The following is a 57,671-nucleotide window of genomic DNA, read 5'->3' as shown; positions in this document are numbered from 1 at the left end:
GCTGATGTCTATATTTTTGATGAGCCAACTAAAGGTGTAGACGTTGGCGCAAAAAAGGATATTTTTAACCTAATTGCTGAGCTTGCAAGTCGTGGAAAGGCGATTATTTATGCATCATCTGAAGCTTCTGAGATCATGGGAATTACGAATCGGGTTTATGTTCTTTATGATGGAAAGTCAGTGAAGGAACTAGAAACAAACTCAACAAATGAAGAAGAACTATTATTCTATTCAACAGGGGGTAGGTAAGATGGAGACAAACATAACAGCTAAGAAACAGACCCCGGTAAAAACGTCATTTGATCTTTTCCAGTTTTTTTATAAATATGGAACGATTATTACGATCATTGCACTCATTATCATATTTTCATTGGCCAATCCAGCCTTTATCCAGGGAAATAATATTGTAAATATACTGCGTTCCATTTCAATTGTAACCATCATTGCAATCGGAATTACAATCAGTTTAACGGTTGATGGCTTCGATCTTTCCGTTGGATCGGTGGCCTCCTTATCAAATGCAATCGTTATTTCCATGTTTGTCTGGTTTTCACAAAATACCTTTGTAGCCATTATCTCGGCAATTGCTGCTTCATTAATTGTAGGGATATTGAATTCCATTATGATTGTAAAAATGCGGATTCCTGATATGTTAATGACGCTTGCAACCATGTTCATTATTCAAGGAACGGCATTGACCTATACAAAGGGAGCGACTGTTTCACAAAACATGGTGTTGCCTGATGGAACCATGGCAGAAGGTCTGATTAGTCCGTTTTTTTCGAAAATCGGCCAGGTACCGTGGATTATTTTGATCATGGTCGTTGTCGTTGTAGTGGTTCATATCTTTTTAACGTACACGAAACACGGAAGATACATGTATGTGATCGGGGGAAATAAAGAAGCAGCAAGACTATCAGGAATACCGGTAAATAAATACAAAGTGGCAGCCTACCTGCTATCGGCGCTTTTTGCCGCGATTGGAGGAATTGTCTTAGCTTCACGGGTTATGACATCTGAAATCAACTCAGGTGCCCCTTACTTAATGGATTCTGTAGCAGCTGCTTTTATCGGTTTTTCCGTTTTAGGTGCCGGTAAGCCAAATGCATTTGGAACCTTCGTAGGTGCTGTGTTGATCGGGATTTTAGCAAACGGCCTTGTGATGATGTCTGTCCCTTACTACGCAATGGACATCGTAAAGGGAACGGTCTTAGCATTTGCATTGGCAATCACATATTATAAACAAAAATAATAGTTAAAGAGGCCTATTCAATGTGAATGGGCCTATTTTTATTTTTAAAATGAAAAATCATGGTTTCATATGTCTAGAATTGCATTAATTTACATCTATTAACCCCAATATTGCTGATAATGGTGACCGTATAGTGGCTGTGGATATTGCCGGATATATCGGGATTGTTCATGAAGTTGATTTAGAGGTTGATAATGGCTATGATTCGTTGATCTATTACAATCCTTGTATGGACCTATATATGTGGATGGTTTAACTGCTGAAATGGCTTGTTTCCACTGATTTTCGTCAACACAATAGGTATGCGACATGATTTTTGCAGGGGTAAATTTCAAAATATCAGAACCTAAAATAACTTCTGGAGTCGGTGCATTAAAAATAGCCAAAAGATGAGTATTATCGACTAATGCTATTTCATAATGCCACCATCCCTGTGGAACATTTGCGACTTGTCCAGGTGTAATGGTGTAATTCAGTATTTGTTTTGTAAAAGGATTTAGAATTGATACAGTAGCAGAACCAGAAATACAGTATACCAGTTCAGCTGCATTTTGGTGATAGTGCGGTTCTACAACATTATTCGTACTGAGGAAAATATCTAAGAGAGATACATTTTCAAGTGTATTCAACTGTTTTATACCTAATATATTAATATAGTTTTTATTATCTTTAATGAACAAGGGACTTTTATTGATATCAAAAGTAAACTGAGTTGTTGGTGATGTATAATCCATATATGAAACCATAAATCTTTTTCACCTCTGTTATTTAAACATAGACTTCTAGGCATGTTATGCAAGAGTAGTTTGTTAGGTGTACACTTTTGTAGGGTAAATTCAAAATGTAAAATCATAAATAAAAAATTTTCCTTCTAACTAGTAAAAAAATTTACTTGTTAGGGTGGAGGTTGAATCGTATAATATGGGTATGGATAATTGGAGGTAATTGACAATGGCAACAATTAAAGATATTGCAGAACAGGCGGGTTTTTCGATTTCAACTGTTTCCCGTGTGTTGAATAATGATGAGAGCCTTTCTGTACCAGATGAAACACGTGAGAAAATATATGACGTAGCTGAGAAGCTTAATTATAGAAGAAAAACGGTTCGGCAGTTAGTAAATAATATCGCCTTTTTGTATTGGCTGACAGATCAAGAAGAGCTTGAAGATGTTTACTTTAAAACGATGAGGCTTGAAATAGAAAAGTGGGCAAAAAAGTTTAATGTGGAGCTTACCACGTACAAAATCGCAGATGGAATAGCCAAAATCCCTGATACGATCAAGGGTTTTATAGCAGTGGGTTCTTTTACAGAGAAAGAATTAAATCGTCTCAAAAGCATTACGCCAAATGGTGTTTTCATTGATACGACACCAGATGCTGTTCACTATGATTCCGTTAGACCTGACCTTTCTGAAATGACAAAAAGAGCAGTGGATTTCTTTATTGACAAGGGGCATATTAGGATCGGCTTCATCGGAGGAACGTATCATAATCCTAATACAGGGCTTGAAGAAATGGATATTCGAGAAAGAACATTTCGTGCCTATATGGATGAGAAGGGTCATTTGAATGATCGTTATGTATTCTGCCGGAGAGGCTTTTCCGTGGATAACGGGTATAACCTTATGAAGAATGCCATTGATACATTGGGAGATGAATTACCTACTGCTTTTTACATAGCGGCAGATCCGATCGCGGTTGGTTGTTTACAGGCTTTAAATGAGTATGGAATTGCCATACCAGGACGAGTCAATCTCATTAGCATAAATAATATTAGTATTGCAAAGTATGTTTCTCCACCTCTTACGACTTTTCATATTGACTTAATGGAGTTATGTAAAAATGCCGTACAGTTATTGCTTGAAAGAGTGGTAGAAAAGCGCAAAATTGTTAAAACACTATACCTTGGTTCTGAATTAGTGATTAGAAAAAGCACGGAATAAGAATGGATTATTAGTAAAATATGAATATTTTTTCTAGTAAAAGCGCTTCTGTTAATAACACAGAAACGCTTTTTTAATAAAGGACAAAATACACAATTATTGAAACGCCCCATATGCTATTGAAAAATGTTCATATGGAGTGAAAGATACATGGAAAATCACCGTGTCGTGTATGAGTTATTTCCAGCTTCGATTAGAACCATAGAGGGGATCCAATGGGGATATATCAATAATATAGGGCAATTTGTTGTCCCTCCTCAATATGAGGAAGTAAATGAATTCCAACCGAACGGGCTGGCAATCGTATGGCTAAACGGTCGTGCAGGTATAATCGACCAAAAGGGCAAGTTTGTCGTTCGTCCCATTTATCATTCCATTTATCCCTTTTCTGAAGGTCGTGCATTTGTATTTGAGGATGAAAAAGGCTATAGCGTAATTAATGAGAAAGGAGAAATTCTAAATGACAAGCCCTATCCGTTTTCGTATATTGGTGATTTTCAGGAACAACGAGCTGTTATTCAGGAATTTGTAAATAGAACGGAATTTCTTTATGGCTATCTAGATTCTAGTGGGAACATAATCATTCCTCCTCAATATACCTACGCACATGATTATCATGACGGTAAAGCAGTAGTTGGAATGAAAGACGGTACATCTGCAATTATTGGGCTGGAAGGTGAGATACTTACTACCTATCCTTATGAACAAATGGGTCCGTTAAGTGAGGGCTTGATTTCCTTTAGGAAAAAAGCTCAAGACAAAGCTGGGTATATAAATGAAGCACGGAAGGTCGTCATCCCTCCTCGCTTTTCGTATGCTGGTCCCTTTGAAAATGGCAGAGCCATTGTTAATGTCTCAGAGGATTATAAAAATCAATATGGACTTATTGATAAAACAGGAGCTTATATTATTGAACCCAAATACCATGATATTCAACTACTAGGGGGAGAGCGGGCTTCTGTAGCTAAAGCGATTGACCCGGAGTATCCTCATGCGGGCACGATTTTCGCACTTGTGGATACGACTACGGGTTTATTTTTAACGGATTTTAGTTATGACAGTATGAATGAATATGAAGGAAAATATAGCAGCGTTACAAAAGGGATAGCCTCATATTTTATCAATTTAAACGGCAGACGAGCTTGGAATCTACCTGTAATTCATGGAGTAGGAATACTTAGTTTGAAAGACCATTTGATTCAAGCCTTTGTCGATGAACGATATTCATATTTTAATCAATATGGGCATCTCATTTGGGCACAAAACTCCATTCTTCCCTTAAATGGCTCCCTTTTTATTCATGAAGGAAAGTATAGACCGACTAAAGATTTTCTAGTCTATTATCCACAAATGGTTGGAATGACGGATAAAGAAGCCCAGTCCAAAGTTAACCAAGTGTTAAGAGAAACATCAAGAGTGAAGAAATTACCTGAAAACGAGCCGTTATACTATAGTTATTCTGGCGATTTTATTGTCCAATTTTTCAAGAAACATTTACTCGTTTTGGAATTGACAGGATATGAGTATCCCTTTGGTGCAGCCCATGGTATGCCATCAAAAAAAAATATTCCCATTGATCTAAATATGGGCCGTATCTATGGATTAAAGGATTTATTTAAGCCTGACAGTAATTATGTATACGTACTGAGTGAGATCATAAGAAAGCAAATCCAGCAACAAGAGGATTCCTATATTAACGAAGAAGATTATAAAGGTATAGTAGAAAACCAGCCTTTTTATATTACACAAGAGGCGCTGGTCATCTATTTTCAACCCTATGAAATCGCAGCCTATGCTCTAGGATTCCCAGAGTTTAAAATCTATTATCAAGACATAATGAGTGTAATTAATGAGACAGGAGCCTTTTGGCGCTCTTTTCAATGATGGAAAAAAAGGGCTTGTGTGTACCTGTGTACACGAAGCCCATGATTAATAAGATTTTTCTCTCGTTTTATCTAAATAATATGCAGTGATCCAAGAGGTAATCGGTATAATTAAGGCTACTCCTATTCCTGCACAAAGGATGTTGATCATTTCAGAACTGAATATTTTTGAATTGACAATGTCTCCTAGTGAGTAAGATAGGTCTTTAAACCAAATTAGCATGGCCAAGTATCCGCCAAAGAAGGCGAAAAATAATGTGTTTGTATTGGTTCCGAGTATATCTCTACCAATGCTGATTCCAAATGAGAATAAATCCTTCCTACTCACCTGCTGATTATGATTGTAGAGCTCACGCATAGGAGAAGCAATGGAAATGGCCACATCGATAATGGCTCCTATCGTACTCATAATGATCATGGCCGCCCCAATCTTTACAAAGTCGACTCCTAAATACAAAGAGAACATGCTAAGTTCTTCTGTTTCTTCTTCTCCAAATCCTTGAATCATTGATTTTTCAGTAACAATCACAATGAAAAATAGCAAAATAGCCAAGGTGATAATGGTAGAAACAAAAGCAGTGATGGTTTTATTATTTACATCATTGATAAAAAAGAGATTAATACAACTAATGATTGTACAGGCAATTAAGGTAAGAATAATTGGGTTTGCACTTGGATCAGTCATGATAAGGATGGTCAAAAGAAGGACAGCAAAGTTTAAAAATAAAGCAATAAAAGACTTTGCTCCTTTTTTTCCTCCTATGACTACCATTAGAATAAATAAAATCGCTGCTAGACAGAATAAAGCATTCATGATTTTGCCCTCTTTCGGTTTACAAAAAAGATAGAAATATATAGACCGATCGGAATCGTTAATACAATTCCAATCCCACCAGCAAGGGCCCTAGCTAATTCTAGGGAAAGATTCATGGAAAGGGTGTATCCTAGTGGAGAACCATTTTTCATATACAAAATGAGCATCGGGATAGATCCACTTATATACGCGAAGAACAATATATTGGTCATCGTTCCCATCACATCTTTTCCGATTTCCATTCCAGAAGCTTTAAGCGCTTTTATTGATATATGGTTGTTTTTTTCGTACAACCCAAAGATAGAAGAAGACATAGTAATGGCTACATCCATTACAGCACCTAGAGATCCAACTAATATTCCCGCCATAAATACCGTTTGAGGAGGACGAGTTAAAAACTGCATTTCTTCGTAACGAAGGCCTTCTTCAGAAGTTAGCCACAGGACTAGATAAGCTATGAATAGAGAAACAAAGGTTGTTACAAGGGTGGCTATGACTGCTGCATAGGTTTTTTCATTAAAACCATTAACGAGTAATAAAGAGATGGCAGTAAATAAAATCGCACTGATACAGCAAGCGACTAACAAGCTGATGACTGATGTTTTAACATACAGATCTAAGGCATATGAGAGAATAATGGCATTGACTGCTAAGCTGATAATTGAAAACAACCCTTGCTTTTTTCCAACCATAAGCAAAGTAAAGATAAAAATCCATGCTACGATCAGCACGTATTTATCGCGTTTTACATTTTTTATGCTTCCCGTTAATACTCCATCTTCATTGGTATTCGTATCGATCCAAACAAACAGTTCATTTCCAACCTGATATTCTTGGTCATAGGCTCCTGAAGTGGAATATTGGTTGGTTAAATGGATCAGCTCTCCCTTTTTCTTTCCATTTTTTAATTCGGCTACCACTTGTTGTGTAAAGAGTTGATCTTCATTATTATGTATGTCCGTTACTTTGGTGGTATCTCCTAGTTTGGTCTCGATGACCTTCGCTATCGGGCGTTCATAGAATGAGTAATTGTTATTCACAAAAATAACGGAAGATACAAAACAAAGAGCTAGTATTAGGTACAACACTTTCTGTTTGTTAGTCCATTTTTTTAACTGGTTAAGTATAAGATTCAAGAATAAACCTCCATCTATCGGAATGGACTCAGTGTAAAACAATGGGATAAAAATAACAAGATATTAAGAGAACCGTCAAGTGAGCCTCTCTATAGGCTTTGGTTGTAAAAACATGACAACCTGATAAAATAGAACAATAATCTACATGGAAAGTTGGAGAGTTAATGACAAATCGTAGTGTGATTTTTTTTGATATCGACGGAACCTTACTTACCCATAATAAAGAGTTACCTTCCTCAACAAAAGAAGCGATTTTCACATTAAAAGAGCTGGGTCATGAGGTAGCGATTGCTACAGGAAGAGCTCCTTTTATGTTTGAAGATTTGAGACAAGAGTTGGATATCCATACATACGTAAGCTATAACGGTCAGTATGTTGTATTAAATGGAAACGTCTTACATACGAATCCTTTACATATTGAGTCGCTCGAAAAATTAACCGCTGCTGCTCTTGAGAATGATCATCCCGTTGTGTTTATGGACCATGAAGATATGAGAGCCAATGTACCAGAGCATGACTATATTAAACAGAGCATCGATACGTTAAAAATCGACCGTTTCCCTACGCATGATCCTCACTATTACAAAGGTCGTGACTTGTATCAAACCCTACTTTTCTGTACCGAAGGGGAGGAAAAGCAATACGCAGAGCAATATGATGCGTTTGATTTTGTCCGGTGGCATCCTGTTTCCTTAGACATCGTGCCAAAGGGTGGATCAAAAGCAAGGGGGATCCAAAAAATCGTAGATGCGCTCGGATTTCCAGCTGAAAGTCAATATGCTTTTGGTGATGGACTTAATGATTTGGAAATGCTCTCCACAGTGAAAAACAGTGTAGCTATGGGGAATGGAGAGGAACAAGTAAAAGAAGTGGCTAGGTTCGTTACCAAGTCAGTTGAAGAAGATGGTATCCTCCACGGACTTAAAATGGTGGGTCTATTATAGAAGTAGAAGGGATGGGATCTGTGTAGATTCTATCTCTTTTTTTTATAAATTTCATACTTATATCACAATTGAACGGTAAACTTAGTCACGGTATTAAATATGACATTGTTCAAAAAGGAGATCTATAAGTGGAAACGGTTATCAACACTACAACTAAATCAGATGCACAACAAAAATCATCTCTATATCGAGCTGTGTGGAGATGGCATTTTTATGCTGGAATTATTGTTGCGCCTTTTTTAATCATCCTTGCCGTTACGGGTTCTATCTATTTATTTAAGCCACAGATCGAACAGGTGATATATCAAGATTTATTCGAGGTTACGCCACAGGGTGAAAAAATTCCGGCATCGCAACAAATAGAAGAAGTAAAGAGGCTATATCCTGACGCAGTGATATCTAAATATCGGCCGGGAGAAAATGCTACACGTTCGAGCGAGGTAGGTCTCACAGTAAATGATCAATCATTAACCGTCTTTGTTGATCCGTATACGGGAAAATCCACAGGTGAATTAAATAGTGAGGATCGCATCATGGATAAAATAGAGGAATTTCACGGCGAATTAATGATGGGAACCATTGGAGATAGAATAGTAGAATTAGCTGCATGCTGGACCATCGTATTGATGGTTACAGGCCTTTATTTATGGCTTCCTAGGAAGAAGCTGAATATGTCAGGTGTCCTTTATATGAGATGGAATAAAGGAAGAAGTACTTTAGCTAGAGACCTACATGTTGTTCCTGCTTTTTGGATAACCGCAGGGATGCTATTTCTGGTTATGACGGGGCTCCCTTGGTCCGGTTTTTGGGGAACTCAGTTTCAAACGATTGCTACCAACTCTGGGGCAGGATATCCACCTTCCGTTTGGATAGGAAATGCACCTGTCTCAACCGTTACGAAAGATATTGCAGAGGTTCCTTGGGCAGCGGAGACATTAGATGTACCGGTTTCAGAAGTACAAGGTTTCATCCCCGTATCGATCGATGAAGTGGTTCAGATTGCAAACCGTGAAGGGGTACACCCTAGTTATACGGTCTTTCTTCCAAAAGAACCAACGGGAGTGTACACTTTATCCGCTTTTCCGCCAAGAGCTGAAGACGAGATCACGATGCATATTGATCAATATACGGGTGCTGTGTTAACAGACTATCGATTTGATCATTATGGTTTAATTGGACAAGTTGTTGCACTAGGGATTACCTTGCATAAAGGAACGCAATTTGGGTTAATCAATCAGTTGGCAAGTCTTCTTATTTGCTTAGGAATCATCCTTGTTGCTGTTAGTGGATTTTATTTATGGTTGAAGCGGAAGCCGAAAAAAAGTATGGGCGCACCAAAATCGACTAGCATCAAAAATATGAAGTTATTTTTAGTTGTTTTAATAGGTTTGGGTATTCTGTTTCCTTTGGTTGGATTGTCCCTCATCGTCATTTTTCTGATGGATGTGCTATTGATTAAAAGAATCCCATTCTTGAAGAGGTTTTTGCATGCGTAACAAGGGAGATATAGCTATGAAAAAAGTGTTATTGATTGTAATCATCGGTCTGTTCCTTGGAGGATGTTCTCTTAAAGAGGAGGCGGCTGAATTATACTTGCAAGAACAACCCCTTTACGCAGAAGTTATTCTACCTGAAATGATAACAAGTGGGGAGCAAGTGCCAATCAAGGTCATTCTTACTCAAGATGGGAAAAAAATAGAAGAGGTAGATTCTGTGGAATTTGAAATGTGGAAACACGATGACACCATCCATGCTACGGTTGAACAACCGGGTAAACTAGAAGATGGAATATATGGAATCAACAAAACATTTGAGAGTGACGGGCTTTATTATATAAAAATTCATGCAAGTAAGGGTGAGGCAATCATCATGCCACAGGTTCAAGTGGTTGTTGGCGAACTTTCTAAGAGTGAGTTAGAATTCTTACAAAAAGGTCTTCCAGAAAAAGAGGAAGTCCATGAGCACCATCATTAATATAAGATTCCCGCATCTAGGATGACAAGGGGAGATCTTATCTGTTGGGGAATCAAGTTACGCAACCGAGCGGTTAAATAGACGGAAAAATTCCGCTTAATTAGCAAATACGACGAAAAATGGCATAAATAGACGGAGGAATTCCGCCTATTGACTCAAAAAACGTAAAAAAGGGGAGATTTTCTTTGCATAAGCGGAAAATCTCCCCTTATTTTACCCCTAAACGAGCTCCGTTCTGCACCTAGCCGGAAAACCTCCGCTTATTGGTTACTCGATTAAGGACAAGACATCCTATTTAACTCAAAAATCCAAGAAAACCGCATTGGATGCATGACGGTAATTTTATATAAATTACGTTTTTATATTTTCTGTTCCTATGTTCCAAAATACGACGATATGCTAAATTGGGTATAAGAAGTTTCTGTAAGGGTTTTCTTGCATGAGGAGGTGGGAAATGTTTTTTTCATTACGTAATCGATTATTTTTGGTTTTTACTTGTTTGTTGACCATTCCATTTGTCGTCTTCTCCTTCTTGGTTCCAAGTTGGTTTTCTTCTGTGATTGAAGAACAGACCCAGGATTTAACTGTGGAGATGATGGATCAATATTCGTTGTATATTCAATCGATTACCACGCAGGCAGAGGATTTAGGAAAACAAATACTTGTTAATCCAACGACATTGCAGTGGATGAAGACAGATAATGTATCATCAGATGTGACAAAAAATCAAAGATTATTAATCAGGAATCAAATGAAGAGTCTTCTAGCTTCTATGACGGTTAATAACTCAAATGGAATGTCTATCGGGGTCATGCTCAATGATGGTACAGGAGCATGGGGAAACAATCCCCTTTTAAAGCAGGAAACCTGGTATAAGGAGTATATAAGGGATGGGAACTCATTTGTCGCGTCCCATAGGGATCCCTATCAACCTACTCCAGGGAATATTAATAGTTATATATCTCCATTGATAGATATGAATACGCTCGCGTCCTATGGCATCATAAAGGTGAATTTTCCAACTGACTTGCTTGAGACGGCTTTAAATAAAAATAAGATCGGACAAAAGGGACATGCCTATTTGTTAAACAAACGAGGTGAGAATGTTTTAACAGGGGAGATTTCTACACCGAAACAGGTACTTTCGACTAGCCTATCAAAAATCAATAAAAGTAAAGAGAATAATGGATTGATAGAAGTAAAGGCGAACAATGAAACGTACTTCGTGTTTTATCAGAAATTATCAGTTGGTGGTTGGATTTTACTTAGCGAAGTAACGGAGTCTGACTTATTTTCAAAGGCAAATGATTTGCGCCATCGCATGCTTACGATCTCTGGAGTCGTATTCTTACTTACAATATTGGCCTCGTACATGCTTTCCTCCAATATTGTCAGTCCATTAGGAAAGTTGGCAAAAGCAATGGGTTTTATCGAAAGAGGAGATTTTGCCGGTGCTAAGCGGTTTATGCCAACGATTAAATCTCAAAATAATGAAGTTGGTTACCTAGTAAATGTATTCGGACATACAGTCGATCAACTAAAAACTAGAATTGAGACCGAATATGAGGCAAATATTCGGAGGAAGGATGCAGAATACAAAGCCTTGTTGCTACAGATTAATCCTCATTTTATGAATAATACACTAGAAATTATTGGTGGATTGGCAGCTCAAGGGAAAAATAGAGAAGTGATGAATGTTAGCGTTTATTTAGGACGAATGATGAGGTACTCTTTGAACACTCAAAATGATGTGGTCACTTTAGGGGAAGAAATGAGCTATATTCGCAGTTATACCAATATATTAAAGATGAGATATATGGACACCATTTCAATTACGATTGAAGAAGATAGCCTTGCCAAGCACCTACCAATCATTAAATTTATTCTCCAACCACTAGTAGAAAATGCCGTGAAATATAGCTTTAGTGAGAAAAGTTATGCGGATATCTTCATCCAAACAAAAATGCTTGATGACCAATTATTATTAATGGTTGAAGATAAAGGTGTGGGGATGACGGATGAAATGTTAGTCGATCTACTTCATCAGGAAGGTGCACTGGAATCAACAGATGTCCTACAAAGTAAAGGAACAAGCATTGGTCTTAGAAATGTACTCGGGCGTTTAAAGCTTTATTACGGGGAGGACTTTTCTTACCATATTGATTCTACCAAAGGGGAAGGGACAAAAATCCAGCTGTGTATTAAGTATAGTGGAGGTGACCCGAGATGTTGAAGGTACTCATCACGGATGACGAAAAGCAAGTGCGTATGGGGCTTCGGATGAAGATTGATTGGGAAGAAGAAGGCTTTGAAATCATTGGAGAGGCATCTAATGGAAAAGAAGCATTAGAATGGTTACGAACGATGAAGACAGACCTTGTCATCACTGATATGAGAATGCCTATTATGGATGGTCTTGAATTTGCTCAACGCTGCTTTGAAGAATTTCCACAGGTGAAAGTGATCGTACTGTCTGGCTACTCTGATTTTGAATATGTCAGAGGTTCCATGCAGAAGGGAGTAAAAGATTATTTATTAAAACCTGTTGCTCCAGATGAACTAGAAGAAACATTACGGAAAATTCGTAAAGAAACGGAAGAAGAGAAGAAAAAGCAGGCGGAAGCAGCCCAATTGAGACACCTCGCCATGACCCGACTCCAAGAAGTACAAGAACAATATTTGCTTTATTTAGTAAAGGAAGAGTGGACGGAGTCATCTATGGTAAAAGAAAGACTTCGACAACTCCATTTGGAAGACATGGCAAGTGAAAGCAGAGAGTTTCGTTTTATAACAGTCGAAATCAGGGATAAAAACGAGCAAGCGCATCGTTTAAAAGAACTATGGCTCCCGTTTCAAATGATGTGTAAAGAAATCGCTCATGGTGAAAAGGGATTGTATACGTTTTATGATCCTAGTTATGCAAATATGATTCATTTTATACAGGTGGTAGACAAAGAACATGATACGTTAACTAATCTGGTCAAAGATATTCAGAAGAATGTACAAAATCTCCTTCATTTAGAGACAGTGATTGGCTTGGGCAGTGTGGTAGGGGGAGTAGCTAACCTGAAGAATGGCTATATTTCTAGTTTATTAGCTTGGAGCAAGAGCCAATTAGGTTCTCATTCTCAAATTTGTGATGCGTCCCATTTGCAAGAAGACGATTTTGAATTTTCAACAGATATGGAAAGGAAATTGATCAATGCGGTCGAAACGGCCAATGTCGGATTGTTTAAGGCAAATGTAGAGACTCTTTTAGGAAGAAACGAAGCTCAGTCGATTATGGCCTTTTCCTTCCTCTCGAACCGAGTACTATTTTTATTAGGATCAGCTGCTCGTAAATATGATATGGAAACAAGGGACGTTCAGAACATGATGTGGAGTTGCCAGCAATGTATTTGGGAATTGAATTCTTTCCCTAAAGTGATTGAACAGCTGACAGAGTTAGGCCAACTGATTATTGAAAAAGTAAGAACGGCTCGATTTTCTAATGGGAAATTGATTATTGAGGGTGTCCGTCAGTACTTGGATCAGCATTATGCCAATGAAATCTCTCTTACCTTTCTATCAGAAATGTTTCATATTAATAGCGCCCATTTGTCAGAAACCTTTAAACATCAAGTGGGACAAAACTTCAGCGATTATCTTCTGAATGTAAGAATGGAAAAAGCAAAGGAATTCTTGAAGGACAAGCAGCTTAAGATCATTGATGTTGCTAATTTGGTTGGTTATTCGAACTCTGGATATTTTAGTACAGTTTTTAAAAAGCATTTTCAGCAAACACCTGTGGATTTTCGTCAGTCATACGAAGAAAAACTAGGAAGGATATGAACAGATGAAAAAACGGATGGCTTTCATTCTATCTTTCGTAATAATTCTTTGTCTGTTGTTAGTTGGTCTTTCCCTTTTTCAACCAGATAGTAAAGAAGAGGCAGAGACACAACCAAAGGCTGTACAAAAAAACGTGCTTACGTTTTGGAGAAACAGAGGAAATGATGCAGAAAATAAAGCTTATGAAGAGTTAGTTTCTTCATTTGAAAAGGCAAATCCGAATATCAAAATTCAGATGAAAACCATTCCTTACAGCGATTATGAAGTGAGACTTCGGACAGAAATTGCAACGGGCACACCTCCGGATATAATGGCTATTGATAGTCCGACGCTTGCTCTTTATGCCAATGCAGGATCACTCTTATCCATTGATAGCTACATGAAGAGTGAGGGAAGTATTGACGATTTCCCAACGTCTACATTAAGAGGGTTAAGCTATAATGACCAAATCTATTTAGCACCTATTGCAGAATCGAGCATTGCTCTCTTTTATAATAAGCATGTTCTGAAAGAGGCTGGGATTCCTTTCCCATCATCTAATCCAAATGAACCATTAACTTGGGACGAAGTGATTGAGATTGCCAAAAAGGTAACTAATCCGGAAAAAGGGATCATGGGTATTGATCCTGGCCAAGGATTTGGAGAAGGAGAGGCACCAGCTTACTTTAAAATGCCTTTCTTGTGGCAGTTTGGAGCCGATGTATTGAGTCCTGATGCAACAACAGCAAGTGGATATTTGGATTCAGAGAAGGCAATAGAGGCTCTACAATTATTCCAGGATTTCTATCACAAGCAAGGGGTTGCTTCAGTAGAAATGGGAACAGATGACTTTATTAAAGGAAAGCTCGCGATGACCGTATTAGGATCGTGGACACTTAAGGACTTTGAAAGAAATGCAGATTTTACTCTTGGGGAGGATTTTGGAGTAGCTCCTTTACCGAAGGGGGTGTACCAGGTGTCTCCTAATGGAGGGTGGGCATTAGGAATCTCATCTCAGTCCAAATATCCGAACGAAGCATGGAAATTTATTAAGTACGTAACTGGATATGAGGGAATGAAGAAATATGTCACGATTACAAGCGATCTGCCGGCCAGGTACTCCGTAGTAAAAGATATTCCGGAACTGAATCAGTATCCATTAAATATTTTTATCGAGCAAACGCTTAGGCACTCGCAAAACCGTCCAGTCACTCCAGCCTATCCTGTCGTAAGCAATGCCATTCGAGTTTTATTTGAAGACATCGGTATCGGAGGGAAGGATGTTCATATCTCGGCCAAAGAGGCTGTCGACAAGATTAATGCCGGAATACAGGAAATTCAGAAACCATAAAGGATGAATCCTCTAGCTAATAGGCTAGGGGATTTTTAATTTTGAAAACGATTCCAAATACCGAAAATTTTAAACATACAATTCCGAAGAACTCAAAATATCGTCTTTCCTCCTCCTGTTATAGTTAAAACAAGAAAGACAGCTAGTAGAAAACTAGATTGGAGGTTACGAAAATGCAGGAATTAATAAAGGCTGAAGCAGGCAAAGATGCTGCGATCCCGAATCAGGCGAAAAAAAGGGTGACGAACCTAAGCAAAAAATTACGTTATATCCGAGAAAACTATTTTCTCTATTTGTTAATTGCGCCCGCTATTATTCTCACTATCGTTTTTAAATATATTCCTATGTACGGTGCAATTATTGCCTTTAAGGATTTTAGTACGATCAAAGGAATACTTGGGAGCGAATGGGTAGGATTGGAAAACTTTACAAAGTTTTTGTCTTCACCAAACTTCGGAACGATTTTTATGAGCACACTGAAACTCAGCTTTTACGGGCTAATCCTTGGGTTCCCAATACCCATCATTCTTGCACTTATGTTGAATCAAGTACGACGGGCAGCTATTAAAAAGAATGTTCAGCTAGTCCTGTACGCACCAAACTTTATCTCTGTCGTTGTTATCGTAGGGATGCTTTTTATCTTTTTATCACCAACGGGTCCTATCAATCAGGTGGTCACGATGCTGACAGGTGAGCCGATTGGGTTCTTATCTGACCCCGATTATTTTAGAAGTATCTATATCCTATCTGGAATCTGGCAAGCAGCCGGCTGGTCATCCATTATTTATGTAGCGGCTTTAGCGAATGTGGATCCTGAATTGCATAATGCCGCTACTTTGGATGGAGCCAATATTATACAAAGAATGATTCATATCGATTTGCCAACCTTAAAACCATTGATGGCTGTAACGTTCATCTTAGGTGCAGGGGGAATCATGGCGATTGGATTTGAAAAAGCGTATTTGATGCAAACATCGATGAACCTACCAACTTCTGAAATTCTTCCAACCTATGTTTACAAAGTGGGTTTACAAGCAGGCGATTATGCTTACTCAGCAGCAGTTGGGCTATTTAACTCAGTTATTAACGTGATCCTTCTAGTCGTCGTGAACTATATCGTGAAGAAGTTGAACGAAGGAGAAGGACTATATTGATCAGAAAGGAGTTTGACCAATGAATATCAAGTATACGCGGATGGACCGGATGATATTATCTTTAAACAATATCTTTCTCTTTCTAGCAGTGTTAGTCGTATTGGTTCCTTTAGTGTATGTGGTACTAGCCTCATTTATGGATCCAACCGTTCTATTAAATAAAGGAATTTCTTTTAATCTCTCGGATTGGAGTTTGAAAGGTTATAAGCTTATTCTTGGAAATGATGCCATGCTAAAAGGCTTTATCAATTCAGTTCTGTATTCGGTTGGCTTTGCGGTTGTTACCGTTGTGGTGTCACTGTTTGCAGCCTATCCACTTTCCGTTAACGGATTTGTCGGAAAAAACTTCTTTATGACGATGTTTATCATCACGATGTTTTTTAGCGGTGGATTGATACCAACCTACCTGCTTGTAAAAGACTTAGGGATGTTAAATACGATTTGGGCGATCATTCTTCCAGGTGCCATCAATGTGTGGAATATCATTCTTGCAAGAACGTATTTCAAAGCTATTCCATACGAGCTGCATGAAGCAGCGAAGGTAGATGGGGCTTCTGATTTACTTATCTTCTTTAAAATTGTATTGCCACTATCCAAACCGATTATTTTCGTTTTAGCCATGTATGCATTCGTCGGACAGTGGAATTCGTACTTTGATGCAATGATTTATCTGGATGATCCAAACCTTCATCCATTACAGCTTGTGTTACGTTCGATTCTGATTCAAAACTCAACAGATCCTGGTATGATAAGTGATCAGTTGGCGATGGCTGAGCTGAAAAAACTGTCAGAAATGATTAAATACTCATCGATTGTCATTTCGAGTCTACCTCTTATCGTGATGTATCCATTCTTCCAAAAGTACTTTGAAAAAGGTGTTATGGTCGGTTCATTAAAATAATGAGCCACTAACTATAAAGAATAATGAAAATGCTTACAAATATTTTTAGGAGGTCAATTTTATGAAAAAAGGAAAAAAGATTGCTGCTGCTACCTTAGCTACCTTATTACTAGCTTCTGGCTGTAGCAATAAAGGCAGTGAAACCGCATCAAAAGAGTATAACTTAGAGGATGTAAGCTTCCCACTTGAAGAAAAGGTCACACTAAGCTTTATGACGCAAAGCTCACCACTTGCTCCAAAGGATCCGAATGAGAAATTAATTTATCAACGTCTTGAAGAAGAAACAGGTGTCAATATCAAGTGGAAAAACTACACGTCCGATGTGTTTGTCGAAAAAAGAAATCTTGCGATGGCGAGTGGAGATTTACCAGATGCTATCATTGACGCAGGATATGGAGACTATGATCTTTTAAAACTAGCAAAAGACGGTGCCATTGTACCGGTTGAAGACTTAATTGAGAAGTATATGCCAAATTTGCAAAAGGTACTTGAGGCTGCACCTGAGTACAAATCAATGATGACAGCTCCCGATGGTCATATTTATTCTTTTCCTTGGATTGAAGAGCTTGGTTCTGGAAAAGAAAGCATTCACTCTGTAGATGACCTCCCATGGATTAACGTGGAATGGCTAAACAAATTAGGGCTAGAAATGCCAACCACAACAGAAGAGTTAAAAGAAGTATTAATTGCTTTTAAAACACAGGACCCGAATGGAAATGGAAAAGCAGATGAAATTCCGATGTCATTTATTAATAAGCCAGGTGGGGAAGACTTAGCTTTCTTGTTTGGATCTTTCGGCCTTGGTGAGAACTGGGATCACACGGTTGTAACAAACGATGGAGAAGTGACCTTCACTGCTTCCGATGAGGGATATAAGGAAGGAATCAAATTCCTAAATGAATTATACGCAGAAGGGTTAATTGATATTGAAGCATTTGAACAAGATTGGAATACGTACATCGCCAAAGGAAAAGACAATCGCTACGGTCTTTACTTTACATGGGATAAGGCAAATATCACAGGTATGAACGATAAATACGATGTGATGAAACCACTTGCTGGTCCAGATGGGAATGTGAACGTGGCAAGAACAAATGGTATGGGCTTTGACCGCGGAAGAATGGTGATTACGAGTGCCAATAAAAATCTTGAATTAACAGCCAAGTGGATTGATGAGCTTTATGATCCGATTCAGTCTGTACAAAATAACTGGGGAACATACGGAGATGATAAGCAACAGAACATCTTTGAGTACGACGAAGCAGCGAATATGCTGAAGCATTTACCTTTAGAAGGTACGGCACCAGTAGAGTTAAGACAAAAGACAAATATCGGAGGACCGTTAGCGATCCTTGATGAGTACTACGGTACGGTAACAACAAAGCCAGATGATGCTGCATGGAGATTAGGTTTGTTGAAGGACGTGATGGTTCCGCATATGCAAGCAGAAAATATTTATCCAAGAGTGTTCTTCTCAATTGAAGACCTGGATCGTCTAACGGCAATTGAAACGGACCTGTTCGCTTTCGTCATGAGAAAACGGGCAGAGTGGATTCAAAACGGAAAAGTGGAAAAAGAATGGGATAGCTACTTAAAAGAGCTTGACCGACTAGGCTTACAAGATTGGCTAGAAATTAAGCAAGCAGGTTATGACAGAAATCAGTAATGTGCTGAGTATAGGAGCGAGGCTGTAACCTTTTACAGCCTTCTTCTACTTATATTTATAAAAAAGGAGCGGAAAAAGCATGATTAAAACACGATATAAAGAAAAACATCGACCTCAATATCATTATTCCCCTGAAGAAAAGTGGATGAATGACCCAAATGGAATGGTGTTCTTTGAAGGAGAATACCATTTGTTCTATCAACATCATCCATTTGGCACTACTTGGGGACCGATGCACTGGGGGCATGCAGTGAGTAAAAATTTGGTTCATTGGGAGCAGCTTCCCATTGCGTTGCATCCGGATGAGCATGGCACGATTTTTTCTGGAAGTGCAGTGGTCGATTGGAATGATACAACGGGCTTTTTTAATGGAAAAGCAGGATTAGTAGCTATATATACTAGCCATGGTATATATCCGGATTCTGAGAGACCAAGACAACGCCAAAGCCTGGCATACAGCAAAGATAACGGACGAACATGGATAAAATATGAAGGAAATCCTGTACTTTCAGACGAGGAGATTACTGATTACCGAGATCCAAAGGTATTTTGGCATCCGGAGTCCAACAAATGGGTGATGATTTTAGCAACTGGTCAAACAGTCACCCTTTATACTTCTTGTAATTTAATAGAGTGGGAGTTTGCTAGTGAGTTTGGCCATCAAGCAGGGTCCCATGATGGAGTGTGGGAATGCCCGGATTTATTTGAACTGCCTGTAGATGGTGACGAAAGCAATAAGCGATGGGTCATGCTTGTTAGCATCGGCGATAATCCAGCATTTCCAGAAGGATCTCGAACACAATATTTCATTGGGCAATTTGATGGAAGGACATTCGTGAATGAACATAGTGATGATACGACACTTTGGCTAGATTTTGGCAGAGATAACTATGCTGGGGTGAGCTGGTCGGATGTACCTGAGGATGATGGTAGAAGAATTTATATCGGCTGGATGAGCAATTGGCGGTATGCAAACTTACTCCCAACCGAGGGGTGGCGTAGTGCGATGACATTGCCTAGAGAACTTTTCCTCACTACTACTGAGGAGGGAGTTCGGGTGGTGCAGAAGGTTGTATCAGAAATTCACACATTACGAAATGAGAGTGAAGTCATTCAAGAAGTTTCCCTTGAACCCAAAAGTCCCTTTCATTGTGATCTGCTTAGTAGCTTAATGGAAGTAAATATTTCCTTTGAAAAAAGTGATTCTACTTCTTTTGGAGTGATCTTTGAAAATTCGATTCAGGAAAAAGTCATCATTCAGTATGATACGGTAGTCGAAAAGCTGACGGTTGACCGGGTGAATGCAGGAATCAATCATTTCTCTGACTCCTTTGCTGCGATACAGGAGGCAATCGTAAAAACAGAGAACAACCAACTACACTTACAAATTTGGCTAGACACATCTTCCGTAGAGGTATTTGCCAATGATGGAAAGGCTGTTTGCACAAGCCTGATCTATCCGAACCAACCATATAACAAGATGGTCATCTTTTCAAAGGATGGAATCACCAATATCTCTTCTGTAGAACTTACTGAGCTTTCCTCTATTTGGGAGAAATGATCGAAATCGAAACTTAGAGAATGTTGAAAAGGTAGGTTGATGATGAATGACAACCAATTCATCGGTGTTTTGTATCGGGGAATTATTGATTGATTTTTTCTGTACAGATGTGGGTGTGAACTTAATTGATGGAAAACATTTCGAAAAACAGGCTGGTGGTGCACCGGCTAATGTTTGTGCAGCGATCGTGAAGTTAGGGGGGAAAGCGCAGTTTTCTGGCAAAGTTGGAAATGATCCGTTTGGATATTTTTTAAAGCAAACATTAGAGAATTGCCATGTAGATACCTCCTTACTATTATTCGATCAAGCTCATCCTACGACACAGGCGTTTGTCTCCTTGAAGGTTGATGGGGAAAGAGATTTTATTTTCAACCGAGGAGCAGATGCGTTTGTAACAGAGGACGAATTGGATAAAGAGAGAATCATGAAAAGTCAAATTCTTCACTTCGGTTCGGCAACTGCCCTGTTAACTGAACCATTTCGATCTACGTATATAGGTCTGATGAGGGACGCAAAGGAAAGAGGAAAGTTTCTATCGTTTGATCCAAACTATAGGTCCTCTTTATGGAGAGGTAGAGTGGATGATTTTAAGGAGTGGTCAAAGTTAGGAATGTCTATCGCTGACTTTGTAAAAGTGAGTGAGGAAGAATTAAGAATTCTCTCAGGGCTGGACGATGTAAAGGAAGGAATTACGGCTTTGCATCAAATGGGAGCGAGAGTTTTGGCAGTCACCTTAGGGGCAAAGGGAACCCTGATCTCCAATGGGCAAAAGTGTGAGTTGGTTCCTAGCATAAAAGTCACTTCCATTGATTCAACAGGAGCGGGAGATGCTTTTGTGGGAGCCACTCTCTGTCAGTTGTCTAGTATAGAGAATCCTAAACAGGTTTTAGAAGACTTTGAACAATTTAAACATGTGATTTCTTTTAGCAATATTGTTGGTGCATTGGTTTGTACCAAGGTCGGAGCGATATCAGCCTTGCCGGCCGAGGACGAAGTGAAGGGTCTGATGGGTGAGAACCGGAAAAAATTCATTTATTTGTAAGAGAGGGGAAAGGATGAAACCAACTTTCATAAAAAAGGCTTCTGTATTTTTTGTAGCTGTACTACTTGCTTCCTTAGTAGGAACTTTTACTATTCACCCTACGGCAGGATGGGCAACCGAATCGAAGGAGGGTGCAACCATTTTAGAAAGTGGATTACAAGCAAATACGAATCTAACAGGCTGGCAAGTGAAAGGGAAAGGGTCATTAGAAGACACACAGCAGGGATTATTGCTGACCTCAGAACCCAATGAGAATGTAATGGCCATCTCAAGTGTTACTTCTCAAGATTTTATTTATGAAGCAGATATAAAAGTTATTGATATGAACGCAGATGCGACGTTAGTGTTTCGTTCCAATGAAGATGGTTGGGACTCCTATATGCTCCAAATTGTGCCGAATGCAGGAATGATTCGACTCCGGGATGCACGTGACGAAACGAGATTAAAAGAAGAATATCCAGTCACGCTTCAAGAGGGGGGAATCTATCATCTGAAGGTGAAGGTGGTAGAAGACAATATCAAGGTCTATTGGGGTAATAAATATGAGCCCGTTATTGATGTAAACAATATCACCTATGAGAAGGGTTTACTTGGACTGAACGTCTGGGATGGTTCTGCATTGTTTCAAAATGTAAAGATTAGTGAGCTTTCTACTAATCTAGGTTCGCCTCTAGTTAAGGAAGGAACTTGGGAACCTTCCATTCAAGGGTTAAAAGGAAGTGCTGTTGATGGTATAAAAGCCAAAACTATTTTTCATACGAGTGAAAGTGACTTTGCTCTTGAAGGAAATATTTCTTTTGATGAGCAACAATCAGAAGCAGCACTCGCCTTTCGAACAAATGAACAAGGAACAGAGGGATATGAGGCTGTACTAATTAAGGCAGGAAACATGGTTAAAGCACAAATGAAGAAGATCGATGGTACAATTCTGAAAACCTCTGAAATGGCGTATCCTTCCCAAGAAGGTAGCAAACATCATCTAGAGGTTATTGCAAACGGCGATCAAATCGAGCTGTATGTGGATGGTTATTCAGAAGCAGCTGTAACGATTTCAGATAAAAACTATTCAACTGGATTGCTAGGATTCACGGTAACCTCTGGATCTGCTGCCTTCCAGGATGTGTATATGGTTCCAACCACAAGCTATTATAAAGAAAAATATCGTCCTGATTATCATTATACTCCAGCTCGTGGCTCTGTTAGTGACCCGAACGGGCTTGTTTATTACGAAGGTGAATATCATTTATTCCACCAAGATGGAGGGACCTGGGCTCATGCTGTAAGTACGGATTTGGTAAATTGGAAACGACTTCCTATTGCGCTACCGTGGAATGATCACGGTCATGTTTGGTCAGGTTCAGCTATTGCGGATATGAATAATGCTTCTGGTCTTTTTACTCATACGGGTGGAAAAGGGCTAATTGCTTATTACACTTCGTTTAATCCGGATGGATGGAATGGCAACCAACGAATTGGTCTAGCATATAGCACGGATCAGGGACGAACTTGGAAATATTCAACGGAACACCCGATTGTGATTGAAAATCCAGGTAAGAATGGGGACGACCCGGGTGGCTGGGACTTCCGTGATCCGAAGGTGGTACGGGATGAGGCCAATAATCGGTGGGTGATGGTTGTATCAGGAGGAGATCATATTCGTTTCTTTACGTCCACCAATTTAATAGATTGGACACTTACGGATAATTTCGGATATGGAGATTACGTTCGTGGGGGCGTGTGGGAATGCCCTGATCTGTTTGAGCTTCAGGTAGACGGGACAGGAGAGAAAAAGTGGGTTCTCATGATTAGCACGGGAGCAAATCCAAAGACGCAAGGCTCTGATGCAGAGTATTTTATCGGGCATTTAACGGCTGATGGGAAATTCGTCAATGACAATGCGACAGGAAAAGTGCTAAAAACAGATTACGGGAAAGAGTTTTACGCATCCATGTCCTTTGCCAATATGCCAGATAACCGTCGTGTGATGATGGCATGGATGACAAACTGGGATTATCCATTTGCTTTTCCAACGACCAATTGGAAGGGTGAGTTGTCGATTCCGAGGGAAGTCAGACTGGTGAAAACGGAGGAAGGAATCAGACTCGCACAAGCTCCGATTAAGGAACTGCAGTCCATTCGAAACACTATCTTTGAATCGCAGAACAAAGTTATCCATCCAACCAATGCTTCGAACCTGCTAAAAGGACTTTCTTCGGGAGCATTTGAGATTGAAGCGGAAATTGAAATACCATCTAATAGCCCTACAACCGAATTTGGTTTTCAAGTTCGCGAAGGTGCGGAGGAAAAAACAGCTGTAGGATACAAAACAGCGAAAAATCAAATATTTGTTAATCGTGCAGAATCAGGAGAGACGGATTTCTCTAGCTCTTTTTCTACTTTACATGAAGCACCATTAAAGCCAGAAAATGAGCGCATCAAACTGAATATTTTTGTAGATGATTCATCCATTGAAGTATTTGCAAATGATGGAAAAGTTGTTTTTTCTGATGTTATTTTTCCCGATCCATCCAGTCGTAGCATGAGCTTTTACACGAAGGGTGGAGAAGTGAATATACGCTCCTTAAAAGTCCATTCTCTTGCTAACGCTTGGACGGAAGGCAATACCGAGACTACAAAAATTGTCATGGATACGAAACAAAGAGAGATGAGCAAGGGTGATGAACTTACTTTATTCGCATCCATGGATAATGGAAAAGGAAAAGGTGTGCATCCAATTAAATGGAAATCTAGCAACCCGAATATAGTAAAGATTGCCTCCTCAACTAACTCGAAGGCAGTACTTAAAGCTGGTGGGAAAGGAGAAGCGGTTATTACCGCCTTTACCCCAAATGGAAAAACTTCTGAAAGTGTTGTCGTGAAGGTATTTGAAGGGGAGTTTTATACGAATCTTTCAGGATGGAAGTCAGATATCTCTGCTGCCAAATGGACCGTCACAGAAAACGGTATTCGTGGGACATATACAAGTGATGCCAATTATGTCGCTAGTGAATCGGCTGGAGACTTTACGTATGAAGCTGATATGATGCTGGGTGAATCAGGTGGAGCGGGGTCCATTTTGTTCAGGGCTAGTGAAGACGGAAGAAGCGGATACTACTTCAATCTAGATCCGAATATGAAAGCTTTTCGTCTGTTTTACAAAATAGATGGTCGCTTTGAAGATCGGATGGTTATAGGGAAAGTACCTGCTTTTATACAACCTGGAAAAACGTATAAGGTAAAAATTGAAGCAAAAGGCCCTCATATTGTGATCACAGTAGATGGACAAAAAATCATAGATATAATGGATGGCACCTTTGCAGAAGGACATTTTGGGGTCAATGTATTCGGAGGTCAAGCCTCTTATCAGAATGTGAAAGTTAGCCAAATGACAGAGGCAAACTTAATGAAAACAAGCTTTACAAATCAAGCAACAGGTCAAGCAATTTATACGGCAACGTCAATAAATGGAGAGCCAGTGACTGTATCCGACTCAGATAATGCAACCAATTGGACGTTGGTTCCGACTGGTGATGAGTATGGTTCGTATTCGATCCGAACCGAGGGTGGCAAAGCACTTGATTATGATACAGGCCAAAATAAAATACAGCTATACGATTATCTTGGCTATCATAATCAACGTTGGATTCTTTCAAACAATGATAACGGAACATGGAGAATTACTTCTGTTCATAACGGAAAGGCAATTGAAATATCAAAAGACGGACGTTTGACCCTCAATGATTGGAACCCTGTAGAAGAGGGGCAGCAGTGGATCAGTTCTACTGGGATAAAGTAATAAAATAAGTTGTATATGAAAACCGACCTCTTTTCGTAAAAAAGGTCGGTTTTTGTTGGTTCATATTTGTTTAGTTTTGATGTCTAAAAGAATTTATAAAAAAACATTGAAAACGGTTGCGTAATTTAGTATTCTACATGTACAGATATTTCCGAAACGTTTTGGGGGATTATATGGCTACAACAATTAAAGATATAGCAAAAGCAGCTGGAGTATCTGTGACTACAGTTTCCAGAGCATTAAATGGTTATTCAGATGTTAGTGAGAAAACAAGGAAAAAGATTATGACTCTTGCAAAGGAGCTAAATTACAGTCCTAATACTCTCGCAAGAGGACTTGTAATGAATGTCTCTAAAACAATTGGTTTATTAGTATCCGGTTTGAACCGGGAAAGTGAAAAGGACCAAATTATTTTTTCTATCCTATCAGGAATCAACTCGTCTGCGTCAGAGAGTGACTATGATTTAGTGGTCTTTAACACGAATTCTTCCAAGCAACGTGAAAAGACGTACACTCAACTTTGCAGAGAACGAAGGGTAGATGGAGTCATCATTCAAGGAATTAAAACAGATGATCCGTATCTGTTAGAAGTTGTTGAAAGTGATATTCCCTGTGTGTTGATTGATATTCCTGTTCACTCCGATAATGTTGGTTACGTCACAACTGATAATGTGGCAGGAGCTAAAAAAGCAGTTGAGCATCTGATCGAGCTTGGACATCGAAATATTGCTATGATTAATGGGCACAGTAAAGCTTTTGTTAGCAAAAAACGCTTAGAAGGCTATAAAACGGCATTAGAGGAGTCCAATATACCAGTGAAGCAAGAGTGGATTTATGATGGTAAATTTGAAGAATATTCAGCTTCAGTCGTAGCGAAGGAACTTCTAATAAAACATCCAGATATTAGTGCTATTTTTTGTGCAAGTGATTTAATGGCATTAGGTGTTATTACATCTGCGAAAGAATTGGGATTGCGAGTACCAGAAGATGTTTCAATTGTAGGATACGATGATATCTTACTTGCTTCCTATGCGACACCACCTTTAACGACGATTTCACAAAATTTTTATCAGTTAGGTTTCCAAGCAGGTCAGCTATTAACTAATATGCTTGATGGGAAAACGGAACCACAGGTCATAACGCTAGGAACGAAATTAGTTGTAAGAGGGTCAACCACAACAAAAAGCTTCTAGGGGATGGAGTTTTTTGTTCCCTATTTCCCGAAACGTTTAAGTAACTTTTTTAGTTTTTTCCCGAAACGTTTCGGAAAAAATATTTCTATACAAAATCCGAAACGTTTTGGATAAATGATGAACATCATAAGGAGGTCAACATGGATTACCGAGTGATAAAAGAGGACGATTTATTTTTACTAACAGATGAAAAAGGTGATATTCCAGTCGATCACATGTATGGATTAGGACTGTATACGAAGGACACTCGTTTTCTTAGTAAGCTAAAGTTATTTATCAATGGAGAAGAGCCCATCCTTCTAGCATCAGAGGCAGCGGAAAATTATTTAGCCAAAATCATGTTAACCAACCCACATATAGAAAAAGACGGGGAACTCATCCTGTGGAGAGAATCTGTAGAAATTGAAAGAACTCGCTTCATTTCTAATGGTAGTCTTTATGAAACGATTCGTCTGAAAAATTATTTTCCTAAATCCATAGATTTCGATTTATCAGTCGAACTGGATGTTGATTTCAAAGATATGTTTATTGTGAGAGGTTTTCAATCAGGTAAGGTGGGAAAACGGATTGGCCAGAAAGTGGAAGATCATTCAATGACTTTTTCTTATATTGGAGCAGATGACGTTGAACGCCACACAAAGGTTACCTGGGACAAAACAGCAAAGGAAATTGATCAAGCTGGGCGTGTAACCTTCCACTTTAACCTAGAGCATGAACAAGAAGAAACAATACAATTAATTATTCGTCCAGAAGTGGGATCACCGTCTAATGAACAACTTCTTACAAAGGAAGAGGCATTGCGAAAGTTAAAAGATTCCTATCATAAGTGGGAAGAGGCTACGACTAAAGTAGAGACAGATTATGTACCCCTTCAAAAGTTAATTGATCGTGGCATCGGGGACCTTCGGGTTTTACTTACAGACTTAGGATATGGCTTATTTCCAGTAGCAGGCCTTCCTTGGTTCGGTGTTCCGTTTGGGCGTGATAGTTTAATTGCTGCCCTACAAATGCTCTCTTTTAACCCCGAGATAGCGAAAGGAACACTTCGGACCCTAGCAGACTATCAAGGTACAAAAGTAGATCCTTGGAGAGATGAGCAGCCAGGAAAAATCATGCATGAAATCCGCTTCGGGGAATTAGCGAACACCAACCAAATTCCATTTACTCCTTATTACGGGACCATTGATGCGACACCATTATTCCTCATTTTATTAACGGAATATGTGAACTGGACAGGAGATTTTGAGTTTGTAGAGGAAATGCAGGAAGTAATTGAAAACGCTTTAACTTGGATTGATGAGTATGGAGACAGAGATGGAGATCTATTCGTGGAATATCATCAAGAATCAAGTAAGGGGATTGCGAATCAAGGTTGGAAGGATTCTGGGGACTCCATCGTCCACCGGGACGGAGAGTATGCAAAAACACCCATTGCTCTTGCTGAAGTACAGGGCTATGTTTTCCAAGCAAAGATGGGAATAGCTAATCTTTATGAATCTACCGGTAAAGTCGATATTGCTGCCACTCTTCGGGAACAGGCGCAACAGCTAAAAATAAAGTTTGATCAAGAGTTTTGGATGGATGATGTAGGTTTCTACGCTATTGCTCTAGATGAGAATAAAAAGCAGGTTGGTACGATTACTTCCAACCCAGGACATGTGTTACAAACGGGAATGCTTAATGAAGAAAGAACAAAAGCAGTCGTAAATACACTCGTTTCCGCGAAATTGTTTTCAGGATATGGAATCCGTACAATGGGTGAGGGAGAAGCGGGTTATAACCCAATTAGCTATCATGATGGAAGTGTGTGGCCACATGATAACAGCATGATTCTCCTTGGTATGAGTAAAGCAGGTTATCAAGAACAAGCCAATAAGGTGATTGATGGGTTAATTTCAGCATCCATCTTCTTTGAATATGAGCGCTTGCCAGAGCTTTTCTGCGGGTACTCTGATTCAATTGGTAAACCAGTGAAATACCCAGTAGCTTGCTCTCCACAAGCATGGGCAGCAGGTACACCACTAGTATTTATACAAACGCTATTAGGTCTGTTTCCTGATGGCATTAATAAGGAGATTACTATTTCTCCTAAACTATTAAGCGGGATGAATATGCTAACGGCGAAGAACATTCGTGTAGGTGGAGGAACTCTATCTCTACAGGTTATGAGAAAACAGGATGAAGAATACGAGATTACTATATTGGAAAATTCATCAGGGTATCTAGCTGTCTGTAAATAGAAATGAATATTTACTTTTTGTCCCTTCAAGGGATCCCTTTTTATTAATAAAACCTAGATTGAAAGGAGATTTTAAAATGAAATCAAAAAAATGGCTTTCAGCACTTGGTGTTACTTCTTTATTATTGGCAGGAGTTTTATCTGGATGTAGTAGCGATGATGCTTCTAGTAAGGAAGGAAATGGATCTACAGAGGATGGAAAAAAAATAGAGGTCAGCCTTGCTGGTTGGGGTGGAAATCCAACGGAGGAAAAACTATTAAAGCAGACTCTTGATGATTTTGAAAAGAAACACCCAGATATTGATGTGAAGTACGAAGTGATTTCAGAGCAGTACATGGATGTGATGAAAACACGTTTAGTGGGTGGAGAGGCAGCAGATGTGTTCTATTTAGATGCCTTTGAAGCACCTGCCCTTATTGAAACAGGTGTCATTCAACCACTTGATGAGTTTATCACAGAAGATTTTGATGTCGAAGATTTTGAGAAACCATTAGCTGAAGCATTCGTTGTTGACGGGAAGACGTATGGTTTCCCAAAAGATTACTCTACTCTCGCCTTATTTTATAACAAAAAGATGCTCGCAGATGCAGGTGTGGAAGTTCCCAAAACGATGGAAGAATTCCGTGAAGCTGCTAAGAAGTTAACTAAAGACGGTGTATATGGATTCGGCGTTGCACCTGAATTAGCTCGTATGTATTGGTTAGCAGAGTCCCAAGGGGGAGAAGTGGTAAAGGATAACAAAGCGAACTTTGCTTCCTCTGATGTTGTTGAAGCCCTTCAGCCAATTATTGAAATGCATAACGTGGATAAAACAGCTGTGGAGCCAAAAGAAGTGGGAGTAAACTGGGGAGGAGAAATCTTCGGACAAGAAAAAGCAGCTATGGTTATTGAAGGGAACTGGGCCATTCCATTCCTTGCAGATACTTTCCCCGATGTAGAGTATGGAACAGCTGAGCTTCCAGCGGTGGATGGTGAGAAATCGACTATGGCATACTCAGTTGCTTACGTTATGAATGCTCAATCTGAGAAAAAAGAGGCTGCATGGAAGCTTATTTCTTACCTTACTGGTAAGGAAGGGATGAAGACTTGGACGAGTAAAGGATATGCTCTTCCAACACGTAAGTCTGTGGCTGCTGAGCTAGGCTATGATAAGGATGAACTTCGTACGGCTCTAGTTGCTGGTGCTTCTTATGCTACGGTTTGGTCAAAAGGTACCAATCTGCCAATTATTATGAACAACTTCAATAATCAATTCTTAAGTGCGTTCTTAGGTCAGGCTGATCTTGCTGATGCATTGAAAGAAGCAGAAAAACAAGCAAATAGTGAAATTGATGCTAAGTAAGTAAACCAGATTTCATAGAGGAAGGAGAGTCTTCCTTCCTCTACATTTAAAAGTCTGTAGAATTCGTTCTGTTTATGTGCACAAACATAGGTGGAACGAGTTCTGACAGCCAGAACATTCATTTTAAGAAGAAGAAAAGGAGTGGAGTGGGAATGACCAAGAAGTTTTCCAGAAAAGCTCTCCGCGAAATAGGACAGGGTTATACCTTTATGTTTCCTGCTTTAATTGTATTAGGACTTTTTATCATCGGGCCAATCTTTTATACTATTTTTCTATCATTTCATAAGGTTCAATTATTAGGAAATGCCACGTTTGATTTTGTTGCATTTGAAAATTTCACGAGAATCCTGGAGGATACTAGGGCAAAAATTGCACTTTGGAACACTTTTAAGTACGTTGTCATTGTTGTTCCATGCCAGACAATATTAGCGCTAGTATTAGCAGCAACATTAAACGCAGGATTAAAAGGTCAAACTTTCTTTCGAATTGTCTACTTTTTACCTACCCTTACATCATCTGCTGTACTTACTTTAATCTTTATGTGGATGTATAACAAAGATGGTTTAATCAATAATATCTTGGATTTCGTTGGTCTTCCTACCTATAATTTTTTAGGAGATCCTTCTATTGCGTTGAATGCAATTATGTTCATGAATATATGGTCTACTGCTCCATTTTTTATGGTGATATACTTAGCAGCCCTTCAGGATATTCCTGAATCGTTATATGAAGCAGCCAAACTAGATGGAGCCAATGTGTTCCAAAGGTTTTGGAACATTACCGTTCCAAATTTGAGACCTGTAACTTCCTTTGTAGTCATTATGGGTATCATCGGAACGTTTCAATTATTCGATCAATCGTATATCTTCTCCGCCGGCTCTGGTGGGCCAGACAATTCAACTTTAACCGTGGTACTTCTTGTGTACCAATATGCCTTTAAGACGCTGGGAACGATGGGATATGCAGCAGCACTAGCGTTCCTGTTGGCATTTGTTATTTTAGTAGCCACTTTGCTACAACGTAAATTTTCAAAAGAGGAATCACTATACTAAGAAAGGGAGGCAGGGGTATGAAGAAAAATAAGGTTGGAAAGACCATTTTATATATTATTTTAGGCCTTTATGCAATAACAACTCTAGTCCCGTTTTTGTGGGCACTATCTTCATCCTTTAAAACGCTACAAGAGATCGTTTCTGGATCGATGTCATTTATCCCGAAAAATTTTACTCTTGAAAATTATAAACAAATTTTTATTGAACAAGAGCATTTTCCAAGATGGATGTTTAATAGCTTGTTTATTGCTGGAGTGGGGACTTTCTTAAATTTAATTTTCAACTCAATGGCTGGATATGCACTTGCTCGTCTAACATTTCCAGGTAAAAAAGCATTGTTCATCATTATTTTAGGGGTACTTATGATTCCTGCACAAGTAACGATGATTCCAAACTATTTAATTTTAAAAGAATTAGGGTGGTTAAATTCTTACCAAGGAATGATTGTACCAGGCATGATTAATGCAACTTATATTTTTATGATGAGACAGTTCTTTATAAACTTTCCGAAAGAGCTGGAGGAAGCGGCTGAGATAGATGGCTTAGGTAAGTTCGGAACATTTTTTAGAGTGGTGTTGCCACTGGCAAAGCCAGCACTAGCTGCACAATCGATCTTTATTTTTATGGGGTTTTGGAACGATTTTATGAGACCTCTGATCGTGATAACTGATATTGAAATGTTTACCCTACCACTAGGCTTGAATACCTTTAAAGGACAATTCGTTAGCTATTGGAACTATATCATGGCTGCATCTATGGTATTTACCCTACCTGTATTATTGTTATATACTTTCTTTAACCGTTACTTTATTAAAGGCATTTCATTTACAGGTGGAAAATAACAATGAGGACGTTGATCCAGAGGGGTTAACGTCCGTTTTATTGAAAGGAAAAACCCAGTATAAACTGAACTGGGCAATTGCTTTTATGGCTTTAATATTACTTTGATACAATCTTCTGTTTTTGTATCAAAAACTTCATACCCATGCTTTGCTTGGTCTAGTGGAATCACATGGGTAACAATATCGCTCGGGTCAACCGTTCCTTTTGAAAAAAGGTCGTATAAGAATGGCATATATGGAATAACAGGAGCCTGGCCAGTTTTGATATCAATATTTCGGTTCATGATATCTCCAAGTGGGAATCCATTATAACGACCGCCATATACACCTGTTATTTGAATCGTTCCGGCTTTCCGGACTGCTTGAGTGGCCATTACAAGTGCGCCCATCGCTCCTCCCTGAAGTTTAAGACCGCTTGCAAGAAACTCCATTGGTGTCCACTTTCCATCCATCCCTACAGCATCGATGACCACATCGGCTCCACCTTTTGTTATTTCTTTTAAGTATTCACCCGTGTTTTCATGCTGTTCAAAATTGACGATTTCAACTTTGTTAGTACGTTTGGCATGCTGTAGACGGTAATCTATATAATCAACAGCAATGACTCTTTTAGCCCCTTTATACCATGCGAATTTCTGAGCTAATAAACCAACAGGTCCACAGCCAAGAATAATGACGGTGTCACCTTCTTTTACACCAGCGCGATCAACAGACCAATAGGCAGTGGAAGCTGCATCAGCTAATAGAACAAGTTTTTCATCTTCAACTTCACAATCCTCTGGAATTTTAAAAGGTGTAAAATTTCCATAAGGGACCCTCATATATTCAGCTTGTCCACCTGCGTAGCCACCTGTGTTTTCGGAGTACCCAAAAAATCCACCCATATCTCCGTGTGGATTGGAATTATCGCATTGACTTGTAAGATCATGATTGCAATACCAACAAGTACCACAGCTCACATTAAAAGGAATGATCACCCGGTCCCCTTTTTTTAAGTTTCTTACACCTGGTCCAGTCTCCTCTACGACGCCCATCGGTTCATGACCAATGACAAAATCGGTAGGTGTGTTAGGAATCATTCCATGAATTAGATGAAGATCTGAACCACAAATAGCAGAGGAGGTAACTTTTACAATGATATCGTCCGAATTTTTAATAGTGGGATCTTTTACTTCTCTAACTTCCACATTTTTTATTCCTTGATAAGTAACGGCCTTCATTTTAAAAAAATCCCTCCTTCTATTGGTTAGGTGTAGCAAACATGCCGCCTCTGTCTGTATCTAATGGGAAAAGCTCCATTTGTCCAATTTGAACAGCAGTTTCGGCGCCTTTCATATCGACCTTGTATTGCTCGTTAAAGTCATGAGGATGTAGCCACTTATTTTTGATCATCAATTCAGAAATTTCTCCATGTAAGTCAATGGCTGCCTCGAGTTGTTTTGTTAATACCCTTCTTAGTTCAGGACTTGCGGTTTCTGTAATTGCAAATCCATAATTTCGGATTCCATTTTTAACCGATAATAAAAAATCCATGGCGAAGGTTGAGTCAGCTAAATTCGGCATACCCTCAGCATTTCTTGGATCTAAATAATCTTGCATCTTTTCACCTCCAGTTTAATGAAGTACGTCACTTTGTTTATAGAAAGGAATTAATTCATTGATATCTTGAATGGACTGCTCCACATTCTTGGCCATTAATTGCTTTAGCTCATTATTAAAACAAATACCCATCATTAATTTTGATCTTAATAAGCTAACCGTTTTAAAGTTAATAATTTCGTGAGTTTCTAATGTTTCATGAATGGCTAATCTTTCGTTGTTCATACAAACACCTCCATTACGAATCAACCTTATTTTCTCCATACTACTTTTCCTTTTATGCTCCTTCTGATAAAAATTACGAATGAATAGTATGAATCTGTTTGAAAATATAAAGGTGCAAATATGAATGTAATGGAGTGAAAAGAATGGTTAAATACTTAGGGTTACATGAGACGATGGATGTTCATGAGCTTCTTACTTTTAAAAGCATCAGCTTAACGAAGTCAACGACCATGAGTGCGTTAGCACAAGATGAGGATTTAAAAGCAATTCTGACAAATGATATGATAGCAGGTCAGCAACAGGTTAAAGAGTTACAGCAATTTTTGACCAATAGGGAGGAACAGCAATGAACCATTTGATTCAAAATATGATGGGCATGGGTGGATTAACGGATCAGGTGATAGCGACAGATTTCTTGATTTCTGCCAAATCGGGGGTAAGGAATTATACGGTGGCTATTACCGAAGCGGCTACTCCTGAATTACGGTCTGTTTTAAGAGAACATTTGCGGGCTGCAATCCAAACGCACGAAAATATAACAAACTATATGGTTTCAAGAGGGTTTTATCATCCTCATAACTTGAGCGAACAATTAACGGTTGATTTTACCGCATCAGACACAGCCCTTCAATTAGCAAAGCGGAAAAGTGATTAAACTAGTATAAAAGAAAGCCTAATTTTTATGCATTATAGGGGTTCATTTTCGGGTGCTTTCTAATTAGCATCCGCCTTTTCTTTATTTGATTCTACTATTAACGTTGACATAGCAAACCCGAGTTGATAAATAGAAGGAGAAATTCCGCTTAATAAGAAATTATTGTTGAAAAAGGGTTAAATAAACGGAGAGATTCCGACTAGTGGCTCGAAAACTTCGAAAATGGGAGAGTTTGCTTTGAATAAGCGGAAAAACTCCCCTTATTTTACCCCAGAACGAGCTCCATTCTGAATCTAACCGGAAAAGCTCCGCTTATTTCTTTTGTTAGTTACTCAATTAAGACATCTTATTTATCTTATTTTCTTCATAAGAAATCCAGTCGCTAAAGCTACCTAGATACAGTTTCACATGTTCAAAGCCTGCTTCTTTTAAAGCTAGGAAATTGGGAACAGCCGTTACTCCTGAGCCACAATAAACGATCAATTCCTTTTCAGATTCTATATCTGAAAACCTCTCTTTTTGATCTTCAATAGTATGGTAGTACCCATCATGAAGTCCTTCCATCCATGGTTTATTAATAGCGCCTGGAATATGGCCTTTCTTCTTATCAATGGGCTCTTCTATTCCTAAGTATCTTTTGTTCTCACGAGAGTCAATCAATACGATGTTTGGTTGCTTTCCAGATACGACTTCTTGCACCTCTATTACGTCAGCCAATAAATTAGGCTGTAGGTCAACAAAGAAAGTCGATTTTTCAAAATCAGGTACATCAGCACTAGTTGGGTAATTGGCTTTTGTCCAATTTTTATATCCTCCATCAAGTACATATACTTTTTTATGTCCTAGATATGACAGCATCCACCATAACCTTGCAGCATAGGCTCCTTCACCATTATCATAAGCGACAATGGTTGTTTCTTGATCAATGCCTGCAGTTTCAAGTTTCTCTTTTAGTTCGTTTATGTCAGGCATAGGGTGTCTACCACCATGAATACCCACTTGTCCTGAAAGATCCTTTTCTAAATCAAAATAAACTGCTCCTGGAATATGACTGTGATCGTATTCTTGCTTTCCTAATTCAGGATTAGCAAGTGCAAAGCGGCAATCGATGATTCTTACATCTTCTTGATTCAGATTCTTAAGAAGCCATTCGTGGTCTACTCTAAATTTCATATTCAATCCTCCCAATATACAGTTTCTCTAGAAAAACTCATATATTGAATATACCATAAAGTGTTTTGGTTCAATGTTTTAGTAATTGTGTCAACTATTTTAATTATGTAAATCAAAGTACATTTTTCCCCCAGAGGCATATGATGGTTTAAAAAATTTTGGAGGTAATGACCAACATGTATTATGTTTCCAATCCGTATTCATATCCTTACTGGGTAAATCCTTCAACTTATTCGTCCAATTATATGAATAGGAATCATGAGGAGAATATTCAACCAGTAATTGATGTCCTACTTAGTGGAATAAAAAGAGAAGCAGAAGCCATGGAGCTATATAGACAGTTAGTTCATATAGCTCCAAATGAAATGCATCAGAATGATATTTTGTATGCATTAGAAAGGAAAAAGGCTCAGCTTACACAGTTAAACAATCTCTATATTCAACTTACTGGTACTGTACCTGTATACCAACCCGAACAAATCGCTATTGATAGCTACAGAGATGGGTTGGAAAAGGCGTATGATGCTGAGGTAGAGGGATATGAAGAATATCAGAAAGGTTTTTCGCTTAATCAATATCCAATGATACAGAATGTATTTTTATGGGCATTAACGGGAGAACAAGAAAATGCTTCATGTGTTAGATTTTTAAGCGAAGAACTCTCCCCGCGAGTAACGGATTATGGAGGAAAGCCTTTTGTTGTGGATATTAATAAGGCCACCAAGCAAAACGATACCTTTCGAACAGCCATATGGACTGGAACGCATTTACAGGTAACCTTAATGAGCATTAATGTGGGAGAGGACATTGGCTTAGAAATACACCAAAACCTTGATCAGTTCCTAAGGGTTGAAGAAGGTAAAGGGATGGTTCGAATGGGAGCACAGAAGGATCAGTTAGACTTTGAGAGAAAAGTGGCTGATGATTTTGCTTTTGTGATCCCAGCGGGTACATGGCATAATGTTATCAATAAGGGAAATACACCACTTAAACTTTACTCGATATATGCTCCGCCACAGCATCCATTTGGCACTATTCATAAAACGAAGGCTGATGCAATGGCAGCTGAAGAAGATCATTAAAAATCACTTAAATAAAGTCGGTAAAAAGGCATGACTAGTCTTGGTCATGCCTTTCTCTATGAAATAAAGAATCTGTTCTTATAGAAAATATTCAACCAACGCCCAACTCATAATGAATAGGAAGCCAATGGAAGCAGAAGAGTAAGTAATTAGATTTCTAAAATCCTTTTTCCCTCGCCTTACATACTCTTGATAGGTGATCTCTCCCTTAGCAAACCTTAACCCATTTTCGCTCGGTTCCACCTCATAAACATGTCCTTCGTTGTCCTGCAAAATAATTTTTGTAATGAGCTCTATCGCATTAATTTGGTGTACCCCTGCCTCTTTCTCCCCAAAATAAACGACTTTCACAGGTTGATAAATCGTATGCTTTATTATTTGTTCACTCAGCTTATATGCCTGAAATTCAAATGCATGATTCGAAACACACATAGTAAACACCTCATTATTATTATATGGTTATTCCCTATTGAGGTGAAGAGTCCAAAACTGAAATTTAACCATTATAATTTGAAGAATTCTTTAAAATCTCCATACTTTCTCCATGATTCTTTTCTATAGTAAGGGTGTAGTGATAGTAAAACATGAGGAAATATTAATAAGAATAAAATTTAATAAAGGAGAAGGTGCATGATGAAAAAAACTCTAGTCGCCATTACGTTAGGAGCTGGATTAATCATTGGAGGAGGTACAGGGATTTATTACGTTTCAGCCCAAGAAAGTGAAGAGATTATAAACGAAAACATGATGATGGATAGGATGGTAAACTCTGATTCCCAAATGGAAGATATGATGCATACAGACATGGAATCAATGATGAACGTTAAAAACATGAATTTCGGTCAGATGAAAGAACATATGAAGAACATGCATCCAGATTTATCTATTCAGCAATTAGAGGAACACTATAAGAATATGCACGGAACTGGGGGATCGGAAAATAGCAAGAACTTTCAATAAGAAGAAGGGTTGTCGGATGTTTCATTTCCGACAACCCTTTTCTTTTAGTCTCCTCAGCGTTCTTCAGAAGGTTCCTCATCTGGATCGGGTTCTTCTTCATCCATGTTAATTGGAGTGTCCATTTCTCCAGGTTGTTTAACAGCTCTTATGAAATTATTCATGTGTGGTATATTTTGGATTTTTTTGTGTATGGGAGTTTTATAAGCTAGAAATCCTAAACCAAATTTTTATCAGGATGGGTACGTTTAAAAAGAGAACTCTATTAATGAAAAATGAAGCTTATATATCAGAAGAAGGTGGGGGTAAAATGAATAAGTGGATCACAGCATTTTTTCAACTAAGAAGAAATCCTTTAATGGCATTTTTCGGGAAGAAAAGAAATAGTAAAGGTTGGATATGGGGATCGTTAATAAGTTTAGGAGTTAGCGCAGCTGCCATACGGTTGAGAAGAAATAGAATGACACAATCTCCAGTTAATAACATAATGAATAATATTGATTTAGGTAAAATGAATAAAATGGGAAATTTGGCCGGGTTAGCCGAAATTGCAGAAGAATTAATCCCTAATAAAGGCCCTGAAAAAACTAATTAAAAAACATTACTTAAAGAATAGCCTTCCTTGTGATGGGTATTCTTTAAGTATTTTTCAGAGCTTCTATTTAACGAGCAAAATTCCCCCTTGTGGTCTTATCTATAACCATACTTGTTATGGTTGCGATAGTGGCACTACCTAAAATATCATATGGATAATGGTGTCCTACCCAAATACGGGAGAGTCCTGTTAAAAAAGCTATAACCCACAACACGGAACCTATTACACGGTTATAAAGATAAATAGAAGTAGAGATAGCAAAAACAAGTAAGGTATGTTTACTTGGAAAGGTTGAGTCTCTTTTTGAAGGAATAAGAATTCCAACTCGGCGTTTCACAAATGGTCTTGGTTTGAAATAAAACAGCTTAATCAAAGTATGGATAAGGAACGTAGTCCCAACAGAAATGCCCGCTTTATAACTGGCCTTTCTGTAAGATCCATTTTTAAACCACATAAAAATTAACACAAAGACAAAGATATAACGAGTTTTATTCGATACAAATATCATAAAAAAATCCAAGAGAGAAAAACGACCTGAGTATTGATTAATTAACTTGAATAATTTTTCGTTCACTTTAAGTTCTCCTTACACAATTAATAGGTAATAAAATGCCCCTACTATGTAAGAAATATGTGGAAACAGCTTTTTCTATAAAAAAATACAAGGACTAGAGACGCAAGTCCTTGTAAAGATATACTATAGCAATCCTCTATGATAATGATTCATTTCCGCAAGCTCTGAAATATACTGGTAGTTGTCAATCATATTTTGAATCATTTCCGATTCGGAAGGTGTTAAATCCGGGTCATCTAATCTTCTTTGTAACCCCTCAATTTTCAAAGTGATGTCGTGTTTGATTTCATCATAATTCATTACAAACACCCTTTCTTTCTGCTCCAAGATTATCCTTACATCTCTATATTACAAGAGATAAATGAAAAATCGGTGCAGATTTCATTTCAAATAAGTGAACATTTAGGATAATACTCGGCTAATTGTTGCTTTGCATTTCTATATTTCCATTGCTTGAATAGACTCAGCGACCTTAACCATCATCGAGCATTCGACTCTTTTCCGAAAAATATCGCAGCTGAATTCAAACGTTCCGTTAATGGAACCTGTTGCATGTAGTGAGTTAGCCGGGCAACCACCGCTACAATAAAGTTTAGCCCAGCAGTTCTGGCATTCTAGCTTTGAGTAGCAGTTGCTACCTTTAAATTGAGCTTGAATTTCTGGTTTTGAAATTCCATCCCAGATGTTTCCCATGCTAAATTCTTCATCACCAACGAATTGGTGACAAGGGAAGAGTTCTCCCCATGGTGTAACGGCTAAGTATTCCGTTCCAGAGCCACAACCTGAAATTCTTTTTTGAATGCAAGGGCCTTCGGATAAATCCAGCATGTAATGGTAGAAGGTGAATTTTTTTCCCTTTTCGTTTCTAGCGATCATTTCCTTCGCAAGAATTTCGTATTGGTTATAGATTTCGGGAAGATCTTCTTCGGTGAGGGCATAAGGCTCCTTTGGGTCGCAAATAACGGGTTCCATGGACAGTTTATCAAAGCCAAGGTCCGTGATATGAAAAATGTCATTGGTAAAGTCAACATTGTCATGTGTGTAGGTTCCCCGAACATAATATTCTTTTTCTCCGCGATTTTTAATGAACTGCTGAAATTTAGGAACGATATGGTCATAGCTGCCTTTTCCATTAACGGTTCTACGAAGTCGATCGTGTACCTCTTTTCTGCCATCTAGGCTTAGAACAACATTATCCATTTCTTCGTTTAAAAATTCAGTTACTTCCTCGTTTAAAAGCATTCCGTTCGTTGTAAAAGTAAAACGAAATTTCTTATGGTATTCCTTCTCTTTGCTGCGTGCATAGGAAACGATTTGTTTGACCACGTTCCATGCCATAAGTGGTTCTCCGCCAAAAAAGTCAATATCGAGGTTGTGATGGTGCCCGGAGTTTTCTAATAAGAAGTCAATGGCTCCTTTTCCAACATCAAAGCTCATTATAGCTCGGTCACCGTTATATTTCCCTTGGCTAGCAAAGCAGTAATCACAGGAAAGATTACAAGTATGTGCAACATTGAAACAAAGCGCCTTAACATAGGTTTTGCGATTTCTCAAGTCAATGGAAAGGTCTTTATACTCATCTTCCGTAAATAGCTGTCCATGTTGGATAAGCTCCTGAATATCTGTAAGAGTTTCCCGTATTTCTACCTCTGTAATCTCTGGATTCGTACGGTATTTTTCGAGCATCATTGTCACGATTTTCTCCGAAGAAGCATGTTCATAAAGACCGATGATATCGTAGGCAAGTTCATCGACCACATGGACAGAGCCGCTGTACGTATCAAGGACAATGTTGTACCCGTTTAACTTATATTGATGGATCATATGAATGGTTAATCTCCTTAAAAAAATGGCCGCCCCATTTTATGTAGTGGGCGGTAAATGTATTTCTATCTATTCAAGATGTTCTCACATTTTTGGTTGGCCACTCCACAAGAAGTTTTACAGGCTGACTGACAAGATGTTTGACATGCACCACAACCACCGTGCTTTACTGTATCTACTAGTTTGCGAGTGCTAAGCGTGATAATCCGCTTCATATTAAAATCCCTCCTTTTATGCACCGATAGCATATCATTTTCATATGGAATGACCCTATGCTTTATGTCACAGCAGATATAAAAAAAAAGGTACCGCATCATAAAAAACGCGGTACCTTGTAAGAAGATTATATAGAAGGAGATACTCCATCACTTTGCGAATAGAACTGCTTCATCCAAGAAATCAATTCTTCCTGTTTCATGGGTTTGGCAAAATAGAACCCCTGAATGGTTGGACTTTTGGGCATAGAGGTTAAGTAGTTAAATTGTTTTACATTCTCTACTCCTTCAACTACGGTTTCAATGTCCAACGAATGACAGAGAGAGACAATGGCGGTAATAATCGCAGATTCTTTCTTAGACTCTGGTACACCGTCTACAAAGGATTTATCAATTTTTAATGTAGAAATGGGCAATCTTTTTAAATACGACAATGATGAAACGCCTGTACCAAAGTCATCGAGAGCTACAGAAAATCCTTGTTTTCGTATGTCTCCTACTGATCGTATCGCGTTCTCAATATCACTTACTACGCTAGTTTCTGTGATTTCAAGTTCGAGATTTTTTGCCAATATATCATACTTTTCCACACAATGATTAAGAGTTTTTAACAGTCGTGCAGATGTAATATAGGTGCCAGGAATATTAACAGCTACATGTAATACGGGATGACCATCTTTATTCCATTGTTCAAGCTGCTGACATACTTTATCAATGACCCAATCAGTCACATCGAACATTTTTCCGCTTTTCTCTAATGCCGGAATAAACAGACCAGGTGATAGAAAGCCATGAACAGGGTGATTCCAACGGATGAGTGCTTCGACACCTGAGATTTCCTGTGAAGTAGCATTAATTTTTGGTTGATAAACAATATATAAATGATCTTTCTCCATGGCCATATCAATATCGGACAAGAGACGTTGTTCAAAATTATACGTATGAATCTTTGGATCATACTCTACGATTTGATTAGTATATTCAATTGATGGGTGATGCAGGACTGCAACAGCATTAGCATAAAGTTGGCTCGCAGTTTCATTGTGTTCTTTAACAGCTATGGCACTGACGGTATTAACAAGAACAGCATGGTCATCTAATTGTAAGGGAACTTTTAAGATAGAGGAAACTCTCTCTAATGTTATTTTTAGTTTTTCATTTGACTCTTCCTTACAAATGAAAGCAAAGCGGTTGCCTTCTACTCTATAAACCTCTATAGAAGATGAATTTAATTGCAATAGTAACTGACTTACTTCGGTAAGAATTCTATCTCCAAACTTGTATCCATATCCAATATTCCATTTTTCAAGATCATGAATATGAAAAACAGCTACTGTATTCGCGTGTAATAGTTGGTGAATGGTTCTTTCAAACTGACGACGGTTAGGAAGTTTCGTTAATGGATCAAAAAAGTTCATTCGGTAATCAACGTATCGATCCAATGCTCCCGATAAACTAGAAAGAATAAGCAAAACGACAGTTCCGATGGCAACCGCAAGCAAAAGAACCCATGTATGACTTTCATGAGAGTGGTTTGTAGGAATCCCCGTGTCAGCATCTACATAAAAAACAACAGAAGCCATCCCGGTATAGTGCATACTAGAAATCGCTAAGCCCATGATCAGACTTGTCACGATTTTGATCACTCTAAGGTTCATCAAATGTTGTAATGAAGAGAAAATATAAAGCGCAACGAAGGAAACGGTCATCGCTATTACAATGGAGGCAGTAAATATTCCAGGCTTATAGGCATGATGAACCTCCATTTTCATTGCGGCCATGCCCATATAATGCATGGTTGATATGCCCAATCCCATAATGACTCCAGAAATAATAAATGCAAAGATACTCTTTTTCTGGCGATTAGCTATATAAAAGGCTAAAAGCGATGCAATTAAGGCGGGACAGATAGAAAGGATCGTTACAAAAGGGTCGTACTGCATATCAAAAGGAAGATTTATTGCACCCATCCCAATAAAATGCATGGACCAAATGCCAAAGCCCATGGCTACGGAAGCTAAGCCAATCCAAATAAAACGATGAAAGAAGCTATTTTGTTGGATTCTTTCATTCAAAGAAAGTGCGGTATAAGAGGCACCACAGGCGATTAATATAGATAAAATGACAAGTGAAAGGTTATACTCACTATCAAGAATAAAAGCGGAGTTTGGTACAGTAAACATGGGGTTCTCCTTTGTTGTGAAGTTCTATCTCTGTTACAAAGAGACATGGTGTATCCTTTATATCGGTAATTTATAATTATTATAAAGTGGTGGGAAAAATTTCTTTTTTATGCAGAAATGCATAAACCAATGTATGTTAATAAAGCTTTGCCATTGCATCCTCTTAAAGAGGATTTTTTTTGTTGATAGAAATTATGCAGAATCGAATAATCTATGCAGTTCAGTTGGAAAGTATCCATCAGTTAAAAGGAAATGGACTTCTACTCGCCACTTCTTGACTTGGCACGACTCTTGCATCTCTCAAAAGTAAATCCTAAAAATGAGGTGTTATGATGGCTGACTCAATCGTGGAGTCGAAAAATCAAATGGTTGATAGAAAAGAAAGAATTCAAGACAATCCCTTGATGGAATTTCACACGATCTTAAAAGAGGCGATGGATATTTTAAACTATCCTGATGAAGTGTTTGAACTTTTGAAGGAGCCATTGCGTTTTCTCGAGGTGAAAATCCCTGTACGCATGGATGATCAAACAACCAAGATTTTTCGAGGATTTCGTGCTCAGCATAATGATGCGACAGGTCCAACAAAAGGTGGCATTCGATTCCATACAGATGTTACACCAGAAGAGGTGAAAGCCTTAGCTGGTTGGATGAGTATGAAATGTGGAATTACAGGTCTTCCTTATGGAGGCGCAAAAGGGGGAATCGTGTGTGATCCTCGAATAATGAGCTTACAAGAGCTGGAACGGTTGAGCCGGGGCTATGTGAGAGCGATTAGCCAAATCGTTGGACCAACGAAGGATATTCCGGCGCCCGACGTATACACGAATTCACAGATTATGGCTTGGATGCTTGATGAATATAACTTCATTCGAGAGTTTGATAATCCAGGGTTTATTACCGGAAAACCTGTTGCTTTAGGGGGCTCTAAAGGACGCGAAACTGCTACATCAAAAGGATTACTATATACGCTCCAAAAGGTATTAGAAGTAAAGGAGCTTCCCGTAAAAGATTTAAAGATTATCATTCAAGGCTTTGGAAATGTCGGAAGTCATTTGGCCTTGTACTTATATGAGTTAGGAGCGAAGATTGTCGGGATCTCTGATGTGCTTAGTGGCATCTATGATGAAAAGGGCTTAGACATCCCGTATTTAATGGATAGTCGAGATTCCTTTGGTGTAGTAACGAATCTATTTAAGAAAACGATCTCGAATCAAGAATTACTAGAAAAAGACTGTGACGTCCTTGTTCCGGCAGCACTTGGTGGTCAAATTACGAAACGGAATGCTGAAAAGGTTAAAGGTCAAATTGTACTTGAAGCAGCGAATGGACCAACAACCAAGGAAGCGATAAACATACTTGAGGAAAAAGGTATCCTGGTGGTGCCTGACATATTAGCGAATTCTGGAGGAGTGATTGTTTCTTATTTTGAATGGTGCCAAAACAATCAAGGATATTATTGGTCAGAGCGAGAGGTCGATGAAAAATTAAAAGAAAAAATGGAAATGAGCTTTGAGCAAATCCTCGAAGTGAGTAAAAAGTATCGCACAAACTTAAAAGTAGCTGCTTATATCGTGGGGATACAGGCTTTAGCAGAAACGTCACAGCTTCGTGGCTGGATCAAAATATGAGAGGGGTTAAGAGGGAATGGTTGAGGTGTTATTAGAAGAAAGAGAAACGCAACCCATCCATTATTATTGTTTATCGATTGGATCACACCGCTATGATTTTACGATTGTTTATTCACATCAGTTTTTTGATAAAGCAATGGTCGTTTCCATGCAAGCGGGGAAGTGGGTGTTAATGTGCCAAGAGGATATTGAAAATAAAGAGTGTTGGGCTGAACGATTAGGAATTGTTGATGTAGATATCGAGGACTGTCAGGCGTTTTTTAAGATGGTACTTAACCATAAAAAAGTGTCTGACCAATATTAATTAGGAGGGAGAGGCATGAATCACGAATTTGTTGTGAGTTCTGTTAGTGGGAAGGTAGAAGAAGTAGCGATTGAGGTTCATTCAAAAATTTATGAATGGGAAAAATTATTTACGATTCGAACGGAAAATGGACATCTGGAAACAGTGAGCGTGGGTCTTAGTGGAGAAATCATTTCAATAGAAGTAAAAGCAGGTGACTCTATAATACCTGGCATGGTCCTAGCCTTTATTAAAGATGATTTAATTCCAACGGGTAGTGACTAATGTGTAAGGAGATGGCTAATCCATCTCCTCAGACTGTAGAAAAACTCGAGGGGTTTCAAGTTTGCCTATGGACTTTTTAAAAAAAATATAGATAGGATTCATGTGGTTAGATTTCCACTCCGGGTGGCGCTTTCCGCGGGCGGGGCCGAGCCGCTTCCCTCGCTACGCTCAGTCCAGGGTCTCGACTGTCCCGCTTTTCCCGCAGGAGTCGCCACCCTCCGTTCCAATCAATTTATTACAATTAATCAACCATTTTTATCTAGAGATAACCCACCATGATGACCAAAAATCAGTTAGATGAACGAGAACAATTAGAAATGCTTGCGATTGATCAATTAGTTCCACAAGATCATTTAGTTCGCCAGCTAGAGTCAGCTATTGATTTCTCATTCATCTATCCGTTGGTGAAAGACCTTTAATCGGAATTAGGACGTCCAAGTATTGATAGAGTCGTTTTATTTTAAATGGTGTTTATAATAAAGAAGCCACTGTCTGTCGTAGCGGATGCAGCTTATATAACATCGGCCATCTGCTTTCATGAATTTAAAGAAACTGGCTACTTAGACTTGATTGGAGCGGAGGGTGCTTGACTCCTGGGGGATCAGCGGGACAAGTGATACCCCACAGGAGCGTCAGCGACGAGGAAGCTCACCGCCCGCCCCCCGGAAAGCAAGCGCCCGGAGCGGAAATCAGCCTTTTTCCCACCATTCACAAACAAAAAAATGACAAAAGGAAGCGAGAAGAACTTCTCACTACCTTTTATCGACATTCTGTGGAGATGGCTAATCCATCTCCTTTTTCTTACTTATTTGAAAATTTGAAAATTAATATTTTTGCAGTATATAATTGAAAGAAAAGGATAGAAGGAGGGGGACGTTTGTTTACTTTAGAAAAAGAAAAGATAAGACCCCTTATCTCCATTGATTTAAATGATGATGAAGAACAATGGTCAGCATGTCTTAAACAGCACAATGAGCCCATTCTTTTTCTTAAAAAGGATGAGGAGATCATCTCCTATATTCAAATGAAAGATATTCCTCTTAGCGAAACTAGCAGTTTATCAAACATTTTACAAGCGAAAGCAGTTCCTACGTCCAACGTGTCCAAGTTAAATAACACAATTTCTGTTCCTGTTCTTTTTCAAATTATCGGCGAACCATTTGCACTTGTGATTGATGATCAAGGGGAGCCATCCGGTTATGTCAAACGGGAGGATGTCCTTGCACTATTATTCAAGCAAGAGCCTCATGGAAGTGTCGATTTACTAAAGGTGATTTTAGCCTCTATTCCAATGGGAATATTCGTTGTTGATCGAGAAAAGAAGATAATAAATTTTAATGAGTCAGGCCTGCGGATGACGAAGCTAACTTCAGAGGATGTTTCCGGGAAACCAGCTGACTCCATTTTTCACGGGGGTCATATTCACCAAGTGTTTGCATCCGGTCAAACGATATTAAATCAAATTCAGATCACTGATACAATGGGTGTTCTAGTGGATTATAGTCCGATTTTCGACTTTCATAATGAAGTAGAAGGAATTATTATTATCGTTCAAGATTTGCCAATGGTTGAGGATATGGCCATGGAAATTGAACATATCAAGAATTTAAATAAAGACTTAAATGCCATTTTATCAACGATTTATGATGAAATATTAGTAGTGAACCATAAAGGAGAGCTGCTTCGATATAGTGAAACGTTTCTATCTGATTTTTGGGGAGTGGAGTTAAAGGAACTAACCGGGAAGAACCTTTTGGAGCTTGAGGGTGAAGGTCTATTCACACCGTCTGTTACCCGGTTAGTATTGGAACAGAAGAAAAAGGTTTCAATCGTTCAAGAAACAAAGAAAAATAAGCGAATTCTAGCGGTAGGTAACCCGATTTTTGATGAAAATGGAAATATTGACCGAATCATTATTGCTTCAAGGGATATTACAGAAACAACAAAGTTAAAATCTGAATTACGTGAAGTGAAGAAGCAATCGGACCAATATAAGCAGGAGCTTGAAAGGATTAAAAGTAAAGATCGCTTCTTTAACCGACTCATTTACTGTAGTCCAAAAATGGAACAAATTATGGAGCATGTGACGAAGATTTCTCATTTTTCCTCTACGGTTCTCATTACGGGGGAATCCGGTGTAGGAAAGGAATTGATTGCTCAGGCCATTCATCAGAGTGGAAGCCGCACAAACCAACCGTTTCTAAAGCTTAATTGTGGGGCAATTCCTGAGAATCTATTAGAAAGCGAGTTGTTTGGGTACAGCAAAGGATCGTTTACAGGTGCTGATAAAAATGGGAAAGAGGGTTACTTTCAAAAAGCTGACAAAGGAATTTTATTTTTAGATGAAATTGGAGAAATGCCTGTTAGCCTTCAAGTGAAATTGTTACGTGTTCTACAGGAACAAGAAGTTGTTCCAATTGGAAGTACAACTCCGATACCAATCAATGTACAAATTGTTGCAGCGACAAACAAAAAGCTAGAAAAAATGGTTCAAGAAGGAACTTTTCGTGAGGACTTATATTATCGTTTGAATGTGATTCCTATTCATGTCCCATCTTTACGAGAACGTCCAAAAGATATACCTCTGTTAGCGTATCATTTTCTTCAAAGACTAAATGAAAAATACAATAAAAACTATCATTTTACACCAGATGCATTGAATTTACTTGAGGTGTACTCATGGCCAGGAAATATTCGTGAGCTTCAAAATATGATTGAACGATTAGCGGTGTCCGCTGATCACCCAGCTCTGGATGCTGATTTTGTGAAACAATTTTTATCTTTTACTAGTCATTTTAATAAAGAGAAACCAGTATTCAAGAATGTCATGCCGCTGCAGGAAGCACAAGACTATATTGAGGAGCAATTAATACTGCTGGCAATGAAGCAATATAAAACGACGACGAAGGCAGCAAAAGCACTCGGCATTAGCCAGTCCTCTGTTAGTAGAAAGTATCAAAAAATCATGAATGATAGACAAACCAAATATGGAGAAGTCTCCTTTTAAATTGGGTGGCGCAGACAATAGTCTGTGCCATTTTGTGTAGTTATGCAAAATAGACTAGGGTTATGCAAAATTGCATAACTTTTTTTATTGTGTCCTTGCAAACAAAGTGATAAGTGTTGGCACGGTTCTTGCATTACTTATAAAAAAGGAGGATTGATTAACATGCATGCATTAAGGATGTATATCAATGGCGAATGGAGAGAATCACAAAATAAAGAAACACGTGACATTTTTAATCCCGCAACTGGGGAAGTAATTGCACAAGCAACCGAAGGAACAATCGAGGATGTTAAAGAAGCCATTCAGATTGCAAAGTCCACCTTCGAAAGCGGGATTTGGTCACAAACTCCTCCGGCTGAACGAGCGGCTTACTTATTTAAAATTGCAGAAAAAATTGAGGAGCGAGGAGAGGAGTTAGCGGAACTAGAAACATTAGACAATGGAAAACCATTAAGGGAAGCTAGCTTTGATGTAGCGGATGCCGCTGCATGCTTCCGTTATTATGCGGGCTTAATTACAAAGCCTAATGGTGAAACATACCCGGTCTCCGATCCGGTTCAAGGGATTGTCGTTCGTGAACCAGTCGGAGTTTGTGGATTAATCGTTCCGTGGAATTATCCTTTATTATTAAGTGTTTGGAAACTAGCGCCTGCACTTGCCGCAGGAAATTCGGTTGTTTATAAACCGTCCGAAGTGACTCCAGTAACTCCCACAAGATTATTTGAAATTTTTGAAGAGGTAGGTTTGCCAAAAGGCGTTGCCAATATGGTGATGGGATCTGGTGATGTGGTTGGGAATGAAATAGTAGAGAGTAAAGATGTTGACCTTCTCTCTTTTACAGGTGGTACAAAGACAGGGAAACAAATTATGAAGGTAGCAGCAGATAGCCTTAAGAAATTATCGTTGGAGCTTGGAGGAAAATCACCAAATATTGTGTTTGCCGATGCTGACTTTGAAACGGCGGTAGATTACGCATTGTTTGGTATTTTCGCAGGATCAGGGCAAATTTGTGCAGCGGGCTCTCGAATTTTAGTAGAAGAAGAGATTTACGAGAAATTTGTTTCTCGCTTTGTTGAACGTGCGAATCAAATCAAGGTTGGACCCGGGAATGATCCAGAGGTAGAAATGGGTCCTTTAGTAAGCAAAGAGCATTTGGAAAGAGTTCTCTCTTATATTGAGATTGGGAAGAATGAAGGAGCTCGGTTGGTTTGTGGGGGCAAGCGAGTCGAAAAAGATGGTTTGCAGGACGGATATTTCGTTAAGCCCACTGTCTTTGTTGATGCAAACTTAAGTATGAGAATTGTTCAGGAGGAAATCTTTGGTCCAGTCGTTGTGATCGAAAAATTCAAAGATGAGAAGGAAGCCATTGCGTTAGCGAATGGAACTCAATATGGATTAGCTGGGGCTGTTTTTACGAAGGATGGAGCAAAGGCACTTCGGGTTGTAAAACAAATACGAGCGGGAATTACCTGGATAAATACCTTCCATAATACGTACAACGAAGCTCCATGGGGTGGATACAAGCAAAGTGGTTTTGGACGCGCACTTGGAACGTATGGTCTTGAAACATTCCAAGAGATTAAGCAGATAAATGTAAATTTACAAGTCGAACCAATCGGTTGGTTTTCAAAATAAAACGTGAATAGGAGAGATCATATGAGTACCAATATTGAGAGGAAACAAGAGGAAGTAAAGGAAAGGAACGTTCAGCAGTACATTAAACAGGTGTTAGAAATGATAGAAAAAGAGGAGATTACGGAGGCGGAGGCCAACTGGATTTCGAAGGAAACGATCCAGCATTTCCGTGATCATGTGAATCCGGGATTCCTTGATTATCGAAAAACCGTTACAGAAGGAGGACTATCGGCAGCGGTTGAATGGTCAGATAAAGATTCATGTTTTAAGGATGTAAATGGTAAGGAATACATTGACTGTCTTGGTGGCTTTGGTATTTACAATGTCGGTCATCGTAATGAAAAAGTCGTGAAGGCGGTTAGCGATCAATTAAAGCGTCAAGCACTGCACAGCCAAGACCTACTAGATCCACTACGTGCGATGTTAGCGAAAATCTTAGCAGATATTACACCAGGGGATTTAAAATATTCTTTTTTTACCAATAGTGGAACGGAAAGTGTGGAGGCAGCTCTAAAGCTTGCCAAAATGTATAGCGAAAGAACCACTTTTATTTCTACTACTCGCGCTTTCCATGGGAAAAGTCTTGGCTCGCTTTCAGGAACAGCCAAAGGAGTGTTCCGGAAGCCATTTTTACCATTGATTCCAGGATTCCGCCATGTACCCTTTGGCGACATCGATATGATGAGAAAAACGTTTGAGACATGCGCACTCGTTGGAGAAGATGTAGCAGCAGTGCTGTTAGAGCCGATTCAAGGAGAAGGTGGTATCATTCTTCCACCTGAAGGTTACCTCCAACAAGTTCGTGAGCTATGCGACCAGTATGATGCATTGCTTATATTTGATGAGGTACAAACAGGTATGGGGCGTACAGGGAAAATGTTCGCATCAGACTTGTATCAAGTGGTTCCTGATATTCTTTGTCTTGCCAAAGCCTTCGGTGGCGGTGTGATGCCAGCAGGTGCCATCGTCGCAAAAGAAAAGGTGTTTAAAAGCTGGTTTGATAATCCGTTTATGCATACAACTACGTTTGGTGGAAACCCACTTGCATGCGCGGCTGCCATTGCAACGATCGACGTTCTGTTAGAAGAGAACTTACCAGCTCGTGCTGCAGAAGTAGGAGAATATTTCTTACAAGGATTAAAAGAAGCTGCCGAAGGTCATGAAGACCTTGTAATGGAAATTCGAGGCCAAGGTTTGATGATCGGAATTGAATTTGAACGTGATGAAATTGGCTGGGAAGTCTCGAAAGGCATGTTTGAACGAGGAATTCTTGTTGCTGGAACTCTAGTAAACTCAAAAACCATTCGAATTGAGCCTCCACTTACGATTAAATACGACGAAGTAAATACAGTTATACAAACCTTTAAAGAAGTTCTACGAACCATTCGTTAAAAAATTTAGACGTGAAAAAGGAGATGAGCCTCCTTTTTCCATTAAGGAAGGTGTCGGATCCATGAAACAATTTGTTCAAATCAAAACGTCCATCCCAGGACCGCGATCAAAGGAATTATTAGATAGAAGGAAAAAAGTCGTTCCACAAGGAATTAGTAATAATTGTGCCGCATTTGTTCATAAGGCTGAGGGAGCCTTGGTGGAGGATATTGATGGCAATATATTTATCGATTTTGCAGGCGCTATAGGAACGATCAATGTTGGCCATTCCCACCCAAAGGTTGTTCAGGCAATAAAGGACCAGGCAGGGCATTTTGTTCATACGGGATTTAATGTGATGATGTATGAATCTTATATTAAGTTGGCGGAAAGATTAACAAAGCTCGCTCCAGGCAATTTTCCAAAACAAGCGGCCTTTTTTAACAGTGGGGCAGAAGCGGTTGAAAATGCAGTGAAGATTGCTAGAAAATACACGAAAAGACAAGGGATTGTGTCGTTTACGAGAGGCTTTCATGGTCGAACGTTAATGACGATGACGATGACAAGTAAAGTGAAGCCTTATAAATATGGATTTGGACCATTTGCTCCTGAGGTATATAAAGCTCCATATCCATATGAATATCGGAAGCCAAATGAAATGAATGAAGATCAGTATTCTGAATACATGATCCAGCAGTTTGAGCAATTCCTTCTTGCGGAGGTCGCTCCAGAAACGATTGCGGCAGTAGTCATGGAGCCAGTGCAAGGAGAAGGAGGTTTTATCGTTCCCAATCGGGAATTTGTACAGCGTGTTTATACTATTTGTAAAGAACACGGAATATTATTTATTGCAGATGAAATTCAAACCGGCTTTGGGCGAACGGGCCGTTACTTTGCAATCGAACATTTTGGGATAGAGCCAGATCTTTTAACAATCTCAAAGTCTATGGCTGCTGGTGTTCCGATCAGTGGAGTGATTGGCCGAGAAGAGATTATGAATGTAAGTCAGCCAGGAGAAATTGGTGGAACGTATGCGGGGAGTCCACTTGGATGTCAAGCTGCTCTTGCTGTCCTAGATATTATAGAAGAAGAACAATTAAATGCAAGAGCGGAACAGATTGGTAGATTAGTAATGCACAAGTTTCAACAATGGTCCGATCGATTTGAGCAGGTGGATGGTATCCGTGGATTAGGGGCGATGTGTGCGTTTGAAATTGTAAAGGATAAGACTTCTAAACAGCCAGATAAGGAGCTAGTTGGTAGTATTATTCGAGAGGCCATCAATAGAGGATTGCTTTTACTTAGCGCAGGGATATTTGGCAATGTGATTAGACTATTAATGCCTTTAACGATCTCTGATGATCAACTTCATGAAGGATTATTGATCTTAGAAGAATCTTTAGAAGCCGTTTTATCTCCCCAATATATATAAAGAGAGGGTTAGCCAATGAGTTCGAATATCGCTTTTCAAAAAAAGCAGTTATACAAAATGTATATTAATGGTCAATGGATTGGGGATGAGTGCGAGGCATTCATTAATGTTATGAACCCCGCAACCAATGAAGTGATCGGGATGATTCCGAATGGAGGAACGTTAGAAGCGAAGGCTGCTGTAGATGCCGCCCATCTAGCGTTTAAAACTTGGTCCAAAAAAACGGCAGACGAACGCAGTCAGCTGCTCATGAAATGGTTCCACCTTATTGATGAGCATAAAGTCGAAATTGGTACAGTGATGACGATGGAGCAAGGAAAGCCCGTCCATGAGGCAATCGGAGAAGTGAATTATGCCAATAGTTTTCTCTCTTGGTATGCGGAAGAAGGAAAGAGAATCTATGGAGAAACCATTCCGGCTACACATCCAAATAAGCGGATTATAATTAGAAAAGAACCTGTTGGGGTTGTAGCAGCGATTACTCCTTGGAATTTTCCAGCTGCCATGATTACGAGAAAGGTAGCCCCCGCTCTAGCTGCTGGCTGTACGGTGGTGGTGAAACCAGCTCAGCAAACGCCTCTAACTGCTCTGAAACTAGCAGAGTTAGCGGAAAAAGCAGGCATTCCAGCTGGTGTGTTTAACGTAGTAACCGGCAAATCAAAAGAAATTGGCGATGCTTGGTTAAAGGATTCACGTGTTCGTAAGCTTACCTTTACGGGTTCCACTGAAGTGGGAAAGGTACTTATGAGAGGTGCTGCTGATACGGTGAAGAAGATTTCGTTAGAATTAGGAGGAAATGCACCTTTTATTGTCATGGACGATGCAGACTTAGAAAAAGCAGCCAAGGGACTACTGGCCTCAAAGTTTCGTAATGCCGGTCAAACATGTATTTGTACGAATCGTATTTACGTTCAAGAAGGGATTCTCGAGCCATTTGTCGAGCTTTTTAAAAAGGAACTAAGCAAGCTCAAAATCGGTAACGGTATGGAAGAAGGAATTGATATTGGACCGCTTATTGACCAACCAGCTGTAAATAAAGTAAATGAAATCCTTGACGATGCGATTCATAAAGGCGGAAAGATTGTGTATCAAGGAGAGAAGATAGAGCAGAAAGAAGGGTTTTTCTTTCCACCTACAATCCTTACAAATGTGAATGACCAAATGATGTGTGTGGACGAAGAAATCTTTGGACCGCTTGCCGCGATTGCTACTTTTCAAACAGAAGAAGAAGTGATTGCGAGAGCCAATAATACCGTCTACGGCTTAGCAGCTTATGTGTTTACTGAAAATTTAAGCCGTGCCTTCCGAATAAGTGAAGAACTTGAATACGGAATCATCGGCTTAAATGATGGCCTACCATCAACAGCACAAGCGCCGTTTGGAGGATATAAAGAAAGTGGTTTAGGTCGAGAAGGAGGCCATCACGGACTAGAAGAGTTTCTAGAAGTAAAATATATTTCGATTGGACTAAATATATAAAACATGATTGAAAACCTGGTTCTATTTGAAACCAGGTTTTTTTCATGCTTAAAAAATTATGCAAAATTGAATGGATTATGCAGAACTGATTTCTTATCATGCAGGAAAAAGTAATATGATTACAGAAAATTAAGAATATTAAATCTGGCACGGAATTTGCAATAAGAAAATAGGAATCTATTTATTATTGAAAGAGGGATGATAATGAAAGAAAAGAAACAGCCTTCATTAGCAGTTGCTTTGATCCCGATCGGAGCCATGATTGTATTTTTATTTACAGGAATTTTCATGTTTGAAGCAGATCCTCATATTCCGCTCTTGCTCAGCGCCACCGTGGCATCAGTAGTATCCATTTATTTAGGATATACGTGGCGAGAGCTTGAACAAGGGATTATCAAGGCTGTCTCACTGGCACTACAAGCGTTACTTATTTTAATGATTATTGGTACGATTATTGGAACATGGTTAGCAGGCGGAATTGTTCCGACCATGATTTATTATGGATTAGATATCTTATCACCCACCTATTTCCTTCCTGCGGCTGCCATCATTTGTAGCGTAGTAGCAATTGCTTCGGGGAATGCATGGACAGCAGCTGGTACAATAGGGATTGCCATTATGGGAGTGGGAATTGGATTAGGGATTAATCCTGCTATGGTGGCTGGGGCTGTCATTTCTGGATGCTACTTTGGAGATAAAATCTCTCCTCTGTCAGAAACAACGAATATGGCACCTGGAATCACAGGTGTTCAACTATTTGACCATATTCGTCATATGCTCTATACAACCATACCAGCCCTTGTTCTGTCAGTTGTCATATATTTTTTCATCGGCCTTACGTTCAAAGGGAAGGGATCTGGTGTGAGTGACATTGCTACACTTCAACAAGAGTTAGCGGATATTTTCATTATCAGTCCGTGGTTACTTCTTATTCCAGTTATTGTTCTTGGGATCATTGCTATGAAAACACCGGCAATTCCCGGACTTGTGATAGGATCGATTCTAGGGGGGGTCGTAGCCATCGTAGTTCAGGGAGAAACAATCGGCAGTGTTTTATCCATTATGGTATACGGCTTTGAAATGGAGACTGGAAATGAAGTATTAGATAATTTGCTTAACAATGGTGGAACGGAAGCAATGATGTATACCGTATCGCTTGTTATGATTGCGATGAGTTTCGGGGGAATCTTAGAAACGAGTGGAATCATGAATACGATTGTAACAAGCCTATTAAAAATGGCGAAATCAACAGGCAGTTTAATAACAACAACGGTAGCAACCTGTATCACTGCTAACATTGTCGCCTGTGATCAGTACTTATCAATTCTACTGCCTGGAAGAATGTACTTAACAGCCTATCGTAAGCGTGGACTCCATCCAAAGAACTTATCACGAACGTTAGAAGATGCGGGGACAATGACCTCACCACTTGTTCCTTGGAATACATGTGGTGCATTTATGACCGCCACTCTTGGTGTATCTACCTTTCAATATGCACCGTATGCATTGCTTTGTATTATCAGCCCCATGGTTGCGATTATTTATGCATATACAGGATTTAAAATAGAGAAACTACCTAATGAAAATAAAATGGAAGAGCAGATTTTAGAAAATAATGAAGTAAGTGCAATGTTATAATGAAGAAAACTGTAGATGACTGTCTACAGTTTTTTCTCTGTTTGAGCGTTCGAATAAAGTGGATAAAAAGGTACGGTAAGATAAAACTATTATCCGGAAGCGTTTAACTTTTCATTTAAGACTATCTTTATTAAAATTAACCATGAAAACAATTTCTTCCAAGGTTATCAAGTAAATCTTTCGAAAAAGGAGAATGAATATGAACTTTGTAACGTTGAACAACGGATTAAAAATGCCACAGCTAGGTTTCGGTGTCTGGCAAGTGAAAGATGATGAGGCTACAGCTGCTGTAACTGCGGCAATTGAAGCGGGTTACCGTTCCATCGATACAGCTATGATCTATGGAAACGAAGAGGGTGTAGGAAAAGCGATTAAAGAATCCAACGTACCTCGCGAAGAGTTATTCATTACAACGAAGGTTTGGAATAGTGACCAAGGTTACGAAAGTACCATACAAGCTTTTGATTTAAGTCTAAAAAAATTAGGTCTTGATTTTATTGATTTATACTTAATTCACTGGCCAACACCGGAGTACGATACATATGTTGAAACGTTTAAGGCGATGGAAAAGCTATATCACGATGGCAAAGTAAAAGCCATTGGTGTATGTAACTTTGAAATTGAGCACTTAGAGAGACTTCTTAACGAATGTGAAGTTAAGCCGGTCTTAAATCAAATCGAATGTCATCCATATTTAGCACAAAACGAGTTGAAAGAGTTTTGCGCTAAGCATGATATCTTTGTAGAAGCATGGAGCCCCCTTGATCAAGGTGGAGAAGTGCTACAAGATGATGTGATTATTAAACTAGCTGAATCACATAGAAAAACGCCTGCTCAAGTTGTTTTAAGATGGCATCTACAAAATAATTCAATTGTTATACCAAAGTCAGTTACACCATCTAGAATTCAAGAAAACATTGATGTATTTGATTTTGAACTTTCTTCACAGGAAATGGATCAAATCAATGGAATCAATCGCAACCGACGTAAAGGTCCAAATCCAAACGAGTTTAATAAAAGATAAGAACAGGTAACGACTGTTCCAAAGGATAAATCTTAAAAAGACTAAAGAAAAGACGTATGCATATGTCTTTTCTTTATTTATCAAGGTTTCTATGACATTCCATTAACTTTGCCTTAGCCATTGTCCATCATTATTATGATGGACAATATGTATTGAGGGACAAAACTTCTGTCATTTGTAGTGCCATTTTATTTTATAAGCAAGTCGATAAAAAGCTTTTGATTCCCACTTATAGGAATCAAAAGGGTCCGGCACTTATCTGTTGGGGAATCAGGTTAAGCCACCCAAGCTGATACATAGACGGAAAAATTCCGCTTAATTAGTAAATACGATAAAAAATAGCTCAAATAGACGGAGGAATTCCGACTATTGACTTGAAAAACGTAAAACTGGGGAGTTTTGCTATCCATAGACGGAAAATCTCCCCTTATTTACCCCCGAAACGGGCTCCATCCTGCATCTAACCGGAAAAACTCCGCTTATTTCTCTTGCTGCCCACTCGATTAAAGACAAGAGTTTCACTTTTCCATATACCAATTAAGATCTAAAGGAGCATGCGTTTTTATTTATAAAAAACTATTGCATTATTTATAGGTGTACTATAAAATGAAAATCCGTCCGCATTAAGGTATTATGATTAATGAGGATTTTTAAAGAAATAATTTGAAAACAGAAGTTGACTTCTGCGAATCAAGATGATATAGTAATACATGTAGCCGACAACAACGACTTGAAAAAAAACTTCCGAAAAAAGTTTTTCGTAGAAGTTGACAACGGTGAAATGATATAGTAAGATAATCAAGTGCTTAATTGAACCTTGAAAACTGAACAAGACAACAACAAACGTCAACGTTTTAACTAAGTTTTAAACTTTAAGAGCTAATCTTACTCTTTATTGGAGAGTTTG

50 protein-coding genes and 1 pseudogene (1 of these 51 running past the window's edge) are annotated in these 57,671 nt (G+C 38.9%); 38 read left to right on the top strand and 13 right to left on the bottom strand.

The window, feature by feature from the left end; translation table 11 throughout:
* Positions 1-249 carry the 3' end of a sugar ABC transporter ATP-binding protein gene (locus tag ACVBAX_RS22900; RefSeq protein WP_430776979.1) on the top strand. 1,254 nt of this gene lie to the left of the window's left edge, so the window shows 249 of its 1,503 coding nt (coding positions 1,255-1,503); its start codon lies beyond the left edge, outside the window; its stop codon occupies positions 247-249.
* Between the two features lies 1 nt (position 250).
* The gene (locus ACVBAX_RS22895; protein WP_447119143.1) at positions 251-1,252 is read left to right on the top strand and encodes an ABC transporter permease; all 1,002 of its coding nucleotides are present in this window, start codon (positions 251-253) and stop codon (positions 1,250-1,252) included.
* A 98-nt stretch (positions 1,253-1,350) separates the two neighbouring features.
* Here ACVBAX_RS22895 and ACVBAX_RS22890 read toward each other — a convergent pair whose 3' ends face one another.
* Positions 1,351-1,998, bottom strand: a complete 648-nt coding sequence (locus ACVBAX_RS22890; protein ID WP_447119141.1) for a cupin domain-containing protein — start codon at positions 1,996-1,998, stop codon at positions 1,351-1,353.
* Positions 1,999-2,203: 205 nt separating this feature from the next.
* Here ACVBAX_RS22890 and ACVBAX_RS22885 point away from each other — a divergent pair, with 205 nt between their 5' ends.
* On the top strand, positions 2,204-3,196 hold the full coding sequence (locus tag ACVBAX_RS22885) for a LacI family DNA-binding transcriptional regulator (protein ID WP_447119139.1): 993 nt from the start codon (positions 2,204-2,206) through the stop codon (positions 3,194-3,196).
* Between the two features lie 150 nt (positions 3,197-3,346).
* Positions 3,347-5,080: a WG repeat-containing protein gene (locus tag ACVBAX_RS22880; protein WP_447119137.1), complete on the top strand. Its 1,734-nt coding sequence runs from the start codon at positions 3,347-3,349 to the stop codon at positions 5,078-5,080.
* 45 nt (positions 5,081-5,125) lie between these two features.
* Here ACVBAX_RS22880 and ACVBAX_RS22875 read toward each other — a convergent pair whose 3' ends face one another.
* Positions 5,126-5,893 (bottom strand): YibE/F family protein, encoded by a 768-nt coding sequence (locus ACVBAX_RS22875; protein WP_447119135.1) that lies wholly within the window; start codon positions 5,891-5,893, stop codon positions 5,126-5,128.
* Entirely contained in the window at positions 5,890-7,029 is a 1,140-nt protein-coding gene (locus ACVBAX_RS22870; RefSeq protein ID WP_447119133.1) for a YibE/F family protein, read from the bottom strand. Before ACVBAX_RS22870 ends, ACVBAX_RS22875 begins: the two co-directional genes overlap by 4 nt.
* Positions 7,030-7,193: 164 nt before the next feature.
* On the opposite strand from ACVBAX_RS22870, the gene ACVBAX_RS22865 reads away from it, so the two are divergent.
* The 17 genes from ACVBAX_RS22865 (at position 7,194) to ACVBAX_RS22785 (ending at position 31,897) form a co-directional block, all read left to right on the top strand.
* Entirely contained in the window at positions 7,194-7,973 is a 780-nt protein-coding gene (locus ACVBAX_RS22865) for a Cof-type HAD-IIB family hydrolase (protein ID WP_447119131.1), read from the top strand.
* Between the two features lie 128 nt (positions 7,974-8,101).
* A complete protein-coding gene (locus ACVBAX_RS22860; RefSeq protein WP_447119129.1) occupies positions 8,102-9,469 on the top strand; it encodes a PepSY-associated TM helix domain-containing protein in 1,368 nt (455 codons plus the stop codon).
* 16 nt (positions 9,470-9,485) lie between these two features.
* Positions 9,486-9,947 (top strand): FixH family protein, encoded by a 462-nt coding sequence (locus tag ACVBAX_RS22855; protein ID WP_447119127.1) that lies wholly within the window; start codon positions 9,486-9,488, stop codon positions 9,945-9,947.
* Positions 9,948-10,401: 454 nt separating this feature from the next.
* On the top strand, positions 10,402-12,180 hold the full coding sequence (locus tag ACVBAX_RS22850) for a cache domain-containing sensor histidine kinase (RefSeq protein WP_447119125.1): 1,779 nt from the start codon (positions 10,402-10,404) through the stop codon (positions 12,178-12,180).
* On the top strand, positions 12,174-13,778 hold the full coding sequence (locus tag ACVBAX_RS22845; protein WP_447119123.1) for a response regulator transcription factor: 1,605 nt from the start codon (positions 12,174-12,176) through the stop codon (positions 13,776-13,778). Before ACVBAX_RS22850 ends, ACVBAX_RS22845 begins: the two co-directional genes overlap by 7 nt.
* 4 nt (positions 13,779-13,782) lie before the next feature.
* A complete protein-coding gene (locus tag ACVBAX_RS22840) occupies positions 13,783-15,108 on the top strand; it encodes an ABC transporter substrate-binding protein (RefSeq protein WP_447119121.1) in 1,326 nt (441 codons plus the stop codon).
* 173 nt (positions 15,109-15,281) lie between these two features.
* The gene (locus tag ACVBAX_RS22835; protein WP_447119119.1) at positions 15,282-16,262 is read left to right on the top strand and encodes an ABC transporter permease; all 981 of its coding nucleotides are present in this window, start codon (positions 15,282-15,284) and stop codon (positions 16,260-16,262) included.
* A gap of 19 nt (positions 16,263-16,281) precedes the next feature.
* Entirely contained in the window at positions 16,282-17,163 is an 882-nt protein-coding gene (locus ACVBAX_RS22830; RefSeq protein ID WP_447119117.1) for a carbohydrate ABC transporter permease, read from the top strand.
* A gap of 61 nt (positions 17,164-17,224) precedes the next feature.
* Positions 17,225-18,829: an ABC transporter substrate-binding protein gene (locus tag ACVBAX_RS22825; RefSeq protein ID WP_447119115.1), complete on the top strand. Its 1,605-nt coding sequence runs from the start codon at positions 17,225-17,227 to the stop codon at positions 18,827-18,829.
* A gap of 79 nt (positions 18,830-18,908) precedes the next feature.
* Positions 18,909-20,390: a glycoside hydrolase family 32 protein gene (locus ACVBAX_RS22820; RefSeq protein WP_447119113.1), complete on the top strand. Its 1,482-nt coding sequence runs from the start codon at positions 18,909-18,911 to the stop codon at positions 20,388-20,390.
* Between the two features lie 46 nt (positions 20,391-20,436).
* Positions 20,437-21,432, top strand: coding sequence for a carbohydrate kinase family protein (locus ACVBAX_RS22815; RefSeq protein ID WP_447119111.1), 996 nt, complete (start codon positions 20,437-20,439; stop codon positions 21,430-21,432).
* 13 nt (positions 21,433-21,445) lie between these two features.
* Positions 21,446-25,228, top strand: coding sequence for a GH32 C-terminal domain-containing protein (locus ACVBAX_RS22810; protein ID WP_447119109.1), 3,783 nt, complete (start codon positions 21,446-21,448; stop codon positions 25,226-25,228).
* A 173-nt stretch (positions 25,229-25,401) separates the two neighbouring features.
* On the top strand, positions 25,402-26,421 hold the full coding sequence (locus tag ACVBAX_RS22805) for a LacI family DNA-binding transcriptional regulator (RefSeq protein WP_391558504.1): 1,020 nt from the start codon (positions 25,402-25,404) through the stop codon (positions 26,419-26,421).
* A gap of 140 nt (positions 26,422-26,561) precedes the next feature.
* Complete coding sequence (locus ACVBAX_RS22800) at positions 26,562-28,661, top strand: amylo-alpha-1,6-glucosidase (RefSeq protein ID WP_447119107.1); 2,100 nt, start codon at positions 26,562-26,564, stop codon at positions 28,659-28,661.
* 76 nt (positions 28,662-28,737) lie between these two features.
* On the top strand, positions 28,738-30,003 hold the full coding sequence (locus ACVBAX_RS22795) for an ABC transporter substrate-binding protein (RefSeq protein ID WP_430777010.1): 1,266 nt from the start codon (positions 28,738-28,740) through the stop codon (positions 30,001-30,003).
* A 152-nt stretch (positions 30,004-30,155) separates the two neighbouring features.
* Positions 30,156-31,055, top strand: a complete 900-nt coding sequence (locus ACVBAX_RS22790; RefSeq protein WP_447119104.1) for a carbohydrate ABC transporter permease — start codon at positions 30,156-30,158, stop codon at positions 31,053-31,055.
* A 17-nt stretch (positions 31,056-31,072) separates the two neighbouring features.
* The gene (locus ACVBAX_RS22785; protein WP_430777012.1) at positions 31,073-31,897 is read left to right on the top strand and encodes a carbohydrate ABC transporter permease; all 825 of its coding nucleotides are present in this window, start codon (positions 31,073-31,075) and stop codon (positions 31,895-31,897) included.
* Positions 31,898-31,980: 83 nt separating this feature from the next.
* On the opposite strand, the gene ACVBAX_RS22780 is transcribed toward ACVBAX_RS22785, so the two are convergent.
* The 3 genes from ACVBAX_RS22780 to ACVBAX_RS22770 are packed head-to-tail and all read right to left on the bottom strand — an operon-like array spanning position 31,981 to position 33,721.
* Positions 31,981-33,117: a zinc-dependent alcohol dehydrogenase gene (locus ACVBAX_RS22780; protein WP_447119102.1), complete on the bottom strand. Its 1,137-nt coding sequence runs from the start codon at positions 33,115-33,117 to the stop codon at positions 31,981-31,983.
* 19 nt (positions 33,118-33,136) lie between these two features.
* On the bottom strand, positions 33,137-33,496 hold the full coding sequence (locus ACVBAX_RS22775; protein WP_430777014.1) for a spore coat protein: 360 nt from the start codon (positions 33,494-33,496) through the stop codon (positions 33,137-33,139).
* A gap of 15 nt (positions 33,497-33,511) precedes the next feature.
* Positions 33,512-33,721, bottom strand: coding sequence for a spore coat protein (locus ACVBAX_RS22770; RefSeq protein ID WP_430777015.1), 210 nt, complete (start codon positions 33,719-33,721; stop codon positions 33,512-33,514).
* Positions 33,722-33,864: 143 nt separating this feature from the next.
* On the opposite strand from ACVBAX_RS22770, the gene ACVBAX_RS22765 reads away from it, so the two are divergent.
* A complete protein-coding gene (locus ACVBAX_RS22765; RefSeq protein ID WP_430777016.1) occupies positions 33,865-34,071 on the top strand; it encodes a hypothetical protein in 207 nt (68 codons plus the stop codon).
* Positions 34,068-34,376, top strand: coding sequence for a spore coat protein (locus ACVBAX_RS22760; protein ID WP_447119099.1), 309 nt, complete (start codon positions 34,068-34,070; stop codon positions 34,374-34,376). The genes ACVBAX_RS22765 and ACVBAX_RS22760 overlap by 4 nt, the downstream gene beginning before the upstream one ends.
* A 336-nt stretch (positions 34,377-34,712) precedes the next feature.
* Here ACVBAX_RS22760 and ACVBAX_RS22755 read toward each other — a convergent pair whose 3' ends face one another.
* Positions 34,713-35,549, bottom strand: a complete 837-nt coding sequence (locus ACVBAX_RS22755; protein ID WP_447119097.1) for a sulfurtransferase — start codon at positions 35,547-35,549, stop codon at positions 34,713-34,715.
* 167 nt (positions 35,550-35,716) lie between these two features.
* On the opposite strand from ACVBAX_RS22755, the gene ACVBAX_RS22750 reads away from it, so the two are divergent.
* Positions 35,717-36,631: a cupin domain-containing protein gene (locus tag ACVBAX_RS22750; protein WP_447119095.1), complete on the top strand. Its 915-nt coding sequence runs from the start codon at positions 35,717-35,719 to the stop codon at positions 36,629-36,631.
* Between the two features lie 78 nt (positions 36,632-36,709).
* On the opposite strand, the gene ACVBAX_RS22745 is transcribed toward ACVBAX_RS22750, so the two are convergent.
* A complete protein-coding gene (locus ACVBAX_RS22745; protein ID WP_447119093.1) occupies positions 36,710-37,063 on the bottom strand; it encodes a hypothetical protein in 354 nt (117 codons plus the stop codon).
* Positions 37,064-37,261: 198 nt separating this feature from the next.
* Here ACVBAX_RS22745 and ACVBAX_RS22740 point away from each other — a divergent pair, with 198 nt between their 5' ends.
* Together ACVBAX_RS22740 and ACVBAX_RS22735 are read left to right on the top strand one after the other, a co-directional pair.
* Positions 37,262-37,591, top strand: coding sequence for a hypothetical protein (locus ACVBAX_RS22740; protein ID WP_447119091.1), 330 nt, complete (start codon positions 37,262-37,264; stop codon positions 37,589-37,591).
* A 265-nt stretch (positions 37,592-37,856) separates the two neighbouring features.
* Positions 37,857-38,183 carry a hypothetical protein gene (locus ACVBAX_RS22735; protein WP_447119089.1) on the top strand — a complete coding sequence of 109 codons (327 nt, stop codon included), beginning with the start codon at positions 37,857-37,859 and terminating at the stop codon, positions 38,181-38,183.
* Between the two features lie 67 nt (positions 38,184-38,250).
* On the opposite strand, the gene ACVBAX_RS22730 is transcribed toward ACVBAX_RS22735, so the two are convergent.
* The 5 genes from ACVBAX_RS22730 to ACVBAX_RS22710 form a co-directional block, all read right to left on the bottom strand.
* Positions 38,251-38,757 carry an undecaprenyl-diphosphatase gene (locus ACVBAX_RS22730; protein ID WP_447119087.1) on the bottom strand — a complete coding sequence of 169 codons (507 nt, stop codon included), beginning with the start codon at positions 38,755-38,757 and terminating at the stop codon, positions 38,251-38,253.
* 123 nt (positions 38,758-38,880) lie between these two features.
* Positions 38,881-39,057, bottom strand: coding sequence for a DUF3896 family protein (locus ACVBAX_RS22725; RefSeq protein WP_447119085.1), 177 nt, complete (start codon positions 39,055-39,057; stop codon positions 38,881-38,883).
* A gap of 138 nt (positions 39,058-39,195) precedes the next feature.
* Complete coding sequence (scfB, locus tag ACVBAX_RS22720; RefSeq protein ID WP_447119083.1) at positions 39,196-40,581, bottom strand: thioether cross-link-forming SCIFF peptide maturase; 1,386 nt, start codon at positions 40,579-40,581, stop codon at positions 39,196-39,198.
* A gap of 65 nt (positions 40,582-40,646) precedes the next feature.
* Positions 40,647-40,796, bottom strand: a complete 150-nt coding sequence (scfA, locus tag ACVBAX_RS22715; protein ID WP_447119081.1) for a six-cysteine ranthipeptide SCIFF — start codon at positions 40,794-40,796, stop codon at positions 40,647-40,649.
* Between the two features lie 128 nt (positions 40,797-40,924).
* Positions 40,925-42,979, bottom strand: a complete 2,055-nt coding sequence (locus ACVBAX_RS22710) for a bifunctional diguanylate cyclase/phosphodiesterase (RefSeq protein ID WP_447119079.1) — start codon at positions 42,977-42,979, stop codon at positions 40,925-40,927.
* 332 nt (positions 42,980-43,311) lie between these two features.
* Here ACVBAX_RS22710 and ACVBAX_RS22705 point away from each other — a divergent pair, with 332 nt between their 5' ends.
* From ACVBAX_RS22705 to ACVBAX_RS22650, 12 genes and pseudogenes are all read left to right on the top strand, one after another.
* Entirely contained in the window at positions 43,312-44,610 is a 1,299-nt protein-coding gene (locus tag ACVBAX_RS22705) for a Glu/Leu/Phe/Val family dehydrogenase (RefSeq protein ID WP_447119077.1), read from the top strand.
* A 16-nt stretch (positions 44,611-44,626) separates the two neighbouring features.
* Entirely contained in the window at positions 44,627-44,914 is a 288-nt protein-coding gene (locus tag ACVBAX_RS22700; protein WP_447119075.1) for an SAV0927 family protein, read from the top strand.
* 15 nt (positions 44,915-44,929) lie between these two features.
* Positions 44,930-45,178 (top strand): hypothetical protein, encoded by a 249-nt coding sequence (locus ACVBAX_RS22695; protein ID WP_447119073.1) that lies wholly within the window; start codon positions 44,930-44,932, stop codon positions 45,176-45,178.
* 275 nt (positions 45,179-45,453) lie between these two features.
* A pseudogene (locus ACVBAX_RS22690) lies at positions 45,454-45,594 on the top strand (IS5/IS1182 family transposase); the annotation flags it as partial.
* A 48-nt stretch (positions 45,595-45,642) separates the two neighbouring features.
* On the top strand, positions 45,643-45,768 hold the full coding sequence (locus tag ACVBAX_RS22685; RefSeq protein ID WP_447119071.1) for a hypothetical protein: 126 nt from the start codon (positions 45,643-45,645) through the stop codon (positions 45,766-45,768).
* 287 nt (positions 45,769-46,055) lie between these two features.
* A complete protein-coding gene (locus ACVBAX_RS22680; protein ID WP_447119069.1) occupies positions 46,056-48,185 on the top strand; it encodes a sigma 54-interacting transcriptional regulator in 2,130 nt (709 codons plus the stop codon).
* 162 nt (positions 48,186-48,347) lie between these two features.
* Positions 48,348-49,820: an aldehyde dehydrogenase family protein gene (locus ACVBAX_RS22675; RefSeq protein WP_447119067.1), complete on the top strand. Its 1,473-nt coding sequence runs from the start codon at positions 48,348-48,350 to the stop codon at positions 49,818-49,820.
* A 21-nt stretch (positions 49,821-49,841) separates the two neighbouring features.
* Positions 49,842-51,212 carry a putrescine aminotransferase gene (locus ACVBAX_RS22670; RefSeq protein ID WP_447119065.1) on the top strand — a complete coding sequence of 457 codons (1,371 nt, stop codon included), beginning with the start codon at positions 49,842-49,844 and terminating at the stop codon, positions 51,210-51,212.
* A 61-nt stretch (positions 51,213-51,273) separates the two neighbouring features.
* Positions 51,274-52,623, top strand: coding sequence for a 4-aminobutyrate--2-oxoglutarate transaminase (gene gabT / locus ACVBAX_RS22665; protein ID WP_447119063.1), 1,350 nt, complete (start codon positions 51,274-51,276; stop codon positions 52,621-52,623).
* Between the two features lie 15 nt (positions 52,624-52,638).
* Positions 52,639-54,102, top strand: a complete 1,464-nt coding sequence (locus ACVBAX_RS22660; protein ID WP_447119061.1) for an NAD-dependent succinate-semialdehyde dehydrogenase — start codon at positions 52,639-52,641, stop codon at positions 54,100-54,102.
* A gap of 204 nt (positions 54,103-54,306) precedes the next feature.
* A complete protein-coding gene (gene nhaC / locus ACVBAX_RS22655) occupies positions 54,307-55,740 on the top strand; it encodes a Na+/H+ antiporter NhaC (protein WP_447119059.1) in 1,434 nt (477 codons plus the stop codon).
* Between the two features lie 199 nt (positions 55,741-55,939).
* The gene (locus ACVBAX_RS22650) at positions 55,940-56,764 is read left to right on the top strand and encodes an aldo/keto reductase (protein WP_447119057.1); all 825 of its coding nucleotides are present in this window, start codon (positions 55,940-55,942) and stop codon (positions 56,762-56,764) included.
* Positions 56,765-57,671: the final 907 nt, after the last annotated feature.

The organism is Robertmurraya sp. GLU-23 (assembly GCF_052983275.1).
Note: the sequence above shows the minus strand (reverse complement) of the source record. Positions and strands in the feature narration are given on the sequence as shown.

Bases quoted from the DNA above. Each gene is read 5' to 3' on its own strand.
- ACVBAX_RS22895 (WP_447119143.1), top strand. From the start codon at position 251: ATGGAGACAAACATAACAGCTAAGAAACAGACCCCGGTAAAAACGTCA.
- ACVBAX_RS22890 (WP_447119141.1), bottom strand. From the start codon at position 1,998: ATGGTTTCATATATGGATTATACATCACCAACAACTCAGTTTACTTTT.
- ACVBAX_RS22885 (WP_447119139.1), top strand. From the start codon at position 2,204: ATGGCAACAATTAAAGATATTGCAGAACAGGCGGGTTTTTCGATTTCA.
- ACVBAX_RS22880 (WP_447119137.1), top strand. From the start codon at position 3,347: ATGGAAAATCACCGTGTCGTGTATGAGTTATTTCCAGCTTCGATTAGA.
- ACVBAX_RS22875 (WP_447119135.1), bottom strand. From the start codon at position 5,893: ATGAATGCTTTATTCTGTCTAGCAGCGATTTTATTTATTCTAATGGTA.
- ACVBAX_RS22865 (WP_447119131.1), top strand. From the start codon at position 7,194: ATGACAAATCGTAGTGTGATTTTTTTTGATATCGACGGAACCTTACTT.
- ACVBAX_RS22855 (WP_447119127.1), top strand. From the start codon at position 9,486: ATGAAAAAAGTGTTATTGATTGTAATCATCGGTCTGTTCCTTGGAGGA.
- ACVBAX_RS22850 (WP_447119125.1), top strand. From the start codon at position 10,402: ATGTTTTTTTCATTACGTAATCGATTATTTTTGGTTTTTACTTGTTTG.
- ACVBAX_RS22845 (WP_447119123.1), top strand. From the start codon at position 12,174: ATGTTGAAGGTACTCATCACGGATGACGAAAAGCAAGTGCGTATGGGG.
- ACVBAX_RS22840 (WP_447119121.1), top strand. From the start codon at position 13,783: ATGAAAAAACGGATGGCTTTCATTCTATCTTTCGTAATAATTCTTTGT.
- ACVBAX_RS22835 (WP_447119119.1), top strand. From the start codon at position 15,282: ATGCAGGAATTAATAAAGGCTGAAGCAGGCAAAGATGCTGCGATCCCG.
- ACVBAX_RS22830 (WP_447119117.1), top strand. From the start codon at position 16,282: ATGAATATCAAGTATACGCGGATGGACCGGATGATATTATCTTTAAAC.
- ACVBAX_RS22825 (WP_447119115.1), top strand. From the start codon at position 17,225: ATGAAAAAAGGAAAAAAGATTGCTGCTGCTACCTTAGCTACCTTATTA.
- ACVBAX_RS22820 (WP_447119113.1), top strand. From the start codon at position 18,909: ATGATTAAAACACGATATAAAGAAAAACATCGACCTCAATATCATTAT.
- ACVBAX_RS22815 (WP_447119111.1), top strand. From the start codon at position 20,437: ATGACAACCAATTCATCGGTGTTTTGTATCGGGGAATTATTGATTGAT.
- ACVBAX_RS22810 (WP_447119109.1), top strand. From the start codon at position 21,446: ATGAAACCAACTTTCATAAAAAAGGCTTCTGTATTTTTTGTAGCTGTA.
- ACVBAX_RS22805 (WP_391558504.1), top strand. From the start codon at position 25,402: ATGGCTACAACAATTAAAGATATAGCAAAAGCAGCTGGAGTATCTGTG.
- ACVBAX_RS22800 (WP_447119107.1), top strand. From the start codon at position 26,562: ATGGATTACCGAGTGATAAAAGAGGACGATTTATTTTTACTAACAGAT.
- ACVBAX_RS22795 (WP_430777010.1), top strand. From the start codon at position 28,738: ATGAAATCAAAAAAATGGCTTTCAGCACTTGGTGTTACTTCTTTATTA.
- ACVBAX_RS22790 (WP_447119104.1), top strand. From the start codon at position 30,156: ATGACCAAGAAGTTTTCCAGAAAAGCTCTCCGCGAAATAGGACAGGGT.
- ACVBAX_RS22785 (WP_430777012.1), top strand. From the start codon at position 31,073: ATGAAGAAAAATAAGGTTGGAAAGACCATTTTATATATTATTTTAGGC.
- ACVBAX_RS22780 (WP_447119102.1), bottom strand. From the start codon at position 33,117: ATGAAGGCCGTTACTTATCAAGGAATAAAAAATGTGGAAGTTAGAGAA.
- ACVBAX_RS22775 (WP_430777014.1), bottom strand. From the start codon at position 33,496: ATGCAAGATTATTTAGATCCAAGAAATGCTGAGGGTATGCCGAATTTA.
- ACVBAX_RS22770 (WP_430777015.1), bottom strand. From the start codon at position 33,721: ATGAACAACGAAAGATTAGCCATTCATGAAACATTAGAAACTCACGAA.
- ACVBAX_RS22765 (WP_430777016.1), top strand. From the start codon at position 33,865: ATGGTTAAATACTTAGGGTTACATGAGACGATGGATGTTCATGAGCTT.
- ACVBAX_RS22760 (WP_447119099.1), top strand. From the start codon at position 34,068: ATGAACCATTTGATTCAAAATATGATGGGCATGGGTGGATTAACGGAT.
- ACVBAX_RS22755 (WP_447119097.1), bottom strand. From the start codon at position 35,549: ATGAAATTTAGAGTAGACCACGAATGGCTTCTTAAGAATCTGAATCAA.
- ACVBAX_RS22750 (WP_447119095.1), top strand. From the start codon at position 35,717: ATGACCAACATGTATTATGTTTCCAATCCGTATTCATATCCTTACTGG.
- ACVBAX_RS22745 (WP_447119093.1), bottom strand. From the start codon at position 37,063: ATGTGTGTTTCGAATCATGCATTTGAATTTCAGGCATATAAGCTGAGT.
- ACVBAX_RS22740 (WP_447119091.1), top strand. From the start codon at position 37,262: ATGATGAAAAAAACTCTAGTCGCCATTACGTTAGGAGCTGGATTAATC.
- ACVBAX_RS22735 (WP_447119089.1), top strand. From the start codon at position 37,857: ATGAAAAATGAAGCTTATATATCAGAAGAAGGTGGGGGTAAAATGAAT.
- ACVBAX_RS22725 (WP_447119085.1), bottom strand. From the start codon at position 39,057: ATGAATTATGATGAAATCAAACACGACATCACTTTGAAAATTGAGGGG.
- scfB (WP_447119083.1), bottom strand. From the start codon at position 40,581: ATGATCCATCAATATAAGTTAAACGGGTACAACATTGTCCTTGATACG.
- scfA (WP_447119081.1), bottom strand. From the start codon at position 40,796: ATGAAGCGGATTATCACGCTTAGCACTCGCAAACTAGTAGATACAGTA.
- ACVBAX_RS22710 (WP_447119079.1), bottom strand. From the start codon at position 42,979: ATGTTTACTGTACCAAACTCCGCTTTTATTCTTGATAGTGAGTATAAC.
- ACVBAX_RS22705 (WP_447119077.1), top strand. From the start codon at position 43,312: ATGGCTGACTCAATCGTGGAGTCGAAAAATCAAATGGTTGATAGAAAA.
- ACVBAX_RS22700 (WP_447119075.1), top strand. From the start codon at position 44,627: ATGGTTGAGGTGTTATTAGAAGAAAGAGAAACGCAACCCATCCATTAT.
- ACVBAX_RS22695 (WP_447119073.1), top strand. From the start codon at position 44,930: ATGAATCACGAATTTGTTGTGAGTTCTGTTAGTGGGAAGGTAGAAGAA.
- ACVBAX_RS22685 (WP_447119071.1), top strand. From the start codon at position 45,643: ATGGTGTTTATAATAAAGAAGCCACTGTCTGTCGTAGCGGATGCAGCT.
- ACVBAX_RS22675 (WP_447119067.1), top strand. From the start codon at position 48,348: ATGCATGCATTAAGGATGTATATCAATGGCGAATGGAGAGAATCACAA.
- ACVBAX_RS22670 (WP_447119065.1), top strand. From the start codon at position 49,842: ATGAGTACCAATATTGAGAGGAAACAAGAGGAAGTAAAGGAAAGGAAC.
- gabT (WP_447119063.1), top strand. From the start codon at position 51,274: ATGAAACAATTTGTTCAAATCAAAACGTCCATCCCAGGACCGCGATCA.
- ACVBAX_RS22660 (WP_447119061.1), top strand. From the start codon at position 52,639: ATGAGTTCGAATATCGCTTTTCAAAAAAAGCAGTTATACAAAATGTAT.
- nhaC (WP_447119059.1), top strand. From the start codon at position 54,307: ATGAAAGAAAAGAAACAGCCTTCATTAGCAGTTGCTTTGATCCCGATC.
- ACVBAX_RS22650 (WP_447119057.1), top strand. From the start codon at position 55,940: ATGAACTTTGTAACGTTGAACAACGGATTAAAAATGCCACAGCTAGGT.